Below are 56,632 nucleotides of genomic sequence, written 5' to 3' on the forward strand. Positions count from 1 at the left end.
GCTCAGCGGGGCTGCACCTCGCCCATCTCGCCCCAGCCGTCACCATCGACGCCCTGGACGCTGATGATCCGCGGCGTGGTGTCGACGTAGTCCGGCGCTTCCGCGACGAACTTCTTGAAGTGGTCCGAGGTCACGTGCGCCTCGGCCGAGCCGTCCTGGAACGCCTCGACGAGCGTGTAGGTGTTCTCCTCGTCGAGCGAGCGGTTCCACTCGAAGAAGATGTTGCCCGGCTCGGACCGCGTGCCCGCCGTGAACTCCTTCGTGAGCTCGGGGAAGCGGTCGGCGTACTCCGGCTTGACGGTCCACTTGACCGCAATGAAGATCATGACCGCAATCCTGGCACGGGAGTGGCGCCGAGCACACCGTCTCCGGCGGCCGACGCCGAGCGGACCTGGCGGACCGGACCGGACGTCGCGGACACTGACGCCATGAGCCGGGTGGACGAGATCGTCGCCTCGGCGTCGCGCGCCCCCGCCCCGGCACTGCGGGGCCTCGTCTCGTACCACGGCTACGACCTGCGCGGAGACGCTCCCGGACGCCACCGCGGGCTGCCCTCGCCGTACCTGACGGCCGTCGTCACCTTCGGCCCGCAGTTGGAGCTGGAACGTCCCGACGGCGTCCGCGACCGGTTCGCGGCCTGCGTCGGGGGCCTGCACGACGTGCCCGAGCGGATCGTCCACGACGGCCGCCAGTCCGGCATCTATCTCAGCGTGCACCCGCTCGCCGCGCGGGCGCTGTTCGGCCTCCCGGCCGCCGCTCTCGCCGCGATCACCGTCGCGGCGGACGACGTCCTCGGCCGCGCGGGGCGCGAGCTCGCCCACCGCGTCGCCGACGCCGAGGACGACGGGTGGGACGCCCGCTTCGCCGCCCTCGACGACGTCCTGCTGCGTCAGCTGGGCCGGCACGACGCGACCCCGGCGGTCACCGACGAGGTGCGCCACGCGTGGCGGGCCCTGACGGCGCCGGACCCGGGCGGGGTCGGCGACCTCGCCCGGGAGCTCGGCTGGAGCGGCGATCACCTGGGCCGCCGGTTCCGCGCCGAGTTCGGGGTGAGCCCGAAGGTGGCCGCGCGCATGGCCCGCTTCGACCGGGCCCGTCGGGACGTGGCCCGGCGCGCCGAGGCCGGAGTGCTCGCGCTGGCCGACGTCGCCGTCACCCACGGGTACGCCGACCAGGCCCACCTCGCCCGCGAGTTCCGGTCGCTCGCCGGCTGCACGGCGACACAATGGGTCGACGAGGAGGTCCGCGCCGGTCTGGCGACGGGGTCGGACACCCTCGATCCCTGGATCGGATTCGTCCAAGACCACGGGAGCGGCCGCGCGCCATCCTCGGCGGCATGAGCGAGACGACGACGACCGCCACCACGTCCACCACGACGCCCCCGGCCCAGGTGTGGCCCACCCTGCGCGCCCGCGACGCCCGGGCCCTGATCGACTTCTATGCCTCGGCGTTCGGGTTCACCGAGACCGTGGCCTACACCGACGACGCCGGGACGATCGTCCACGCCGAGCTGGCCTGGCCCCTCGGCGGCGGCCTCATGATGGGCCAGGAGCGCGAGACCACCGACGGCCACTGGAGCATCCGGGTCGGGTCGTTCGGGGGCTACGTCGTGACCCGCGACGCCGCGCACACCGACGAGATCTTCGCCCGGGCCGCGGCAGCGGGCGCGACGGTGATCGCCGAGCCCTACGACACCGACTACGGCTCGCACGACTGCACGCTGCTCGACCCGGAGGGCAACCACTGGCAGTTCGGGACCTACCCGGGCGCGCCGCGCTGACCACACGCGATGCGGCCGGGGGCGCTCGCGCGTACGGTCCGGCCTAGCACGTGGTTGCGCCTAGGGTTCCGCCTGCTGCCTGCCTCCCAGCCCACAACCAGGGTGGTCAGGGTCTGGACCGAGCGGCGCCACGGCCGCTCCGGCACCGCGCAGGAGCCGGTCGACACCTGACGGGATAAAAACCCCGAGGGCTCCGGTTCGACGCGCCCGTCCGCAGGACGGGCCCGACGCCGAGGAGCCTCTCCGGTGGCCGATGTTCTCGTTGCCCTCTCCCCCGCGGCCTCCGGGCTCTCGCCCGGGGTCGTCGCCATCACGCTGGTCGCGGCGGTGCTGCACGCCGTCTGGAACGCCGTCGCGCACGGCATCCCCGACCGCCTCGTCGGCTTCGCGCTGATCGGGGTCGCGTACACCGTGATCGGCGGGGTCACCGCCTGCGTCGTGGGGCTTCCGCCGGCGTCGGCGTGGCCGTTCGTGCTGGGCTCGGCCCTGCTCCACGTCGTCTACACGCTGCTGCTGTGGGCGAGCTACCAGCTCGGGGAGTTCAGTCAGGTCTATCCGGTGGCGCGGGGGACCGCGCCGTGGGTGGTGGCGGTGATCGAGGTCGTGCTGGGCCACGACCTGCCGGTGATCGAGCTGGTCGGGGTCGTGGTGATCTCGCTGGGGCTCGTCAGCCTCGCCCTCGACGGCGGACGGCCGTCCCGCTCGGCGCTGCCGGCACTGGCGGCCGCGGTCGCCACGGGGTTCTTCATCGCCGGGTACACGGTCGTCGACGCCGCGGCGGTCAGCACGACCCCGGTGCTCGTCTACGCGACCTGGATGTTCCTGATCCAGGGACCGGTCATGCCGCTCATCGCGGTCGTCCGACGGGGACGGCGCCTGCGGACCCAGACGGTCCCGGTACTGCTCGCCGGGCTCGCAGGCGGCGTGGTGTCGATCGCGGCCTACGGGCTGGTGCTGATCGCCCAGACCAGCGGAGCGACCGCCGCGGTCGCCGCGCTGCGCGAGACCAGCATCGTCATCGGCGCCGTCATCGGGACCGTGTTCCTCGGGGAGCGGTTCGGGAGGGGTCGCGTGATCGCGGCCGTCGTCGTCGCGGCGGGCATCGTCCTGGTCAACCTGTGACCGCGCCCGGGCGCCGATCGCGCCCACCCCTCCCGGGGGACGGGCGGGCGCGACCGTGCCGTCCGTCGCAGCGCGCCGAGGAGCAACGCCGCGACGGCGTCGTGGGGTGATCCGAGGTCGGCGACCCGGCGCGGGAAAGGTCGAGGGGGCCTGCCCGAGAAGGTTGAGGGGGGCCTGCGCCGAGCTGACTGTCCTCGCTCGCCGTGGGCAGCGCAAGGTGGCATCCGCGTCGCTATCGTCGCTCGAGGGTCGATCGCGGGCGGGCGGGGAGGTCGCGGAACGGTGCGTGAGTGGACGGATTTCGCGGTGGTGGTCGGCGGGGCCAGCGCCGCGCTGACCGGTCTGCTCTTCGTCGCGATCTCGATCAACATCGGCCCGATCGGCCGCTCGATCGGCCTGCGCTCCCGCGGGGCGCAGACGCTCGTCCTGTTCGCCGTCACGCTCGTGGTGTCGATCGTCCTGGCCGTTCCGGACCAGTCGCCGCTCGCCCTCGGGATCGAGCTCCTGGTCGTCGTCGTGATCGCCGGTGCCGGTCTCCTGACCCTCGATCGCCGGGCCGAGCGGGAGCAGGATTCGCCGCACCTCGCGCGCACCCTCGACCGTGTGAGCCCCAACGTCCTGACCCTCGCGCTCACGGCGGCGGCCGGCGTCCTCCTGATCACCGACCACGAGTGGGGGCTGTACCTCCTCGTCCCCTCTGCCGTGGTCGGGGTGGTCGGCGGGATCGCGAACGCGTGGCTCTTCCTGACCAAGCTCGAGGACCGAGACCCGTGAGAGGACTTCGATGATCACCGGCGCTCACACGATCATCTACAGCACCGACGCCGAGGCCGACCGGGCGCTGCTGCGCGACCTGCTCCGGGGACAGCCGACGGTCGACGCGGGCGGCGGCTGGCTGATCCTCGGGCTGCCGCCGTCGGAGGTCGCCGTGCACCCGACCGAGGGTGCGCCCCAGCACGAGCTGTACCTGATGTGCGACGACATCGAGGCCACCGTCGCCGACCTCTCCGCGCGCGGGGTGGTGCTCGAGGGCGGCGTCTCCGACCAGGGCTGGGGCCTGCTCACCACCATCCGGCTCCCCGGGGGCGGGGCGTTGGGCCTCTACGAGCCCCGGCACCCGGTCGCGGCCGGCTGACCGCACCCGGGCCGGTTCAGGCCGCCGCGGTGAGGCGCGCGGCCGGCGGGAGCGCGGCCGGGTCGGCGGTCGGCCAGGCGTCGGGGCCGTCGCCGAGAGCGGCGAGCTCGGCGACCTGCTGCACGCTCCACGGCGAGAGGCCGGTCCAGGTCCCCTCACGGACGGCCGCCACGAGGTCCGCCCAGGCCACGGGACGCACGTCGTCGACCTCGGCCGGATCGGGCGCGGGGGTGCCGCTGACGCGCGCCGTGAACACCGGGCACATCTCGCACTCGACGACGCCGTCCTGCTCGGCGCGGTAGCGGAACGCGGGCAGGACGAGGCGCGGCCGCCCGACGTCGACCCCCAGCTCCTGACGGCCGCGGCGGCGCACGGCGTCGTCGAGGGCCTCGCCGGGGCCGGGGTGGCCGCAGAAGCTGTTCGTCCACACCCCGGGGAAGGTCCGCTTGACCGCGGCACGCCGGGTCATCAGCAGCCGACCGGCGTCGTCGACGAGGTAGCACGAGAACGCCAGGTGCAGCGGGGTCCTGGCGTGATGCACCTCGGCCTTCGGGGCGGTGCCGGCCGCGGCACCGTCGGGGTCGAGGAGCACCACCAGCTCCGGACCGTCGTCGATCACCACGGGCGCCAGTATGGGCGCCGCGGCCGGGCCACGCCCGGCGCTCAGAGCAGGCAGGGCCCGGCCGAGGTGGTCAGGGTCGGGCTCCACGCGCCGGTCCAGGCTCCCGCGGCGGCGCGCACCCGCAGGGAGACCGTCGTCCTGAGCAGCGCGCGCACGGTCACCGCGTTCGACGTCGTGGAGGTCGAGCCGGAGGTGACGGGGGCGGCGAAGTCCGCCGTCGTCGCCGCCTGGAACTGGTAGGACGTCGCACCCGGCACGGCGGTCCAGCTCAGCGTCGAGGTGACCACGCCGAGCCCGGTGACGGCACCCGTCGTCGCACTCGTCGGCGGGGCGGTCGTCGTGGTCGTCGTCGTGGTGGTCGTCGGGGCCGCTGCCGTCGTCGGGGCGGCCGCCGTGGTCGGGGTCGTGGCCACGGGGGCGCTGGACGTGGTCGGCGCGGGAGTGGTCGTCGACGACGACCCGAGCGGCGCGGCCGTGGACGTCGTCGTCGCCCGGGACAGGGCCGCCGCGCGGGGCAGGGCCTCGACGGCGCCTCCCCCGGCGGTGAACTTGGCGCCCGATCCGCTGAGCAGGCCACCGCAGGCCCACGTCGTCGCCGACGCGGTGGTCGTACCCAGGCTGCCCGCGCGGGCGGTCACGCTCCCGGGCCCGCTGCTCGACCACGCCGCCAGCGCCACTCCGCCCCCCGCCAACAGGGCCACCACCGTGACCAGGGCGAGCAGGGGCAGCCGGCGACTCACGGCGTGCTCGCGACGCCGACGGTGACGGGCACGGTGAAGGTCGCCCCCTGGCAGCCGCTCTCCGAGGCGGTGGACATCGCGACGGCGCCCGCGAGGGTGAGCGTCGTGGACCCCTTCGCCGCCAGCGTGACCCCGGGCTGCGCGGCGATGAAGGACACGCCCGTCGTCGTGCAGGTCCCGACGCCCCCGCTCGCCGTCGCGGTGCCGTTCGGGGCGATCGTCAGGATCTTCACCTTGTAGGGGTTCGGGTTGGTGACGGTGACGACGGCGGTGCCGGTGGCACCGGGCGTCAGCAGCCCGGAGGTGACCGCGCTGCCGGCGACGGCGCCCGTCGTCGGCGGGAGGGCGCTCCCCGCGGCCACACCCGGCTTGCCGGAGCCGGAGCTCAGCCACGCGGCGACCGCGATGCCCGCCGCACCGAGGGCCGCCGCGAGCGCGGCCAGCGCGATGAGCACCGTGGCGCGCGACGTCCGCCCGAAGCGCCCCGGGCGGACGGTTCCGGGCGCGCGCCGGGCGCGGCGCCGCAGCGGCCACCACCGGGGGCGGTCCGCGCTCGCGACCTGCCCGGGCGTCTCGACGACGGCGGGCACGTCCGACGCGCGCCGTGGCGGGCCGGGCCGGGCGGGCCTGCCGCGGGAGAGCGTGGGCGCGGGGATGCCGACCGGTGGTGTCGGACGCGGATCCCGGTTGCGCGGCACCGCGGGGTCCACCGTGGGCGCGGGGACGGCGACCGGTTCGGTGTCCGCGTCCGGGTCGACACCGGCGGCGCCCGCGGTCGGCGGGACGGGGACGCGGCCGGTGGAGTGCCGCGGGCGCCGGCCCGGCAGCGGGATCGGTCCCGTCCGCTCGATCGGTCCGCGCCCCTCCCGCGCCAGCAGCGACTCGACCTTCACCCGGCCGCGGAGGCGAGCTGCGCGGTCAGCGGCATCGTGAACGTCTGGCCCTGGCAGGAGTTGTCGGGGTCGGTCAGCATGGTCGCCGAGAGCGGGTAGGAGTTCGAGGCGTTCGGCGCGATCGTCCCGGTCGGGTTGGGGACGGCGGGGCTGGTCACCGTGCCCGCCGGGCAGCTGCCCGCCGTGGCCAGCGACGAGCTCGCGCTGATGCTCACGACCTTCACCGGGTACGGGTTCGGGTTGTTGATCGTCACCGTGTAGGTGCTGGTCGAGCCCGGGAAGAGCTGCGCGCCGGAGGAGTTCGAGCTGATCGTCGAGCTCACCGCGACGCTGGAGGTGGTGGTGCCCGTGCCGGAGCCGCTCGAGAGGTAGGCGGCGAACGCGATGCCCGCGCCCGCGAGGACCAGCAGGACCCCGCCGAGGACGGCGAGCCGCTTCCGATTACGCGTCATGGTCTTCCTCGATCTTCCGCATCGTCGAGGAACGTGTCGTCACGTCCCCCGACGACGGGACCGGGAAGCTTGTCCATCCTGACGCTGCGTCACCAGATGGTGTGGCCACATCACATCGACGGGTTGAACCCGGGTCAGGCGAGGTAATCGCCCATTCGCTGGAAGTAGTCGCCCGCGACGTGCTCGACGTCGTGCTCGTCCCTGACCCGCGCCAGGACCAGGCCGTGCTGGTTCCCGCGCCACGCCTCGGGGCCGGCCACCACGATCACGCCGGAGCCCTCGCGCGCGAAGACCCGGCCGTGCGTGCCGCCGCAGCGGTTCGCCGAGACGCTCGCCTCGAGGACGCGCAGCCTGCGTCCCTCGTGCAGGCACCAGGCGTTCGGGTACGGCCCGGTCTGCGCGCGGACGAGGTTGACCAGGTCCTTCGCGGCGCGGTCCCAGTGGATCCGGTTGTCCGGGTCGGCGCGCTTGTGGAAGAAGCTCGCGTGCTCGGGGTCCTGGCGCAGCCAGTCGAACGGACCGGACTCGACGCGGTCCAGCGCGTCGATCGTCAGCGGCCCGAACAGCGTGACGGTCCGGTGGAAGAGATCCTCGGTGGTGTCGGTCGGCGTCACCGGGACGGTGCGCTGGGTGATGATGTCACCGCGGTCCAGGTCGGCGTCCATCCAGTGCGCGGTGATCCCGACCTGCGACTCACCGTTGATGAGCGCCCAGTTCAGCGGCGAGAAGCCGGCGTACTTCGGCAGCAGCGCGTCGTGGGTGTTCACGGTGCCGCGGGTGGGCGCTCCGAACACCTTCGGCGAGATCCAGGTCCGCCAGTTGCACGCGACGCCGATCTCCGCGCCGCTGTCGGTGATGGCGGCGACGAGGTCGTCGTCGACGGCCTTCTCGCGGTAGAGCACCGGGATGTCGTGCGAGCGCGCGAGGTCGCCCATCGACTCCTCGAAGATGACCGGCGCGGGTTCACCCTCCTCCGGGTGGCTCACGCAGAGCACCACCTCGTGGCGACTGTCCAGCAGGTCGGCGAGCAACCTCGCGCCCCACTTCTGGTAGCCGAACAACACCACGCGCACGGTCGTCTCCTCGCCTCCGTTGGTCAGGTGAGGCTCACCTTAGATGGCACGCTCCGTATGTCGGCAATGACGCATTGCTCACGGCGAACGTCAGGAACGGCACATTCCCGGCAGCCGGGTACGGTCTCGTCCCGATGGACGTCGAAGTCACCCGCCTGCCCGGGATCGGCACCAAACAGGAGTTCACGACGGCGGCGGGGCGCCGGCTGGGGGTGCTCACCCACCGTGACGGGCACCGCGAGCTGATGCTGTCGTCCGCGGACGATCCGGACGCCACCGGGATCACCGTGGGGTTGACCGAACCGGAGTGCAATGCACTCGGGACGCTGCTCGGCGCGCCCAACCTCATCGCCAAGCTGCGCGATCAGCAGCGCGAGGTGGAGGGCGTGAGCACCGCGCAGTTCCCGATCGCGGCGGGCTCGCCCTACGTCGGCCGGTCGCTCGGCGACACCGAGATGCGCACCCGGACGGCGACCTCGATCGTCGCCGTGGTCCGCGACTCCGTCGTCTCGCCGTCGCCGCGGCCCGACTTCGTCTTCGCCTCCGGAGACCTCGTCGTCATCGTCGGCACCGGCGACGGCCTCAAGGCGGCCGCCCGGATCCTCGAGGAGGGCTGACAGCCTGCACTCCACCGCCACTGCCCTCATCGAGCTCGGGGCGCTGCTCTTCGCCCTCGGTGTCCTCGGCAGGCTCGCCGGGCGGATCGGGGTGTCGCCGGTACCGCTCTACCTGCTCGGCGGGCTGGCGTTCGGCCAGGGCGGGCTGCTGCCGCTCGACGGGATCGACGGCTTCACCGAGCTCGCGAGCGAGGTCGGCGTCGTCCTGCTGCTGCTCCTGCTCGGGCTGGAGTACTCGGCGAGCGACCTGGTGACCGGTCTGCGTCGCTCCTGGCTCGGCGGAGTCGTCGACATGGTGCTCAACGCGGCGCCCGGGGCGATCGCGGCACTGATCCTGGGGTGGGGCCCGCTCGGAGCACTCGCGATGGCCGGGGTGACGTGGGTGTCGTCGTCGGGCATCGCGGCGAAGCTGCTCGAGGAGCTCGGCAGGCTCGGTAACCGGGAGACCCCCGCGGTGCTCTCGGTGCTGGTCATGGAGGACCTCGCCATGGCCGTCTACCTGCCGGTGACGACGGCGGCGCTGGCCGGGCTCACCTTCGTCGCCGGGCTGCGCACGGTCGGGATCGCGCTGGCGCTGCTCGTCGCCGTGCTCGTCATCGCCCTGCGCTACGGCAGGTTCGTGTCGGCGATCGTCGAGTCGCCGACGTCGGAGGTGTTCCTGCTCCGCGTGTTCGGGGTGGCCCTGCTGGTCGCGGGCGTGGCCTCCGAGCTGCAGGTGTCCGCCGGCGTGGGTGCGTTCCTGCTCGGGATCGCGATCTCGGAGGACACCGCGGAGAACGCGGCCCGGGTCCTGGCCCCGTTGCGGGACCTGTTCGCAGCGGTGTTCTTCGTGGTGTTCGGGCTCAACACCGATCCCGCGCTCATCTCCGACGTGCTGCCCGCGGCGATCGCGCTCGCCGTCGTGTCGACCCTGACCAAGGTCGGGGCCGGCTGGTTCGCGGCCGCGCAGATCGGAGTCGGGACGCTCGGACGGCTGCGCGCAGGAGCGGCGCTGGTGGCCCGCGGCGAGTTCTCGATCGTCATCGCGGGGCTCGCGCTGACCTCGGGGGCGGTCGCGCCCGGGCTCGCGCCGCTGGCGACGACCTATGTGCTGATCATGGCCGTGCTCGGCCCGGTGTGCGCGCGACTCGTGGAACCGACGTACCGGAAGGTCGTGGCGCGGGCGGCCTGAGCTCGTTTGTCAGCGATGTGGCATCGCTGACGCCGGACGTCAGTAACTCCGCATCCTCGACGGCCCGGTTCTCCCGAACGGCCACCACGCCGTGCGCCCGTTCGGCAGCATCCGGGCTCGTGGCGAGCAGGCGGGAGCTCATCGAGTCCGAGGACTTCGCGCGCCGCCGGGGCGTCGCGGCCCTCGTGCGCGGTGACGCCCTGGCGATCGAGGACGTCCCGCGCCGGCCGAACGCCGGCCTGCTCGTCGGCCTCGTCGTCGTCGTGCTCGTCGCCGCCGTCTCGGCCGCCTCCGCGTTCCTCACCGGCCGCGCCCCCGACGGCTGGCGCGACGACGGCACCCTCGTCGTCGACCGCGAGACCGGCGCCCGCTACCTCGCCACGGCGGGCCTGCTGCGCCCCGCCCCGACCCTGACCGCGGCGCTGCTCGCCGGCGCACGACGCGAACCGGTGCTGGTGCCGCACGCGCGGGTCCTCGGGGTGCCGGTCGGGACCGCGCTGCCCGACGACGGCACGCCCGAGCTCCCGCCTTCACTCCCCGCCCCACCTCCACCACTGACGGCCTGTGCCTCGTCGGCGGACCGGGTCGCGGTCTTCACCGGGACACCTGCGGGCGCGGCCCGCGCCGGGACCGGGGTGCTCGCCCGGCCCGCGGGCGGCACCGAGATCGTGCTGCTCACCGGCGGGGCGGCCCACCACGTCGAGCCCACGGCGCTGCCCGCCCTCGGGTACGCGCCCGCCCAGATCCGCGACGTGCCCGAGGCCTGGATCGCGCTGCTCCCCCGCGGCGGCGACCTCGCGCCCACGCCGGCGCCGGGACCCGTCGTCGCGACGACCGCCGGGTCCCGCTACGTCCTCGACCGGGGCCGGGCGCGTCAGGTCGCCGACGACACCAGCGCGCGGCTGTTCCCCACGCCCGCCCGGACCGTGGATGCGGAGGAGATCCTCGCGCTGCCCGCCGGCCCGCCGGTCGGGCTGCGCGACGTCCCGAGCGGGCCGCCCACCGTGCCCGCGCGGGAGTCGCCCACCGTGGCGTGCGTGGTCGGCGGGGGCGAGAGCCCGCGCCTGGTGGTTCAGGACACCGCGCTGGACACGACGACACGGGCCGGCCCGGAACGCGTGCTCGGCGGCGGCGCGCGCCCGCTGCGGGTGACGTGGCACGTGCCGCCGGGCGGGGGCGCGCTGCTGGCGCCTCCCGAGTTCGACCGGGAGCGCCCGCCCTCCGGTGACCGTGACGATCCGATGGTGGTCGTCGACGGCGGGCTCGGCTTCCCGGTCGCCGACGACGAGGCCCTGCGCGCGCTGGGCTACGACCGCGCCCGGGTGCTGCCGATCGGGCGGCCGTGGTTCGCCCTGCTCGGCGCCGGGCCGCGGCTCGCCGTCACGGACTGACGCCCGGTTTCCCCAAAGCGCACCCACGGGCCCCGTCGCTTTGCCACCGTGATCGCCGGAACCGGTTCCACCCGGGGGAGGAGATCTCATGGCGGGGCAGTACGACGTCTCGACCGACACGATGGCCCAGTCGCAGTCGCGCATGGCGTCGAACGTGGCGGACATCCGTTCCGAGCTCACGCAGCTGCGCGGCAAGCTCGGTGCACTCGAGGGGCAGTGGATGGGCGACGGGAACACCGCGTTCACTGGCGCCCACGCGCGCTACGAGGCCGCGAACCAGAAGCTCAACCAGGCGCTCGACACCATCAGCTCGCTCGTCGCCCGGGCGCGCGACGGCTACCGGACCAGCGACTCCGCGGCGGGCCAGCGCCTCACCCAGTCGGGCGCGGGCATGGACGACGTCACCGTCCCCGGGTTCTAGAGGAGAGGACACCCACCATGGCAGATCGGATCAAGGTCTCTTTCGGGGCGCTCGACACCGCCGTCGCGGACCTCAACAGCGGAGTGCAGCAGATGGGCCAGCGCATGCAGCAGCTGCGCTCGGACATCGCGCCGATGCTCTCCACCTGGGACGGCGCGGCCCGCGAGTCGTACGCCGCCGCCCAGCAGCAGTGGGACTCGGGCTGGAGCGAGCTGCAGTCCGCGCTGGGTCAGCTCCAGCAGGCCACCGCGGGCTCGAACGAGGAGTACAACGCCACCGAGCGGGCGGCGATGCAGTCCTTCCAGGCGTGACGGTGCGCCGGGTGTGACGGTGCGCCGGGCGTGATGGGTGCCCGGGGCCGGCGGGTGGCTGTCACCCGTCGGCCTCGGGCACCCACGCCACCTGCACCAGCTCGGGCTCCGTGCGCCGGGTGACGTACTGCGCGCGTCCCGCGGGGAGGTGCTTCGCGCGGACCCCGTGCAGCAGGGCGCCCTCGTCGCGCGGCCCGGAGTGCAGCAGCCCCGGCCCGCCGAGCTCACGCAGCCGCCGCAGCACCGGCTGCGTCAGGCCGGACGCCGCGCCCGACGCCGACCGCGCGAGCACCACGTGCAGGCCGATGTCCCGCCCCTGGGCGAGGAGGTCGAGCAGCGGGCTCAGCGGGTCGCCGCTCGGGGTCGCGACGAGGTCGTGGTCGTCGACCACCACGAGCATGTGCGGCCCGCTCCACCAGCTCCGGGCCCGCAGTTGCGCGGGCGTGACCTCGGGCCCCGGAAGGCGCTCGGCCATCTTGTCCGCCGCGACGCGCAGCGTGCGCTCCGCGGCGGGCGCCGACCCGAGATAGGTCGACAGGTGCTCCGCGGGCACCGCGTCGAGCAGGGTCCGGCGGTAGTCGACGACGACCACCCGCAGCTCCTCCGGCGGGTACGCCGCGCACAGCGCCGTGACCAGGGCGCGCAGGGTCGCCGTGCGCCCGGACCCGGACTCGCCGAACACCAGCAGGTGCGGGTCCCGGCCGGAGAGCACGTCGAGCTCCAGCGGCGCGAGATCGTGCTCGCGCATCCCGACCGGCACGCTCCGACCGCCCCCGCCCCCGCCCCCGCCCCCGGCCGAGGCCGGTGCGGCCGGGACCAGCCAGGCGGCCGGGACGAGCGAGGGCAGCATCCGGATCGCCGGCGCGCCCGACCCGGGCCAGGCCGCCGTCGCCCGTGCGGCGGTCGTGACCGCGTCCTCCGTGCGCCCGTCCTCGTCGGTGATCACGGGCAGCGCGATCTGGGCCTTGAACCCGGCGCCCACCAGCGCCCGGCCCGGTGTCGTCGGCACGCTGCGGGCGGCGCGCCGGTCGATCAGCGAGTCCGCGGAGTCCCCCAGCCGCAGTTCGACGCGGGTCCCGAGCGCGTCGCGCAGCGCCGGCCGCAGGTCCCACCAGCGTCCGGCGCTGATCACGAGGTGCACCCCGTGCCCGAGGCCCCGCGCCGCGAGGGCGGTGAGCCGGGGCTCGAGGTCCTCGAACTCCCCGCGCAGGGCGCCCCAGTCGTCGACGACCAGCAGGACGTCGCGGCCGTACCCGCCGTCACCGGGATCTCGGCCGGCGACGGCGACCGCGCTCCCGGCGCCGTCCGACGCCCGGCCCGCCGATGCCCGGCCCGCCGACGCCCGGGCCGTGACCGCGTGCTCGGGCGCCGCCGTGGCGCGCTCCCGCTCGGCGACCAAACCCTCGAGCTGCGCCACCAGCCGTCGCACCGTCTCGGGGCGGTGCCTGCCGGCGACGCCCCCGACGTGCGGCCAGCCCGCGAGCGTCGCGAGCGCCCCGCCGCCGAGGTCGATCGCGTAGACCGTCAGCTCGTCCGGGGTGTGGGTGAGCGCCGCGGCGGTCACGAGCGCGCGCAGGGCGGTGCTCTTCCCGGTGCGCGGTGCCCCGACGAGACCGAGGTGGCCTCCGGTGCCCGAGAGGTCGACGACCAGGGGTTCCTGGGCCTGGCGGTCGGGCCGGTCGACGATGCCGAGCGGCAGCGCGAGCGTTCCCGGGCGCGGCGCGAGCAGCCCCTGGCCGGGCACGGTGACGGGCCGGGAGAGCACGGCGGTCAGCGGCAGCGCGGCAGGCAGGGACGGGAGCCACACCTGGTGCACGGGGGCGGCGGCCTCGCGGAGCCGGGCGACGACGACGTCGAGGGTCGAGCGCTGTGCCGGGTCGGAGAGCTCCGGGCCCAGCGCAGGCATGTCGTCGGCGAGCTCGCCGCGCCCGTCGAAGGCCCGGAACGGCCGCGACCGCGGACGGGCGACCCGGCCGCGGGCCGGCTCGGTGTAGGGCGCGGACACCGTCGAGACCCGCAGGCGCCGGTACACGCTGGTGTCGACCTTGAGGTAGGCCGAGCCGGGCACCGGCGGCAGCTCGAAGGCGTCGGTGTTGCCGATGACGGTGCGGCTCTCCGCGGCCGAGAACGTCCGCAGCGCGAGCCGGTAGGACAGGTGCGAGTCGAGCCCGCGCAGCCGCCCCTCCTCCAGCCGCTGGGTGGCGAGCAGCAGGTGCACCCCGAGGCTGCGTCCGACCCGCCCGATCTGCACGAACAGGTCGATGAAGTCGGGCTGCGCGGTGAGCAGCTCGGAGAACTCGTCGACGACGACGAGCAGGTGTGGCATCGCCCGCGGGCGGCCCCTCGAGCCGTCCGGCCGGGCGCCCTCGCCGGCGAGCCGCAGCTTGCGGTGCTCGCGGATGCCGGTGAGGTTCCCCGCGTCGCGCAGCAGCTGCTCGCGTCGCCTCAGCTCGCTGCGCAGCGCGTCGCCGAAGCGCTCGACGGTCTCCGGGTCGTCCTCGAGGTCGGTGATCGACCCGGCGACGTGGGGCAGCTCGGCCATCCCCGCGAACGTCGCTCCGCCCTTGTAGTCGACCAGCACGAGCGCGAGGTCGTCGGGCGGATGGGTGGCGGCGAGCCCGGTGACCAGGGTGCGCAGCAGCTCCGACTTGCCCGAGCCGGTCGCCCCGACGACGAGCCCGTGCGGCCCCATCCCCGACAGCGCGGACTCCTTGAGGTCGAGCTCGACCGGCACCCCGTCCGCGTCGACGCCGAGCGGCACCCGCAGCAGGTCCGGCTCGTCGCGCCGTACCCAGGTCCGGCCGGGGTCCAGCGCGGCCACGTCGTCCACACCGAGCAGGTCGGGCAGCCCACCGACCTCGGACAGCGCGACCCGGCCCGCCCGTCGCGACAGCCGGCGCGGCGCGAGACGGCGGGCGAGGGTCTCGGCCTCGGCCACCCCGAGGGCGTCCGGCACGAGCCGGTCGGTCGCGGCGAGGCCCGCGAGATCCTCGGGCGCGGCGCCGTCGCGCCCGCGGCGGACCTCGACGGCGGCGCGGGTGCGCTCGACGGACACGGTGACATCGACACCCGCGGGGCGCCGGGCGGGGTCGGCGACCACGTGCAGGAGCGCGACGCCGAGCCCGGGCAGGTCCTCCAGCGGGTCCGGGACGGCGAGCGCACCGTCGACCACGACGACGAGCGCCGGGCCCCGGTCCGCCCGCGACGCGGTCAGGTGATGCTCCGCGGCGCGCTGCCGGTGCCGGCGGCGATCGAGCTCGGCGGCGAGCAGCCGGAGCAGACCGGCCGCGTCCTCGGCGACCATCACCCCGGTGCCGTCCGGCCCGCCACCCGAGGGATGGCGGGCGTGCGGCAGCCACTTCACCCAGTCCCAGTCGTGCCGGGCGGCGGGATCGGGGCAGCAGACGGCGACGCGGACGTCGTCCGGGGCGTGCAGCGTGACCAGCTGCGCGAGCATCGCCCGCGCGAGCGCCCGGCCCCGCGCCGGGTCGCCGACCAGTGCGACCCCACGACGCAGCGGCAGCGCGACCGGGACGTCGGGCACCGGACCGAGACGCTCGACGAGCCGGCGCGCCGCCGCCTCGGTGCCGGGGTCCCGGGGCGAGGTGGGATCGGCGTCGGGCAGTTCCGGCGCGGCGACCCCGGGCACGCGCCCGCGGCCGGCACGCAGGCAGAGGAAGTCCGGGTCCCCGGGGCGACGCTCCCAGAGCTTCTCCGGGCGGTCCGGGATCCCGACGAGCAGCGACGGGTCGGGGTGGGTCTCCTCGGCGGTCCCGCGCTGGTCGTCGGCGGCCGCGCGCAGCGCCGTGCGGACCTCGGCGAGGTGGGCGAGATAGCGCAGCCGGGTGTCGGTGCCCTGCTCCTTCGACCGGCCGCGCGTCTGCACGAACATCATCACGCCCATCCCGAGGGCGCCGAGGACGAACACCCCGCCCGCCAGGAAGTAGACGGGGTTCCGGTTCACGAGCGCGAACCCGAGCATCCCGGCGCTGCCGAGCAGCGGGAACAGCGCGTACGTCCACGGGGTGGGCGGGCCGCCCCCGCTCGACGCGGGTGGGTCGGCCAACCGGACCGGCCCGGGAGTCGGTCGAATCGGCCCACTCCGCGGCGGACGGTGCACCAGGATGTCGTTCATGGACATCGTCCGTCACTCCTCACCGGTCCCGGCGCTGCCGCCGGGCTCCGAGGGCGCCTGGTGCACCGTGCGGGTGCGGGGCCCGGAGGGCGCGGTCGACGCGGCCCTGCCCGCCACCGCCTCCGTCGCCGAGGTCGTCGACGAGCTCGCGGGCCGCCTCCTGCCGGGGGCCCCGCTCGTGCGCGGGGCGGACGGCCGACCCTGGTACCTCCATCGCACCGGGGCGGGCCCGCTCCCGCCCGGCGTCTCGTTGGAGTCCGCCGGGGTGCGCGACGGCGACGTGCTGCACCTCGGCCCGTGGCCGATGCCGCGTCCCGCCCAGGCGGTGGACGACGGCCTCGTCGCCCTCGCCGACGGGGCCTCCCGGGTCCCGCGCTGGACCCCGCACCGTGTCGGTGTGCTGGTCACGGCGCTGCTCGTCGCGGTCTCCACGGTGGCCGCCGGGCTCTCGCTGGCCCTGCCGGGCGGGCCGCTCGTGCCGCTGGCCCTGGCGGGGATGCTCCTCGGGCTCGCGGCGCTCCAGCGGCGCACGCGTCCCGCCGTCGACCGGGTGGCGCTGCCCGCCGGCGAGCACGCCGAGCCCGCGCATGCCGGCCCGTCGTCCTCCCGGGCGGGTGACCTGCCCGCGCTCGGCGCCGGGCTCTCCTGCCTACCCGCGTGGATCGCGGCCGGCGTCGCCACCGGCATGATCGGCGGCGGCACACTTCCGCTGGTGCTGACGATGGCCGGCGCGGCCCTGGCGGTCGGGGCCGGGCTGGCGTGGCTCGTCGCGGGCGAGCGCGGGCCCTGGTGGGCGGGCGCGGGAACCCTCGGGGTGGCGGTCGCGCTGCCCTCGGCACTCGTGGCGGGCGGCGTCCTGCTGCCGCTGCGGGCGGTCGCCGTGGTGCTGACCCTGTGGCTGGCGGTCTCGCTGGCGCTGCCGTGGGTCGTCACCCGCGGCCGCACCTGGACCGACCCGCGCGAGGATGCCGCGCTGCTCGTCGCGCAGGCCGAGAACACCCGCCGCGCCCTCGACGTCGGGGCGCTCGTGGCCGCGGTCGCCGCGTCGTCCGGTCTGGTGCTGCTCGCCCTCTCGGGCGGGGCGGTGGCCGGCGGCCCGGACGGCGGCATGGTCCTCGGCTTCGTCATCGCGACCTCCCTCGCCGCTGCGCTGCGCGCGAGGCGGTCGGTGTTCGTCGTGGAGTCGGCGGCCCTGGTCGGGGCCGGGGTCGTCGGGCTGGCGGCCGCCGCGAGCGCGGCTGCGCTGTCCGGTCCGGTGGCCCGCGGTCTCGTGGCCGCGGGCCTCGTGCTGGTGGTGGGCGTGCTCGTCGGGCTCGGCGGGGCGCTGCGGGCCGCCGACGCGGGCGACGACCGGGTGCTCGCCTGGTGGCACCGTCCGCGCACCCAGCGCCTGCTCGGATGGCTGGAGACGGCTGCCGCGGTCGCGGTGCTCCCGCTGCTCGCCGGAGTGCTCGGTGTCTACCTCGCGGCGGCCGACGCGGGGGCCCGGCTCTAGGGGCCGGGCACGGTGCCCTCGATCCGGCGGCTCGCCGCGGCGTCGCTGGACCGGTAGTTCCCCGCCGCCGTCGTGACGTTCGCCGACGTGGCCGTCACCGCCTCGGCGAGGGCCTGCGCCCGCTGCGCGAGCTCGGCCCCCAGCGCGCCGAGAGCTCCGGCCAGCGGTCCACCGTTCACCCCGCCCGCCGCCGACGAGGCGGCGCCCGACGCCTGCCCGCCCAGGCCGCCGAGCCGTCCCCCGGCCGCCGAGAGCGCCGACGCGCCGCCCTCCATCGCGCCGGAACTGGCCTCGAAGCCGTCCGCCATCTCGTCCTCCCGGTGTCCCCGAACCGCCCCTACCGGCTGATCGACGTCCTCAACGTAGGTCGGGCCCCGCGGCGGCGGGTGCGGTTCCGGGGAACTCGTGGATCAGGCGGCCAGGTGGAACGTGTCCGCGAAGCGGACGAGGAGGTCACCGCGCCCCCGCAGCACCTCGACCACACCGGTCGCGATCGCGCGATCCGGCGCGAGCTCGCCGGAGATGACCCGGCGGATGCCCGGGCCCGCGGCGAAGGCGAGGTCGACCGGTCCGTCCCCGCGCGTCACGTCGAGGGTGGAGCCGTCCACCCGGATGAGCAGCTCGGCGGAACCGAAGCGCGCCTCGTAGGCGGTCGCGGGCAGGGTCGCCGCCACCTGCGGCCGGAAGGCGGTGCGGAGGGACATGGTCATCGAGTCCGGGGTGATGATCTGCTCCTGCCTCGGATCGCCCATGGCCTTGAAGCCCCACGCGCCGAGCGCGAGCACGACGGGCTCGAGCTCGCGGCCGTACGGGGTCAGCTCGTAGATGATGATCCGCGAGCGAGGCGCCCGGCGGATGACGCCCGCGGCCTGCAGTTCCTTGAGCCGCGCCGCCAGGATGTTGGTCGGGATGCGGGGGAGCCCCGCGGCGAGCTCTCCGTAGCGGCGGGGCCCGACCAGCAGATCCCGGACGATGAGCAGGCCCCAGCGTTCGCCCACGAGCTCCAGGGCCCGCGTGACGCCGTCGTACTGGCCGTACTCGCGCGGGGCCATCGGGCCCTAGGCCTGCTGGTTCGCGAAGGCCTCGGGGCCCTCCTCGGCGGCGACCGGGTCCATCCAGCCGAAGTCGATGACGTTGCCGTCGGGGTCGGTGAGCGGCCGCTGGTACATGAAGCCGTAGTCCGCCGGGGCGCCCGGCTCGGCGCCGCCCGCCGCGACGCCCGCGGCCACTGCGGCGTCGACCTCCGCCCGGGTGTCGAGGAAGATCGTGGTCGCCGCGCAGGGGCTGACGGCCGGGTCACCGATCGGCAGCTCGGTCATGGTCTGGAAGAACTCGCGCGTGTGGATCATGAAGTAGTTGTGGCCGTCCTCGACGACGACACAGGCCGCGTTGTGGTCGGTGAACTTCGGGTTGATGGTGAATCCGACCGCTGTGTAGAACGCCTTCGCGCGCTCCATGTCGGTCACCGGCAGGTTGACGAACATCGTGGGCATCGGGGTCTCCCTCGTGTGATCTACTGGGCGAGCGACGTAAGACTTGCAAAAAGCAAGTACCCCGTCAAGACCTCGGATCCCCTGGTCCGAGGCGGGGTCGAGGACGCCTCGGACTCGAGTGAACGGCCGAATGCGATCCCATCGCTTTCTTCTCCCGGTGACGAACCGAGGAGGATGTCGCCGAAAATGAGGGGTGCCGCTCTCCTTGCCTGACTACCGTTCCTCGTTGCCGGCACCGAGCCGACGAGAGGAGATGACACATCGTGGAGCAGATCAGCAAGCGACTTCTGAACTGGGCATCGCTTCTGGACCCGAACGCCCGCGAGCAGGCCGAGCGCGCCTCCACGATGCCGTTCGTCTTTCCGCACATCGCACTGATGCCCGATGCGCACCTCGGTCGTGGCGCCACCGTCGGCTCGGTCATCCCGACCCAGCGGGCGATCATCCCGGCCGCGGTGGGCGTGGACATCGGCTGCGGGATGGCCGCGGTCCGGACCCGGTTCACTCGTGATCACCTGATCGCGAAGGGCTCCCTGGCCCCGCTCCGGGAGGCCATCGAGCGGGCGATTCCGCTCTCGGCCGGCCGCTACAACAACACGGTGGTCGCGACCGCCGAGCCGCGGATCGAGGAGCTGGCGAAGCTCGCCGACAAGGCGCGGTTCGACCCGACGTCGTACGCCAGGAACTGGGAGTCCCAGCTCGGGAGCCTCGGGAGCGGCAACCACTTCATCGAGGTCACGGTCGACGAGCTGGACCGGGTGTGGCTGTTCCTGCACTCGGGCTCGCGGGGCGTGGGCAACAAGATCGCGCAGCGGCACATCAAGGTCGCCCACGAGGCGATGGGCCGCTGGTGGATCGAGCTGCCCGACCCGGACCTCGCCTACCTCGTCGAGGGCACCGACGAGTTCTGGTGCTACATCCGCGAGCTGCGGTGGGCCCAGCACTTCGCGCTGCTCAACCGCGACGAGATGATGGACCGGGTGGTGCGCCAGGTCGGTGAGTTCGTCGGTGAGCCCGTCGACGAGCAGGAGAGGGTCAACTGCCACCACAACTACACCGAGCAGGAGACCCACTTCGGCCGGAAGGTATGGGTCTCCCGCAAGGGCGCCATCAACGCGGAGGAGGGCCGGCCCGGGCTCATCCCCGGCTCGATGGGAACCGCGTCCTACGTCGTGACCGGCAAGGGGTTCGCCCCCAGCCTCCACAGTTCCCCGCACGGTGCGGGACGGGCGTATTCGCGGTCGAAGGCCCGGAAGACCTTCACCGTCGAGCAGCTACGGGAGGCGATGGCCGGGATCGAGTACCGGGACACCGAGGCGTTCCTGGACGAGATCCCGGCGGCCTACAAGGACGTGGACATCGTCATGGCGGACGCCGCCGACCTCGTGGAGGTCCGGCACACGCTGCGTCAGATCGTCAACGTCAAGGGCGAGTGACCGGACGGTTCCGAAGCGCCGATTGGTCCTGCCGACACCGGATGCTCGGCCGCCGGTCGACCCCTGGTCACCCTTTCGGGGCCCGGGCCCGCCATGATCGACGCGCCGTCCACCCCGGGGAGTGCGCGTGCCGACGCCGTCGTCGTCCGCCGTGAGTCGTCGCGCCGTCCTCCTCGGAGGCGCGGCGGGCCTCACGGCCGCCACCGTCAGCAGTGTGGCGGCCGCGCCCGTCGGCAACGCGGGGACGGCTCGGGCCGCAGCCTCGCGCCGCGACGTCTTCACCCTCGGCGTCGCCTCCGGGGATCCGGTCCCGGACGGCGTCGTCCTCTGGACCCGCCTCGCCCGCGACCCGAGGGCGACGAACGGCGGCATGACCGAGCGGGCCGTGGACGTCGACTGGCAGGTCGCCGACGACGAGCGCTTCAGCCGGGTCCGCGCGTCCGGACGGACCCGCACCGGACCGCAGGACGGGTACGCCGTCCACGTCGAGGTCCAGGGCCTGCCGGCGGGCGGGACGTTCTTCTACCGGTTCGGGGCGCTGGGTCGGATCTCGCGCGCCGGGACGACGCGGACGGCCCCGCCTGCGGACGCGCTCGCCCCCCTCGACATCGCGGTGGCGTCGTGCGCGAACTACGAGCACGGCTACTTCACCGCCTACCGGCACATGGCCGAGGAGCGCCCCGACCTCGTCCTCTTCCTCGGCGACTACCTCTACGAGGAGGCGGCGGGCACGTACCGCGCGAAGTCCGGCAACCCGCGCAGCTACGGCGGCCCGGAGGCGACCACCGTCGAGCGGTACCGGCACCGGTACGCCCTGCACCACGCGGACGCCGACCTGCAGGCCGCCCACGCGGCGGCCCCGTGGGTGAGCGTGTTCGACGACCACGAGGTGCAGGACAACTGGGCCGGTGGACACCCGGAGACTCCGCGACCGGACCTCCCCGGGCGTCGCGCCGCGGCGTTCCGCGCCTGGTACGAGAACATGCCGGTCCGGCTCCCCCAGCGCCCGCGCGGCTCGGCGATCCGGTGCTTCCGGCGCCTGGGGTGGGGCGCGACGGCCACGCTGCACATGCTCGACACCCGGCAGTACCGCGACGTCCAGGTCGGGAACGACGCCCGGCGGACCGATCCACGGCGCACCATCACCGGCGGCGCCCAGGAGCAGTGGCTCGTCGACGGCCTCCGCCGCTCGCGGGCCCGCTGGGACGTGCTGGGCCAGCAGGTCTTCTTCTCCCAGCTCGACCTCATGCCCGGCCCGCCACGCGGGTTCAACGGGGACGCCTGGGACGGCTATCCCGTCGAGCGCGACCGCATCGTCGCGAGCTGGCAGCAGGCGCGGGTGCGGAACGCGGTCGTGCTCTCCGGCGACATCCACACCCACTACGTCGCCGACATCCGCGCGGACCACGACGACCCGACGTCGGCGGTGGTCGGGACGGAGCTGGTGTCCAGCTCGATCACCTCCGAGGGCGACGGCTCCGACCACTCGCCCGAGGTCGCCGGGGCGCTCGCCCGCAACCCGCACCTGCGCTACGGCATCGCCCGCCGCGGCTACGTCACCGCGCGCTTCTCGGCCGACCGGCTGGAGGCGGCGGTCCGGGTCGTGGACCAGGTCTCGACGCCGGGCGCGCCGGTACGGACGGCGGCGAGGTTCACGGTCGCGGACCGCGAGCCGGGGTTGCGGGAGACCTGAGCCGGCGGTCCGGATCACGGTCGACGGGCGCCCTCGACACCCCGAGGTACGATCGGGAGGACGGCGCCGGGCTCGTCCCTCGAGCCCGGCGCCCTCCTCTTGCGCCGCCACCACGGGCGCCACCACAACACCCGCGCGGCGAGACCGCGGCGAGATGACCGTGGTCGATCTCGCGATGAGGTGAGCCTAGCCTAACTCTGCGGACGCGCCAACCCTGCCCCCCGAAGTGCCGTCCGCCGCCGACCGACAGCGGGTCGCGAGCGTCCGCAGGGACTCGGCGAGCGCGTCCGGGGACTCGACGTCGAACTCCAGGCCCAGGCCGACGAGCATGATCACGGCTCCCTCGGCGTGGTCGGCCGCGAGGTGCAGCCGGCAGGTGCCGTCGTGGAGGTCGTCGAGGCGGGCCTGGTCGGTCCAGAGGCGCTCACGCACGACGTCGAGAGCGGCGAGCACCCGCACGCGGCAGCGGAAGGCGCGGACGTCGGCGACCTTCGAGGCGACGTAGGCCGCCGGGTCGCCCCCGGGCACCTCGCGCGGGACGAACCGCGGCCCGGTCGCCAGCCCGTCCGGACCGACACGGGGGCGCAGCCGGTCGAGGCGCAGGGTGCGCCAGTCGTCGCGGCCGAGGTCGTGGGCGAGCAGGTACCAGCGCCTGCCCCAGGAGACGAGGTGGTGCGGTTCGACCCGTCGTCGGGTCACGGCACCGTCGTGGGCGGTGTAGTCGAGGTCGAGGACACGGCGGTCACGGCACGCCGCGCCGACCGCGACGAGCGCCACCGGATCGACCGTGGGCATCGCGCGCAGCGGCATCACCGTCGACACCGGCACGGCCGCGACCCGTCGTCGGAGCCGGCTCGGGAGGATCCGCTCCAGCTTGACCAGCGCCCGGACCGCCGCCTCGCCCAGTCCCTCGACGCCGACCCCGCCGGAGCCCGCGGCCGTCTGCAGGGTCACCGCGACCGCGACCGCCTCCTCGTCGTCGAGCAGCAGCGGGGGCAGCGCGGCGCCGGCACCGAGGCGGTATCCGCCGGTCGGGCCGAGATCGACCTCGACCGGGTAGTCGAGGCCGCGCAGCTTGTCGACGTCGCGGCGCACCGTGCGCACCGACACCTCGAGACGCTCCGCGAGCTCCGGGCCGGACCACTCGGGCCGGGTCTGCAGCAGCGAGAGCAGGCGGAGCAGGCGCGCGGACGTCTCGAGCACTCGGCCATCCTCGCGCGGGAGGCGGTCAGGAGGTGACCGGCTCCCACGTCAGCACTGGTCCATTCCTGTCACCTGACGAGCGCAGGGCGCCACTCACTCGTTCCCCGGAGGTCTCAGCAGCTCGACGGCGTCTGCCGGCCCGCGAAGCGCGCGTCGAGGAACGCCACCGCACCGGGGAAGGCGGCCGCCGCACCCGCGACGTGCGTGGGCACCGGGAGCGGCACGAACTGGACCTTCGCGCCCTTGGCGCACCAGCTCCGGACCATGGCCGCGTCCTGGTCGAAGGGGACGATGTCGTCGGCGACCGAGTGCGCCACGAACATCGGGACCTGCGGCGCGGTCGTGCCGATGCGCTGCTCGCCGACCCGGCTGCGGAAGGGCTCGGTCGCGAGGATCTGCGCGAGGGTCTGCCCCTGGCTGGTCAGCGTCGACGAGCGCACGCCCGGGTAGCGGGCGGCGGTGTCGCCGACGCACTGCTCACGCGTCTCGGCCAGGAAGCGCTTCCCGGCCGCATTGAGCTGGTCCGCGACGTGCAGGTCGGGGTATGCGGCGTCGAAGCCGTTGAGCGCGTAGCCGATGAGGCCCGCCGAGGGCGTGCCGTCGAGGGCGGCGCCGGTCGCGGCGAGGTCGGCGGGCACGGCCCCGGCGTAGGCGCCGACGAGGGTACGTGCGACGTCGGGGGCGTAGGACGGCGCGAACTCGGCGGCAGCCGCCGACGCGCCGCCGCCCTGGGAGTAGCCGGCGATCGCGGTGGGCCCGCCGTCGGGGGCACTGCCCAGATCACGGGCGGCCCGCACGGCGTCGAGGACGGCGTGTCCTTCGGCGGCCCGGTTGACGTAGGTGTGCGTGCCGGGGGTGCCGAGGCCCTGATAGTCGGTGACGACGACCGCGTACCCACGCGAGAGCAGGGTCGAGACGAACGCCGACTCGTACTCGGTGCCCGCGGCGAACTGCCGCGAGGGGGCGCAGCGGTCGGCGATGCCCTGGGTGCCGACGGCGTAGGAGATCAGCTTGCGGGGACCCGGCGCCGGCGCGAACGGGACGAGGACGGTGCCCGAGACCGCGGTCGCCCGACCGGCGGTGTCGGTGCTGCGGTAGAGGATCCGCGTGGCGCTCGCGGGCAGCGGCGCGGCGAAGGGCTCCGCGCGGATGACGTCGCCGTTGCCGGCCGGCAACGTGGCCGGTGGCTCGTAGAACGCGTCACCCGACGCGCTGGGCGTGCCGGGCGGGGCAGGAGCTGCGGAGGCCACCGAGGCGCCGAGGCCCAGCAGGGTCAACGTGGTGAACAGCGTCACCAGGAGTCGGCGCACGGGGGAACCGTAGACGTCGATCGTGACCGATCGATCACCGCCCGTGACTCATCAGTGGCCGTACGATCGGTGGCGATGACCGCCACGGCACGCTCGGCCCCGCGCTACAGCTTCGAACGCGACAACCGCTACCTCGTCACCGTCGTGGACGACGACGGCGGACGCCAGGACCATCGGCTCGACGCCTACCAGGGCTGGCTCGCCGGCCCGGACGGCATCCGGCACCGCTTCGGCGTGCACCGCCGGGCGCGCACCGAGATCCGCGACGATCGCATCGCGTCCACCGTCGGCCCGATGTAGCCGCTCAGGAGCGCTGCCCCGCAGGGGACACGACCGGCCTTCCCCGGCCGGCCGCGCCCCCGCGCCGCTCCCGGCGATGTGACGTCGGAACCGTCCCACCGTCGACCCGACCCTCGTCCGACTCCGCCGCCTCCGACTCGGCGGGTCGTCCCGGCCCGGTCCCCGGTCCGCGGCTCAGCTGACGAGACCGCAGCGGAAGCCCTGGGCCACCGCCTGCGCGCGGTCCGACGCCGAGAGCTTGCGGAACAAGCGGCGCGCGTGGGTCTTGACGGTGTCCTCGGACAGGTAGAGCTCGCGCCCGATCTGCCCGTTGCTCTTGCCCTGGCTCATCCCGCGCAGGACCTGCATCTCGCGCTCGGTGAGGTTGATGCCCGCGCCCGGCTCCGAGGCGGAGCGCTGGGCCGGGAAGACGTCCCCCATGGTGGTGCTGGCGAGGGCGGCCACGAGCTCGGGTCGCGAGGCGTCCCAGCGCAGGTAGCCGCGGGCCCCGCCCGCGATGGCGGAGGCGATGCTGCCCGCGTCGTCGGGAGCCCCGAAGACGATGACGTTCGCCTGGTGGTGGGCGGCGACGAGGCGGCGGGTGGCCTCCGCGCCCGAGCTGACCGCGCGCTGGGTGCCGACGAAGACGACGTCGACGGGCTGGCGCGCGTAGCGGGCGAGCAGGTCCTCGGCGGTGGCCACGCAGTCGATGCGCTGCACGCCGGGCACGGCCGACATGACGCGGGTCAGACCTTCGCGGACACTGCGCCGGTCGTCGCAGATCAGAACCGTCCTCATTCAGACTCCACTTCCCGGTGGCGGTCCCGATCGGGGTCGGGACCGACTGATTGGCTGGCGGCCCACGGTGGGCGCTGTCCTTCTATCGGCGTCCCCGGGCGAGACCTTGACCCTCGAATAACACCCCTGTTGTTATCGCTACGTGATGGAGTGGAGACCCGATGTCGCAAAATCGTGATGCTGAACGGCCGTGTCGGGTGCTCCTGCTGCACGGACCCAACCTCAACCTGCTCGGGCGACGCGAGCCCGGGGTCTACGGCACGACGACGCTCGCCGACGTCGACGCGCGCTGCCGGGAACTGGGGGCTGAGCTGGGGCTGCAGGTCGACCCGCGCCAGAGCAACCACGAGGGCGTGCTCATCGACGCCGTGCAGGAAGCCATGACGGACTTCGACGCCGTCGTGATCAACCCGGGCGGATACACCCACACCTCGGTGGCCCTGCGCGACGCGCTCGCGACGCTCCCGGTGCCGGTGGTCGAGGTCCACATCTCGAACGTGCACGCCCGGGAGCCGTTCCGACACCACTCGTACGTGTCACCGATCGCGACCGCCGTGATCGCCGGCGCGGGGGTGCTCGGCTACGAACTGGCCCTGCGGTACTGCGCCTCAGCGATGTGAGCGCAACGCCTCCAGCTCGTCGTGGAGCAGCTCCGGGAACTGCAGCGGCAGGAAGTGGGTGCCCGGCAGCCGGACGAGGCGCGCGCCCCGGACGTGGTCGGCGAGCGCCACCATCTCCTCGACCGGCGCCATCGTGTCGAACTCGCCCGCCACCACGGTGACCGGCACACGGACCTCCTCGACGGGGATCGGCGGCTCCTCCCCCGCCGCGAGCACCATCCGGGAGAACCAGGTCCAGTCGTGGTGGGAGAACTCCCGGGCGACCTCGGCGAGGGTCTGCAACGGCCCGGGCGTCCAGGACGCCACCCCGGACGCGTCGAGCCCCCGCGGCAGCAGCGAGATCAACCCCGCCACCGGGGGCCCGACCACCCGCAGCGACCACGCGCTCGCCCTGGCCACCCCACGCGAGAGCACCTCGGGGGTCCACGACGGGCCGCCGCGGAACCCGCCGCCCGCCACCCCGCCGAGCACGAGCAGCGACGCGATCCGCCCCGGTGCCCGGCGCGCGGCCTCGAACGCCACCGCCACGCCGACCGACCACCCGACGACCGTGGCCCGTTCGATCCCGGCCGCGTCCATCACCGCGAGCATGTCGTCGACGTGGTCGGCGATCCGGATCCGGTCCGGGTCGGCGGGCCGTTCGGAGCCGCCCAGGCCCCGGTGGTGCCACGTCACCGCCCGCGGCGTCCCCGGGCCCGGATGCCCGTCACCGCCCAGGAACGGCCAGGCCGCGGGGCTGGCGCCGAGCCCGTTCGAGATCACCACGGGAGGGCTGGAATCGTCCGCGCACCCGTTGTCCCACCAGCGGATCCGGGTGCCGTCGGGCGCGACGACGTCGTCGAGGCGGGGCATCCCGCCAGGCTAGCGACGGCGCCGGGTCAGGAGGTTCGCGCGCGGTCGCGGATCTCCTCGGCCGACAGGTAGGCGTCGGCGCTCTCGAAGTCCTCGACGGTGCCCTTGCGCCCGGACAGGAACCCGATCCGGATGAACTCGTCCCCGCCGAACAGGTGCAGCACCCAGTTCGCGATCACCCGCAGCCGCGTACGCGTGAGCGGCAGCGCGAACACGTGGTAGCCACGGGTCACGACCTGCGCCAGGGCGCCGGTCAGCTGGATCCCGAGCGGGTGCGCCACCGCCTGGGTGCCGCCGAGGTCGACGACGAGGCCCAGGTCGTGATGCTTGTAGTCGCGCAGCCGCCCGCCGTGCAGCGAGGCGACGACGTTCTCGGCGGCCGTGGACGCCATGCGCGAGGCGTGCTGGGCGGTCGGCGGGCAGATCGCGTCGGCGTCGTCCTGGGTGAGGTCGGGGACCGCCGCGCAGTCACCGAGCGCGAACACCCGGTCGTGCCCGGGCACGCGCAGATCCGCGCCGACCTTCAGCCGCCCCCGGACGAGGTCGGCACCGAGGTTCTTGACCAACGGGCTCGACGTCACCCCGGCCGTCCACACGAGCGTGCGGGTCGGGAGGACGGTTCCGTCGGTGAGGGTCACCTCCTGGTCGGTGACCTCCTCGACCCCGGTCTCGAGCTTGATCTCGATCCCGCGGCGGCGGAGCAGGTCCAGGGCCTGCTCGCCCAGGCGCTGCCCCAGTTCGGGCATGAGCCGCGGCGCGATGTCGACGAGCGTCCAGCGGACCAGGCCGGGGTCCAGCCGGGGGAAGCGCTTGAGGGCCGACTCGGTGAGCAGCTGCAGGCAGGCGGCCGTCTCGGTGCCCGCGTAACCCCCGCCGACCACCACGAACTGGCAGCGCGCGGCGCGCTCGGCGTCGTCGGTGGAGGCGTTGGCGAGCTCGAGCTGGGAGATGACGTGATCGCGCAGGTAGGCGGCCTCGGCGAGGTTCTTCATCCCGAGCGCGTGCTCGTCGAGCCCCGGGATGTCGAACTTGCGGGTGACGCTGCCCGGCGCCAGCACGAGGCGGTCGTAGGGCAGGTCCACGACGTCCCCGGAGATCTTGCGGACGATGCAGGTGGAGCGCTCCAGGTCGACCCCGACGACGCTGCCGGGCAGCCGGTGGGCGCGCTTGATCGCCCGCGGCAGCGACACCGTCACCGCCTGGGTCGTGATCACGCCCGACGCGACCTGCGGCAGCAGCGGGAGGTAGAGCATGTAGTCGTTCGGGCTGACCACGACGACCTCGACCTCACCCTGGTCGATCTCGGTGCGCAGCGTGCTCTCCAGGTGCTTCACGCACTCCAGGCCGGCGAACCCCGCACCGACCACGACGATCCGTTCCGCGGCCATCGGAGACCTCCCGTCCCGTTTGCGTCGCACGACGCCCACATCACACACCGACGGGGGCCCCGCCGTCGCTCCTGCGGCGCAAGATGCCCCGCGGCGTCCGTGATGACACCCTCTGGGCGCCTCTCGGCCCTGCTGTGCTGCGACTCACGGCGACCGGAGAGCTCGACGATCCGACCGAGGAGGAGGCGCGTTCCGCGTGAGTGCCGTGCTGTTCACCGGGTTCCCGGGCTTCCTGGGCTCGTCCCTGCTGCCGCGCACGCTGCGCCGCGAGCCGGACGCCCGGGCCATCGCGCTCGTGCAGCGGCGCTGGCTGGGACGGGCCCGGGAGGCGCTCACCGAGATCGAGCGGGACGACCCGACGATCGCGGGGCGCACCGATCTCGTCGTCGGGGACATCACGACGCCGGGCCTCGGGCTCGACGACGCCGTCCGGGCGCGACTGCTCGACGGCCCTCTGGAGATCTTCCATCTCGCCGCGGTGTACGACCTGTCGGTCGCGGCCGAGATCGCGTGGCGGGTCAACGTCGACGGCACCCGCCACGTCGTGGACCTCGCGCGGGCCGCCGCCGGGGGTGCCGGGCTGCGACGCCTCCAGTACGTCAGCACCTGCTACGTCTCCGGCCGCTACGACGGACTCTTCTTCGAGGACGACCTCGAGCTCGGCCAGGGTTTCGCGAACCACTACGACCACACCAAGCACGAGGCCGAACGGGTCGTCGCGAAGGCCCGGGACGCCGGGCTCCCGGTGACGATCTACCGGCCGTCGGTGGTGGTGGGCGACTCGGTCACCGGCCGGACCGCGAAGTTCGACGGCCCCTACTACGTCCTGCAGCTGCTGCTGCGCCAGCGCGGCACCGCGTTGATGCCGCTGCCGCGCGGCGCCGAGCGGGTCGTGTTCAACCTGGTGCCCTCGGACTTCGTCGTGGACGCGATCGCGGCGCTCGCCGGGTACGACGGCGCACGGGGCCGCACCGTCGCGCTCGCCCAGCCCGACCCGCCGTCGGTGACGCGGATGTGCGAGGCGTTCGCCGAGCAGGCGGGCAGGCGGCTGCGGGCCGTGCCGATGTCGACCGGCCTGGCCGCCTTCGGCATCGACCACGTGCCCGGCGTCGGGCGGCTCTTCAAGGTGCCCTCGAGCACGCTGGAGTACCTCACCCACCCGACGCTCTACGACACGACGGCGACCACGTCCCTCCTCGCCGAGGTCGGGGTGGCCTGTCCGTCGTTCGCCGAGCACGTCGGCCCGATGGTCGAGTTCTTCCGGGCCCACCCGGACGTCGGCAGCGCCGCGATGGTCTGAGCTCCGCCGCCACGGGCCCGGGTACGCTCGCGCCGTGCCTGGGAGCGGGACACGGATCGCGCTGATCGACTCCGGGCTCGGCATGCTCCCGACCGCCGGCTGGCTGCGCCAGCTGCGCCCGGACGCCCACCTGGATCTGCTCATGGACCCGGCGGGGATGCCGTGGGGCCCACGCCCCGCCGAGTGGATCGTCGAGCGGGTGCTGCGGGCCGCGCGGCTCGCCGTGGCCCGGGGCGCCGACGTCGTCGTGGTCCCCTGCAACACCGCGAGCGTCACCGCGCTGGTGCCGCTGCGGGCCGAGCTGGAACCCGGCCGGCCCGTCGTCGGGACCGTCCCCGCCGTGAAGCCGGCCGCGGCCTCCGGCGAGCCCTTCGGGATCTGGGCGACCGAGGGGACGAGCGCCAGCGCGTACCAGGCCGACCTGGTCGCCCTCTTCGCCGCGCCCGGGCAGGCCACCGCCGTGCCGTGCCCCGGGCTGGCCGCCGCGGTCGAGGCCGCCGAGCCGGGCGCGGTCGCGGCCGCCGTCGGCGTCGGGGCGTCCCGCACCCCGGGCGGCACGCACGGCATCGTCCTGGGCTGCACGCACTACCCGCTGGTCTCCGACGCCATCGCGGCCGCCCTGCCCGGGGTCCGGCTCTACGACAGCTCGCGCGCGGTGGCCGGCCAGGCGCTGCGCCGACTCGGGCTCGAGCCCGCCCCGGCCGCCGACCCGGCGGGCGTCTCGGTCCTGCTCTCCGGTGACGAGGGGGACATGCCCGACACCGCGCTCGCCTACCCGGTCGGGGCCGCGCTCGCCGCCGCGGGCCCGGTCGACGCCGCCCTGCTGCCGCCCCCGGTGCGCGACGACGGGCTGGCCGAGGCGGGGGTCCACGTCCGCCGACTGTGAAGTCCTCGACGAATCTCTGGTGCGCGATCGACCGAGGTCGTTGAATGTCGTGCATGACCGAGGGCTCGACCACCACCGCTGCCCACGACAACGACGTCGCGCTGCGCACCGAGACCGAGGAACGACTGGTCGCCCGCTACGTCGAGCACGGCGTGGCACCGGACACGGTGCGGGGCGCCGTCGCGGAGGCGTGGGAGCGGCTCGGCGGCGCCCGCATCCGCACCTTCCTGCCGATCCTCGTCGAGCGCTCGGTGCGCCTGCGGCTCTCCGGCCCCGCCTGAAGCTCCCGGGCCGACCCGGCGCTCACCGGCGGCTCCGTAGTCTCGATCCGGTGATGGTCCGATCCCGGGCGCCCCGGGTGCTCGCCGTGGTCGTGGCGGTCGTGACCGCCCTGCTGCTGGCCGCGTGCTCGACCGGCGGCCGGTCGTCGTCGGGAAGCGGGTCGTCGTCGGGCCCCACCGGCGACGGCGTCCTGTGGCGGTCGGGGACCGACGCCGCCTCGGTGCTCGACACCTACCGCAGCACGCCGTGGAACACCGAGGACGCCGACGACCCGAAGGCGGTGCAGAGCCCCGACGTGCCCGGCCGGGCCGCGGTGGAATACACCGTCCCCGGCGGCGGCACCCGCTCGGAGCTCGAACCGGCCTACCGGAGCTTCCGCGAGGGCGACGAGAAGTGGTTCGGGTTCGCGCTGTACCTGGACCGCGACTTCCCCGTGGACACCTCGGACTGGCAGGTCGTCGCGCAGTGGAAGAACTCGGGCGACGGCAGCCCGCCGCTGTCGATCCAGGTCCACGACGGCACGTTCGTCCTGGAGGGCGGCGAGCAGATCGGCAAGCACTGGCAGCGCGTCATCGGGCCGGCGAAGGCCGGGGCACGCACCGACCTGGTCATGCGCGTGCACTTCTCCTCCGACCCCGACGAGGGCGCGGTCGACGTCTCGATGAACGGCAAGCAGGTGGTCTCGGACTACCGGCCGCGCGGCGGGACGCTCTACCCCGACGAGGTGTCTTACCTCAAGACCGGGCTCTACCGGTCCTCCGACATCGGCGACGACGGCACCGTCTACTACGACGACGTCGTCATCGCCTCCGACCGGGACGCGGCGGCCACGCTCGCGAGCTCGTCCTAGAGGAACGCCTCCACCGCGAGCCACGCGCCGAAGGCGAAGAAGAGCACCGCGGCCCCGACCCGGATCAGCTTCTCGGGCAGGCTGCGGCCGAGCAGCCGGCCCGCCGCGATCGCCAGCCCGTCGGCGATGACCATGCCGACCGTCGAGCCGGCCCAGACCCCGACGACGCCGCCCCAGCCGTCGTACTGGGTGGCGAGGGTGATCGTGGCGAGCATCGTCTTGTCGCCGAGCTCGGCGAGGAAGAACGCCACCGACGCCGCGAGGACCGCCGAGCCGCCGGAGCGCCGCGCCTTGTGCTGCTCGTCGGAGGTCAGCACGTCTCCGCGCAGCGTCCACAGCCCGAAGCCGAGGAACGCGACCGCGGCCGCGAGGTTGATCCAGAACGTGGGCAGCGAGGCGCCGAGCAGGTAGCCGACCCCGACGGAGACCGCGTGCACCACGGCCGTCGCGACCGTGATGCCGCTCAGCACCGGCAGCGCCCGGTAGCGCGTCGCGAAGGTGAGGGCCATCAGCTGCGACTTGTCGCCGAGCTCCGCCACGAAGATCACGGCGAAGCTGACGGCCAGTGCAGCCAGGAAGATGCCCACGAAGGTCCTCTCGTCCCCCGGGCGGACCGGAGGGCGCAGGGACGTCTCCGGCCCGACCCGTGTGTTCAACGGATCGGCACCGAAGGTCTCGCCCGCCACCGGGAACCGGTGGCCGCCGCGACCGGATGGCCCACCCCGGCGGACCGGGGCGGCGATCAGTGTGTCGACCGCGGCGTTGGGAGCTACTCCCCTTCGTTCGCGGCGAGATTAGCACTCCCGCTCTCCGGGGGGCCGCCCGTCGCGGTGTGGATCACGCCGCGACCCGCTCGTCGACCGGTCACGGCGTGTCCTCCCGCCGACATGCCGCCACCCTCTCGGGCGAATGGACATCGACGACCGATCACCGAGCGCCCACGATCGTGGCGTCCGGATGTGCTGGTCTCGTGAGCCGGCGCACGTCATGATCGGGCGCACGGCCACGATCGGAGTAATGGCACTCTGGTCCACCGCCGAACGGGTCCCGTCAGGACGGTCTCGTTCGGACCGGGAGCGAACGGACGTCCGAGAGGAGGCGTGATGCCGGGTCCGACGCTGCGTCCGGCGGCACGCACCGCCGCGCACCAGGTCGACGGCCCCCCGGCGGGGCCCGTCGAGATCGACGTCCGCACGCGCCTGTTCAGTTGGATCACCGACCGGGCGGGCCTCATCGCGATCAGCCGCATGAGCGCCGAGGACCTCGCCCGGGCCCGCGGCAGGCGGATGACCCACAACATGGTCACCTCGCGGGTCTTCGGCCCGATGCCGCCGGACGTCTCGCTCACCGACCTGCGCATCGCCGCGGACGGGGGCCCGCTGACGCTGCGGCTCTACCGGCCGCACGGGCCGCTGCCCCCCGGGCGCCGGCCCGAGGACGGCCTGCCGATCGTGGTCAACTACCACGGCGGCGGAGGGTCCCTGGGCAATCTCGACCAGTCCGACTGGCTGTGCGCCCACGTCGCGGCCCGGGTCGGCGCCCTCGTCGTCTCCGTGGACTACCGCCTCGCCCCCGAGCACCCCTACCCGGCGGGGCGCGACGACGGGTACGCCGCGCTGTGCTGGGTGGTGCGCCACGCCGACGCCCTGGGCGGCCGGGCCGACCGCATCGCCGTCATGGGTGACAGCGCGGGCGGCAACCTCGCCGCGGTGGTGTGCCTGCTCGCCCGCGAGGCCGGGCCCGTCATCGACGCGCAGGTCCTGCTCTACCCCGTCGTCGACCTCACCTTCCACGCCCCCTCGACGACGGCGTTCGAGCGCGGGCCGATGCTCACCCGGGCCGACATGGACGTCTTCCGCACCAACTATCTCGGCGAGGACGGCGATCCCGGCGACCCGTTCTGCTCCCCGCTGCTCGCCCCGGACCACCGGGACCTGCCGCCTGCCCTGGTGATCACGGCCAAGGTGGACCCGCTGCACGACGACGGCGTGGCCTACGCCCACCGTCTGCGCGACGCGGGGGTCTCCACCCGGCACACCGACCACGCCCGCGCGGTGCACGGCTTCATCTGCTTCCCCGGGATGTGCCGGGCGGCGGGCGAGGCCCTCCTCGAGATCTGCGACGAGCTGACCGCGCGGTTGTCCTGACGGGCCCGGCCCGCCGGGACCGGCCTCACATGTAGAGGCCGCCGTTCACCGAGTAGACCTGCCCGGTGATGTAGGACGACTCCGGGTCGGCGAGGAACTCGACGACCCGGGCCACCTCGTCGGGCTGGCCGAGCCGGCCGGCCGGGACCTGGGCGACGATCGCGTCGATGGCCTTCTGCGGCACCCCGGCGACCATGTCGGTCTCGATGTAGCCCGGCGCGACGCAGTTCGCCGTGATCCCCTTCTTCGCGCCCTCCGAGGCCAGCGACATCGTCAGCCCGAACAGGCCGGACTTCGTGGCGGCGTAGTTCGCCTGCCCGGCGTTCCCGCGCTCGCCGATCACCGAGGAGATCGAGACGATCCGGCCGTTGCCGCGCTCCCGCATCTGCGTGAAGACGAGGTGGGACATGTAGAACGTGCCGGAGAGGTTGACCTGGATGACCTTGTCCCAGTCGTCGACCTCCATCTTGTGCATCATCTTGTCGGCCGTGATGCCCGCATTGTTGACCAGGATGTCGATGCGCCCGTGCTGGTCGTAGACCTCCTGCACCACGCGCTCGCAGTCCTCGCGCGACCCGATGTTGCCCTGGTGGATGCTCATCCCTGGGTACTTCTCGGCGAGCTCCGCGGCGGTCTCGCGGTCGCTGGAGTAGCCGACCGCGACCTTCACCCCCCGGTTCGCGAGCCGCTCGGAGATCGCCTTGCCGATCCCGCGGGCGCCGCCCGTCACCACTGCCACCTGTCCGGTCATGTCGGCCATCGCCCGGGCTCCCCTCGCTCGCGTACGCCCGCCCGTCCGCGACGCGGCGCGAGAATCGACGTGCCCGTCCGTGTCCGGGGTCACACCCGATCCGGCGATCCGCGACACATCCGTGACTCGATCCCCTCCATACGGCCCGTCCGGCCCCCTCCGTCCGGAGTCATCGACGCCGTTGCGAACTATGTCGAGCAGACCTACGGTCGACCGAGCAGCCGGCGGCGTCGCCGGGGCCCGCTCCTGGGCTCCCGGGGCCCGCAGCCCCCGCGCTGCGCGAGGAGGGACCCCATGACGACGGCACACGCTCCCCACGAGGCCCCCGAGCAGGACCTGCCCGGTGCCCCGGACGCGCCGACCCTGGACCCGGTGGACCCGGCGGCCTACCTGCGCTCCTTCCGCGGCGAGACGCTGCTGAAGGCGACGACCGCCCTCACCGAGGGCAGCGCCTATGTGACCACCCGCGCGCTCGCCCAGGCCGCCACCCCGCACCGCAACGTCTGGGACGCCGCCCGTTGGTGGCGCCACGTCCTCGGGCGTCGGCACCCGTCGTGGTCGACCGAGCACACGATCGTCTGGGAGTCGCCGGTCGCGCGGCTGCGCGACTTCACCGCCGGCGCCACCGACGACGTGGTGCCCACCCTCGTGCTGCCGCCGCAGGCCGGGCACGACTCCTGCATCGTCGACTTCGCGCCCACGCAGTCCCAGATGCAGGTGATCCGCCAGGCCGGGCTGACCCGGGCCTTCACCCTGGACTGGGTGGGCGCGACCCGGGCGACCAAGGACACGACGGTCGAGGACTACGTCGCGATCGTCGACCGCGCGGTGGACAGCGCGACCGCGGGCACCGGGCACACCTCGGTGAACCTCGTGGGCGACTGCCAGGGCGGATGGCTCTCGGCGATCTACGCGGCGCTGCACCCGGACCGCATCAACACCCTGACCCTGGCCGGTGCCCCGATCGACTTCCATGCCGGTGACACCGCCATCGGCGCGTCGTCGCGGGTGCTGTCCCGCCGCTTCGGGACGATGCCCTACCGCGCGATGGTGGCCATGGGCCGGGGCAACATGCCCGGGCAGTTCGTGCTGAACGGCTTCATCGCGATGAGCCCGGACGCCGAGATCGCCAAGCACGTCGACCTGCTGCGCCACCTCGACGACCCGGCCGCGGTGGCGCGCTACCAGACGTTCGAGGACTGGTTCAAGCACACGCAGGACGTGCCCGGCGCGTTCTACCTCTGGCTCGTCGAGCACCTCTTCGCCGGCAACGAGCTGATCACCGGCGACCTGGTGGTCGGGGGCGAGCGCGTCGACCTCGCCGCGCTGGACTGCCCGCTGTTCCTGCTCGGCGGCGCCACCGACCACATCACGCCCCCGGTGCAGGTGTTCCGCGCCGCGGACGGCGTGTCGACCCCGGCGGACCGGGTGTGGACCCGGACCGCGCCCGGCGGCCACCTCGGGCTGTTCATGGGGAACCAGGCGCTGCGCCACGAGTGGCCCCCGCTCATGTCCGAGGTCGCCCGCTTCTCGGGGGTCGCCGCGTCGAGCGCGGCGTGAGTGCAAGGGATCTGAACCGATCCTCGTGACCTGTCGTGCAGGACGGGACCCGGCGCGAGCCCTTAAGCGGGCGCGGTCGCGCAGGTAGGTTCGGGACCCTGGTGCGTCCCCGGGACGCGCAGCGGGGCCGAGGACCGGCCCGCCTGATCGAGCACGGCCCGCCGTCGTGCCACGTTCGAGAACCCGTATCGCCCAGGAGGAAGTCATGCCCGGCTCCGTCATCGTCTCCGGCGCCCGCACGCCGATCGGCAAGCTCTCCGGCGCGTACGCCGGGATCTCCGCGCAGCAGCTCGGCAGCACCGCGATCGCCAAGGCCCTCGAGCAGGCCGGGCTCTCCGGCGACCAGGTCGAGTACCTGATCATGGGCCAGGTCATCCAGGCCGGAGCGGGGCAGAACCCGGCCCGCAAGGCGGGCACCGACGCGGGCCTCCCGATGTCGGTGCCGTCGTTCACGCTGAACAAGGTCTGTCTCTCGGGCCTGGACGCGATCGCGATCGCCGACCAGATGGTCCAGGCCGGGGACTACGACGTCGTCGTCGCCGGTGGCATGGAGTCGATGACCGAGGCGCCCTACCTGCTGCCCAGGGCCCGCCGCGGCTACAAGTACGGCGGCGGCACGATCCTCGACGCCACCGAGTTCGATGCCCTCACCGACGTCTTCGACCAGGAGTCGATGGGCGCCTCCACCGAGCGCTTCTCGAAGGCGATCGGCCTGAGCCGCCAGGCGATGGACGAGTTCTCCGCCTCGTCGCACCAGCGCGCGGCCGACGCGGCCAAGAACGGCCGGTTCGACGCCGAGCTCGCGCCGGTGTCGGTGCCGCAGCGCAAGGGCGACCCGCTGGTCGTCACCGAGGACGAGGGCGTGCGCGGCGACACCACCGCCGAGGGCCTCGGCAAGCTGCGCCCGGCCTTCGACAAGGAGGGCGCCATCACCGCGGGCTCCTCCTCGCAGATCTCCGACGGTGCCGCGGCCGCGGTCGTCATGTCGGAGAAGAAGGCGAAGGAGCTCGGGCTCGAGGTCCTCGCCCGCATCGGGCACCACGGCTGGGTCGCCGGCCCGGACAACTCACTGCTCTCGCAGCCGTCGAACGCGATCCTCAAGGCCCTGGGCCGCGAGGGCCTCGAGGCCAAGCAGCTCGAGATGCTCGAGCTCAACGAGGCGTTCGCGGCGGTCGCGCTGCAGTCGACCACCGAGCTGGGCGTCGACCCGGAGCGCGTGAACCCCGACGGCGGCGCGATCTCGCTGGGCCACCCGGTCGGCATGTCCGGCGCCCGGATCGCGATCCACCTGGTCCACGAGCTGCGGCGCCGTGGCGGTGGCATCGGTGCGGCGGGTCTGTGCGGCGGCGGCGGCCAGGGCTCGGGCCTGATCCTGCACGTCTGATTCCCGGACCTCCACGCGAGCGGTCACCCCCGGGTGGCCGCTCGCGTGCTGTCTCGACCCGGACGGTCGAGGCGGGGACCGCGCGTGAGACGGGCCTCACGTGGCACCCTGCGCATGAACGTATGAGCCGTGACACGTCTGGGAGGGCGAAGATGCCGCAGGAGGTCCGGGGAGTGGTGTCCCGGGAGAAGGGCAAGCCGGTCACCGTCGAGACGATCGTGATTCCCGACCCGGGGCCGGGCGAGGCGGTCGTCGCGATCCAGGCGTGCGGGGTCTGCCACACCGACCTGCACTACCGCGAGGGCAACATCGAGGACGCCTACCCGTTCCTGCTCGGCCACGAGGCCGCCGGGAAGGTCGAGGCGCTCGGCGAGGGCGTGACGGGCCTCGAGGTCGGCGATTTCGTCATCCTCAACTGGCGTGCCGTGTGCGGGGTCTGCCGCGCCTGCCGCATGGGCAAGCACCACCTCTGCTTCGACACCCACAACGCCGCGCAGCCGATGACGCTCAAGGACACCGGTGAGGAGCTCAAGCCGGCCCTGGGCATCGGCGCGTTCGCCGAGAAGACCCTGGTGCACTCCGGGCAGTGCACGAAGGTGAACCCGGACATCGACGCCGCGCAGGCCGGTCTCATCGGCTGCGGCGTCATGGCGGGCACCGGCGCCGCCATCAACACCGCCAAGGTCGCGCGCGGCGAGACCGTCGCGGTGATCGGTTGCGGCGGCGTCGGCGACGCGGCGATCGCGGGCGCGGCCCTGGCCGGCGCGACGACGATCATCGCGGTCGACACCGAGGACCGGAAGCTGGAGTGGGCCAAGGGCTTCGGCGCCACCCACACCGTCAACGCCAAGAACACCGACCCGGTGCAGGGCATCCGTGACCTCACCGGCGGCTTCGGCGCCGACGTCGTCATCGACGCCGTCGGCATCCCGGCCACCTGGAAGCAGGCCTTCGAGGCCCGCGACCTCGCCGGCCGGCTCGTGCTGGTCGGGGTCCCGTCGCCGGACATGAAGCTGGAGACCGACTTCCAGCCGTTCTTCTCGCACGGCGGGTCGTTGAGCTCGTCCTGGTACGGCGACTGCCTGCCGAGCCGCGACTTCCCGATGCTGGTCGACCTCGCGCTGCAGGGTCGCTTCCCACTCGACAAGTTCGTCACCGAGCGGATCTCGCTCGACGAGGTCGAGCAGTCCTTCGACAAGATGCACCACGGTGACGTGCTGCGTTCGGTGGTGATCCTGTGAGCGCCGAGCAGGTCGGTGAGGGCGTCGAGTACCTGTCGACGTCCGGGCAGTTCCAGATCGACGGCAAGTCGTTCGACGTGGACAACAACGTCTGGATCATCGGCGACTCGTCCGAGGTCGTGCTCATCGATGCGCCGCACGACGCGGACGCCATCAAGAAGGCGGTCGGCGACCGCGACGTCACGGCGATCCTGTGCACCCACTCGCACAACGACCACGTGAACGCCGCGCCGGCGATCGCCCAGGCGTTCGAGGCGCCGATCCTGCTCAACCCCGACGACAAGGTGGTCTGGAACCTCACCTATCCCGACCGCGAGCCGGACGGGACGCTCTCCGACGGCGAGACGTTCACCGTCGGCGGGGTGACGCTGCGGGCGATCGCGACGCCGGGGCACTCGCCGGGGTCGACGTGCTTCTACGCCCCGGACCTGGGCACGCTGTTCGCCGGCGACACGCTGTTCAGCGGCGGCCCGGGGGCCACGGGCCCGTCGTACTCCGACTTCGACGTGATCATCGAGACGCTGCGGAACAAGCTGTTCACGCTGCCCGGTGACACCATCGTGCGCACCGGGCACGGCGACATCACGACGATCGGTGACGAGGCCCCGCGCCTCGAGGAGTACCGCGAGCGGGGCTACTGAGCACGCGGGAGACGCAGCACGCCGACAGCGAGTACCCGGCCGACCCCTATCCCGGGGTCGCGCCGGGTTTCTCGTTCGTGCACCTCGACGCCCTCACCCACCGGTTCCGACCCGACGCGGGGGCGCGCGGCGGCTGGGACGTCTCCGGCACCCCGATCGACACGTGGCTCGCGGCGCACGGCGCGCCACCGCTGGCTGAACGGGTCCCGGTGCTCGCGTTCGGCTCCAACCGCTGTCCCTCGAAGATCACCTGGCTGCGCCACGAGCTGGGCCTGCGCGGTCCCGTGGTGGCGCTGCGGGCCGAGGTGTCCGGGGTGGCGGCGGTCTGGGCGGCCGGGTGGCGCGCCCGTGACGGCGCCCGCCCGGCCACGCTCGCCGTCGTCCCGGCCGCCGCCGAGACCCACCACGTCTGGCTCGCCACCGCGGAGCAGGTCGGCGTGCTCGACCGCTGCGAGGGCCGCGGGCAGCGCTACGCCCTCGCCTGGATCCGCGCCGCCCGGATCGCCGACGAGCGCGGCGCCCGGCTCGACCCGGTGCTCGCCTACTGGCCCGCCGACCCGGTCCGGGCGCCGCTGCTCGTGGACGGCGCGCCCGTCCGCTGCCGCGACGTGGCCCAGGACGACGCGCGGGCGCTCGACGGCGTCCCGGGCGAGATCGAGCCCGCGGCGGCCACCGTCGTGGAGGACGGCGTCCCGGACCCGCGCGGCTGGCCGGCCCGCGTGTTCGTCTACGGCACCCTGGCGCCCGGGGCGTCCGCGTGGTGGCGGCTCGCCCCGGCCGCTCGGACGTCGTGGCCAGCCGTCACCGCCGGGCAGGTGTACGACACCGGACGGGGCTATCCCGCGCTCGTCCGGGACGGGGACGCGCTCGCCCGGGGGCACGTGGTGGAGCTCGCCGACCCGGTCTCGGCGCTCCCGGCGCTCGACGCGTACGAGGGCCCGGACTACCGGCGCGAACGGGTCGCCGTGTACCGCGACGCGAACGCGGCCGAGCGCGCCGAGGCCGCTTCCTCGACGGCGGGGTCGGGGGCGTCCGCCGAGCTCTGCTGGGCGTGGGTGTGGGACGGACCGGCAGGCGACTGGCCCGTCGTGTCGGGGTCCTGGCGGGACTGATCGGCGGCGCCCGCCTCCTCGACGAGCGCGTGGCGGGGGCCGGTCAGGGACGCGCCGGTGGACACCGTGATCCGACCTGCGGCGGGGACCAGCAGGATGCGGTCGGGCCCGGGGCGGCGGGGCTCGGTCTCCGCATCGTCGCCTGCCGGCTGGTCGGCGCCGGACCGCGGGGCGGGCACGACCAGCGCCCGGAGGGCCTCGCGACGGGGGCCCACGGCCGGGTGGGCCACCAGGCCCGCACCGAGTGCCCGCGGTCCCGCACCGAGTGCCCGCGGTCCCGTCCGGTGGCGCAGCGACGTCGCCCGGACCAGCAGCGCGAACCCGGCGACCAGCGCGATCACCGCGACGCCGAAGGCCACCGCGGCGAGCAGCGGCGAGTGCAGGCGGGGAGCCTGCGTCACGGCGAACGGCACCGCCGCGATCAGCAGTGCGACCGTGACCACGACGACGACCAGTAGCCGCACCGCACCCCACCCCCCAGCGCGCCTGCCCGGCGCTCGGTCGGCCGGGTCCGCGCGGGAACCCGACGATCAACGGAACATGCTGCTCCGTGCGGGCGCACCGGCGGAGCACCCGTTCGGGGGCGGTCTCGTCACGATCGAGTGGCTCCGCTCCACATGGACACCGACGTCGCAGGTGAGGGAAAGTGACGCCCCTGATCGAGATCGGGGGCGCGGGTGCTGGAGATCGACGGCGTGTCCAAGCGCTACGGCGACGTGCGCGCACTCGTCGACATGGGTTTCACGGTCCGCCCGGGTGAGCTCTTCGGCTTCGTGGGCGCGAACGGCGCGGGGAAGACGACGACGATGCGGATCGTCCTCGGCGTGCTCGCCGCCGACAGCGGGGAGGTCCGCCTCGACGGCCGGCCCGTCGACGCCGAGCGGCGCAGGCGGATCGGCTACATGCCCGAGGAGCGCGGTCTCTACCCGCGGATGGCCGTGGGCGAGCAGCTGCGCTATCTCGCCGAGCTGCACGGTCTCTCGGCCGGCGACGCGCGTCGCTCGACGGAGCGCTGGACCGAGCGCCTCGGGGTCGCGGGCCGCCTCGGCGACGAGGTGCAGAAGCTCAGCCTCGGCAACCAGCAGCGCGTGCAGCTCGCCGCCGCGCTCGTGCACGAGCCTGACGTGCTCGTGCTCGACGAACCGTTCTCCGGGCTCGACCCGGTCGCCGTCGACGTGATGAGCGAGGTGCTCCGCGAGCGGTGCGCCGCCGGCGCCCCCGCGGTGTTCTCGTCCCACCAGCTCGACCTCGTGGAGCGTCTCTGCGACCGCGTCGGGATCGTCCGGGACGGCTCGCTCGTCGCCGAGGGGACCGTCGAGGCGTTGCGCGCCGGGGCGGGCACCGACGTCCTCGTCGACGCCCCCGCCGCCCGGTCGGGCTGGGCCGACGGCGTGCCGGGCGTCGTCTCCGCGCGGAGCGAGGGCGAGTGCACCGTCGTCACCCTGGAGCGCGGCGCCGACGACCAGCCGCTGCTGCGCGCCGCGCTGGCCACCGGGCCGGTGCACGGGTTCAGCCGACGCCGCGCCACCCTCACCGAGCTCTTCCGGGACACCGTCGCGGACCGCGCCGTGGCGAGCGCCCAGCGCCCGGAGGAAGCCGCGTGACCGTCCCGCGATCGCTGCGCACCGTCGCGCTCGTCGCCCGCCGCGAGTTCCTCTCCCGGGTGCGCGGGAGGGCGTTCATCGTCAGCACCGTCGTGATCCTCGTGGTGCTCGTCGGGTACGCCCTGTTCGTCGGCTCGCTGGGGTCGCGGTCCTCGGGGGCGAAGTCGGTGACGGTGGCCCCGGAGACCGCCGCGCTCGTCCCCGCACTGCGCGCGGTGGCCGCCGACCAGGGCCGGGCGGTCACCGTCGAACCGGTCGCCGGCGACGCCGCGGGCCGGGCCCGCGTCGCCGCCGGGAACGCGGACGCGGCGCTGTCCGGGGCACCCGGTCAGCCCCGGGTCGACGTCGACGAGTCCCTCCCCGACGACCTGCAGGCCGTTCTCGCCCCGGCCGCGGCCCGGGTGGCCCAGGAACAGGCGCTGGCCGCCCGGGGCGTCGATCCGGCGGTGCTCGCGACGGCGGCGGCCGGCTCGGCCCCGGTGGTCGTCGCGGCCCGGCCCGAGGACCCGGCGCAGGGCCTGCGGATCGGGCTCGGCGCCTTCGGGGCGTTCCTGCTGTTCTTCTCCATCCAGACCTACGGCGCGATGGTGGCGCAGGGGGTGGTGGAGGAGAAGGCCAGCCGCGTGGTGGAGCTCGTGCTCGCCACCGTCCGGCCCTGGCAACTGCTGCTGGGCAAGGTGTTCGGGCTCGGCGCGGTGGGGCTCCTGCAGCTCGTGATCCTCGGCGCCGTGGGTCTGACGGTGGCCGGTTTCGCGGGGCTGCTGGTGGCCGGGGTGGGCCTCGTCGGGACGCTCGTGTCGGTCCTCGTCTGGTACCTGCTCGGGTTCGCGATGTACGCGACGATCTACGCGGCACTCGGCTCGCTGGTCTCCCGCCAGGAGGACACGCAGAGCGTGCTGACCCCGGTGTCGATCGTGGTGCTGATCGGCTGGGTCGCCGGGTTCAACCTCGTGCTGTCCGCTCCCCGCTCCCCCGCTCTCACGGTGCTCTCCCTCATCCCGCCGTGGTCGCCGCTGACGATGCCCGCGCGGGTCGCGCTGGGCGGGGTGCCGGTGTGGCAGGTCGTGCTGGCGTTCGTGCTGACCCTCGCGTTCACCGGCGGCGTGCTGGTGCTCGGCGGGCGGATCTACGCGCGCTCGGTGCTGCGCACCGGCGCGCGCGTGTCGCTGCGCTCGGCTCTGCGGGACTAGGTGGCCTTCGGCCTCACCTGGCCGAGGGCCACCTGTCCTTGACCTCGGTCTTGAGCACCTTCCCGACGGTGGAGCGGGGCAGGTCGTCCCAGAACAGCACCTGCTTCGGGGCCTTGACGCTGCCGATGCGCTCCTTGGTGAAGGCGATGAGCTCGTCGGGCTCGACCGTCGAGCCGGACCGGACCTGGACCGCGGCGACCACCCGCTCCCCCCACTTGTCGTCGGGCAGCCCCACCACCGCGCAGTCGGCGACCGCGTCGTGGGCCATCAACGCCTGCTCGACCTCGGCCGAGTACACGTTGAACCCGCCGGTGATCACCATGTCCTTCGCGCGGTCGACGATGAACAGCCACTCGTCGTCGTCGAGGTAGCCGACGTCCCCGGTGTGGTGCCAGCCGTGCGCCGAGACCTCCGCGGTCGCCTCCGGGTCGTGGTGGTAGCCCGCCATGACGAGGGAACCGCGGATCACGATCTCGCCGCGCTCCCCCGGCCCGAGCAGGGACCCGTCCTCGGCCATGATCGCCACCGTCACCAGAGGCGACGGATGCCCCGCCGAGGCGAACCGCTCGTGCGCGAGCGTCCCGTCCTGGTGGCGGTGCTCGGCCGGGCTCATCGTCGAGACCATCATCGGGGCCTCGGACTGCCCGAAGAGCTGGGCCATCGGCCCGATCCGCTCGCAGGCCTCCGCCAGCCGGGCCGTCGACATCGGCGCGGCGCCGTACCAGAAGCACTGCAGCGAGCTCAGGTCCGTGGCGTCGAGGTCGTGGTGGTCGAGCACCATGTAGATCAACGTCGGTGGCAGGAACGTGTGCGTCACGTGGTGCCGCGCGACCAGCTCGAGGAAGCGCCCGACGTCGGGGGCAGCCATCACGACGATCTCCCCGCCCTGCGCGAGGATCGGGAAGCAGAGCACCCCCGCGGCATGGGTGAGCGGGGCGAGCGCGAGGTACACCGGCCGCCGTCCGAGCGGGTAGGACATCAGCGTGATCGCCGACATCGTCTCGAGGTTCCGGTCGGTGAGCTCGACGCCCTTGGGCCTGCCGGTGGTGCCGCCGGTGCCGACGAGCGCGGCGAGCCCGTCACCGCCCTCGTCCACCACGGGATCCTCCGCCGCGGCGGCCAGCCACGCGTCGAACCCGACGGCCCCCTCGACGTCGGGCTCCGGATCGTCGAGGCAGACGAGCGTGGTCAGGGCCGGGAGCTTCGGCGCGATCTCCGCGACCAGCGAGGCGAACTTCGCCTGGAACACCAGCGCGACGCAGCCGAACAGTTCCAGCAGCTCCCGGTTCTCCCCCGCCGCGTTGCGCGGGTTGATCGGGCACCACACCGCGCCCGCTCGAGAGATCCCGAAGACGCACGTGAACGACGTCGGGTGGTTGGCCGACAGGATGCCGACCGGGTCCCCGGGGGCGACGCCGGAGCGGCGCAGCGCCCGGGCCACGTCGTAGGACAGCGTGACGACCTGCGCGTAGCTGCGGGTCTCGCCGTCGAGGGTCAGGCAGGGGGCGTCGCCACCGAGCGACGCCCCCTTGTCCAGGTAGGACGCCAGGGACATCAGGTCACATGCCCATGCCGCCGTCGACGGGCAGCCCTGCGCCGTTGACGAAGCGGGCGGCGTCGGAGGCGAGGAAGACGACGGCGTCGGCGATGTCGGAGACCTCGCCGAGGCGGCCCGAGGGAGTCAGCCCGACGACAGCGCCGACGGCCTCCTCGGGGCTCGGGAACAGGCCCAGCCCCGACGTCTCGACCGCGAGCTTCTGGCCCATCGCGGTGGGGATGAGGCCGGGGTAGACGCAGTTCACGCGCACGCCGTAGCCGAGCTTGCCCGACTCCGCCGCGGCGATGCGGGTGAGCCGGTCGACACCGGACTTCGACGCGGAGTACGCGCCGATCGCGGGGAAGGCGATGGTCGCCGCCACCGAGGAGACGTTCACGATCGCACCACCCGCGCCTGCGGGCCCACCCGGGCGCATCGCACGGAACGCGTGCTTGATGCCCAGCATCGTGCCGATCAGGTTGACCTCGAACAGCCGGCGGACGTCGTCGGGCTCGGTGTCGACGAGCAGCTGGGTCACCTCGAGCCCGGCGTTGTTCACCACGACGTCGAGACCGCCGAGGTCCGCGACGGTCTGCGCGACGGCGGCCTCCCAGCCGGCGTCGTCGGTGACGTCGAGGGCGACGAAGTGCGCGCCGATCGAGGCCGCCGTCTTCTCGCCGAGGTCCTTCGCGACGTCCGCGATCATCACCGCGGCACCCGCCTCGCTCAGCGCACGGGCCATGCCCTCGCCGAGACCCTGGGCTCCGCCGGTGACCAGCACCCGGCGCCCCGTCAGATCGAACGCTCCCACCCTCGCTCCTCCCTGCCGGTCCCCGCGGAGGAGCCGGCACCTCGTCGTGCGACGTGGATCACAGTAGGGAAGGCCCTGAACGACCGTCAAGATTTTTCGTGACAAGCGTCCAGAAATTCTCGGACGAGCGTCCAGATCCGTGGGATACGATCGGTGGTCTCGGAGCCTGCCAGGAGAGCCACCACGTGACCAGCACCGATGCCGCCGGCCGGGCCACCCGGAAGCCCGTCGACAAGTTCGAGGACCGGCGCCGCCAGCTCGCGGACGCGGCCCTCCAGACGCTCGCGACCCTCGGGTACGCCCGGACGAGCCTGCGCGACATCGCCCAGAACTCGGAGTTCAGCCACGGGGTGCTGCACTACTACTTCCGCGACAAGGTCGAGCTGATCACCTACTGCGTGCAGCGGTTCAAGACGCAGTGCGTGGAGCGCTACGACGCGATCGCCACTCACGCCACCGAGGCCGACGCGCTCGCCAGGGACGCCGGGGACGGGCTCGCCGCGACGCTCGAGGGCGACGCCGAGCTGCACCGCATGTGGTACGACCTGCGCTCGCAGTCGATGTTCGAGGAGTCCTTCCGGCTCGACGTCGCCGACATCGACGCGAGCCTCGAGCGCATGATCTGGCGCATCGTCGCCACCTACGCCCGCCTCGTCGGCCGCGAACCGGCGACGACGAGCGCGACCGCCTACGCCGCCTTCGACGGGATCTTCCAGCAGGCGCTGATCCGCCACCTGTCCGGGGACGCCGAGGCGCTCGACGACCTGCGCGCCGGGACCCGCGTGCTCCTGGAGCGGCTGGTCTGACTCACAGGGCCTGGAAGCGGGTGAGGGCCTCCTGGCGCTCGGTCTTGTGGTCGACCATCGGCGCCGGATAGCCCTCGGGCGGCGAGGAGAGCTTCCACGGTTGGTGGATCTTCTTGCCCGCCAGCCCCTCGACGTCGGCGAGCTCGGGCACCCAGCGGCGCACGTACTCGCCCTGGGGGTCGAACCGCTCCCCCTGGGTCACCGGGTTGAAGATGCGGAAGTAGGGCGCCGCGTCGGTGCCCGATCCCGCCGCCCACTGCCAGCCGTGCTGGTTGGACGCGAGGTCGCCGTCGGCGAGCAGTTCCATGAAGTGCTTCGCCCCCCACCACCACGGCAGGTGCAGGTCCTTGACCAGGAACGACGCGACCGCCATCCGCATCCGGTTGTGCATCCAGCCCTCGCCGCGCAGCTGGCGCATGGCGGCGTCGATCGCGGGATAGCCGGTCCGGCCCTCCTGCCAGCGCTCGAACTTCTCGTACCCCTGCTTGCCGGTGTCCAGGGTGATCCGGTCGAACTTGGTGTCGAAGTTCTTGCGGGCACTCTCCGGGAAGAACCAGAGCACCTGTGCGTAGAAATCCCGGAAGCACAGCTCGTTGCGGTACGACGTCGGGCCGGTGCCGTCGCCGGTGAGGTCGGCGAGCAGCGTGCGGGGGTGGATCGTGCCGTACTTCAGGTGCACCGACATCCGTGAGGTGGCGGGCCGGTCCGGACGGTTGCGCAGCTCGTCGTAGTCGGCGAGGTGCTCGTCGACGAACGCCTCCCACTGCTCGCGCGCGGCCTGCTCGCCTGCGGCGGGCAGCTCGGCGTCGACGGGCTCGTCGTCGGGGATCGGCACCGCCTGCGGGCCGCTGGGACCACCGCCCGAGGACTTCTCCGCCGGGTCGATCCACGCGAGGGTGGACGCGTCGGAGTCGGCCGGGGCCCGCCAGCCGTGCTGCGTCCACTGGCGGCTGAAGGGGGTGAAGACCTTGTACGGGTCGCCGTCGGACTTCGTGATCCGCCCGGGCGCCACCGCGTACGGCGAGCCCGTCCGCACCAGCTCCGCGCCGTGCTCCCCCAGTGCCTTCTCGACGGCCTCGTCGCGCTTGCGGCCGTACGGCCCGAAGTCGGCGGCGACGTGCACCGAGCCGGCCCCGACGGCCCGCGCGACCCGCGGGACGACGTCGGCAGGATCGCCCCGGACCACGAGCAGCTTCCCGCCCAGCGCCTCGTCGAGCGCCCGCAGGCACCGGTAGAGGAACGTCCGCCGGGCCGGGCCCGACGGGTCCAGCAGCGCCGGGTCCAGCACGAACAGCGCGAGACCGCGGGAGGCGCGCTCGGCGGCCTCGAGGAACGTCGGCTGGTCGTGCACCCGCAGGTCCCGGCGGAACCAGACGACAGCCGGGGAGTCGGACGGAGACATGACATGCAGGTACCCGCCCCCGCCGTCGTCACCCGCCCCGTTTCGCGCGAACGGCGCTCACCGCGCCGCGAGCACGGCGAAGCTGTCCAGGTCGCGGGTGTGCGCGGCGGCCCGCGCGATCCAGTCGCGCCACATGCGGTCGCCGCGCTCACTGCGCTTGACCGCCCCGAGCCCGAAGACGCCGGTCTGCAATGCGTGGATCGCCTGGAGCCGGTAGTCCGTCCAGGCCTGCTCGGCGGTGTAGTCGTCGACCCCGTGCGCCACCAGGGCGCGCTGGTAGGTGCCCACGAGGTCGCGCTCGTGCTCGCGCCGGGTCTCGGTGGCGAGGCTGGTCCCGAGGAAGTAGGCGACGTCGATGGTCCCGGGGCCGTAGCCGACCCCCTGCCAGTCGAGCAGCGCGACGGGCCGGGCGCCCGCGTTGACGTCGAAGAGGATGTTGTCCGCCCGGAGGTCGCTGTGCCACAGGCACTGCGGCGTGTTGAGCACGTCCTTCCAGGCCTCGAGGTGGTCGTTGAGCTTCGCGGCCTCCTCGATGTCGGCCTGCGGGACGAGGTCGCCGTAGGTGTCCGCGAAGCTGGCGGTGAGCCCGGGGAAGGCATCGGTGACACCGACGAAGGAGGTGCTCGTGCCCGCCAACCAGTCGACCGCGGCGAGCTCGCTGCTGCGCCAGGACCCCGCGTGGACCGCGGCGATCTGCTCGAGGACGGTCGCCGCCTCGTCGGCCGTGCAGCCGACCAGCTGGTCGACGATCCGGGCCGGCGAGAGGTCCTCCATGAGCAGGACGAACTCGGTCTCGTCCGCCGCCAGCGCGGCGTGGACCGGGGTCGGTACCGCGATCGACAACGTCGTCGCGATCTCCTCGTAGAACCGGATCTCGTTGCGGTAGTAGCCGGAGCGGCGGCCGAAGTCGCGGCTCGCGGCGTCCTCGGACGGGAACTTCCCGACGACGGTGGCCGGACCCGCTCCGGCGGGCTCGTACTCCAGGCTGAAGCGATAGGAGTCCGCGAGCTGGCCGGTCCCGCACGTCTCGCGGGTGACCCGGGTGACCGTGCCGTCCCGCAGCGACCCGGCCGCGGTGAGCACCCCGGCGAGCCAGGCGGCGTCGACATCGCCGACGGCCACCACGTCCTCGGCGCCGCTCATCGTGCTGCTCCTTCGCCCAGGTTGGCCTCGTAGTAGTCCGGCGGCCAGGCCATCTCGGCGTAGGCCACCGCGGGGGCGCCCTCGATCTCGGCCGTCCCGACGATGTCGAACAGCCGCAGCCGCGGGCTGATCGGGTAGTCGAGCTCGGCGGTCGGGGACACCAGCCGCGCCGTGGTGGTGCGCCCGGCGTCGTCGGTGAGGGTCGCCGCGAGACGGCGGTGGTAGAAGTCGGCGTCGAGATCGAAGTCGAAGTCGACCGCGAGGATCTCCGCCATCTCACCGTCGCGGTACACGTAGCCACGGGCGGTGGTCCGACCGAAGCCGTGCAGGTCCATCACGTGGATCGAGGCGTCGTCGGACAGGAAGTTGATCCACTTGTAGTGCAGCGTCCCGCCCCACGCGCGGGCGCCGAACGAGTGGTCGCGATGACAGGGGGCGTCGAACTCGATGTCCTGCCCGTCGATGCGCACCGTGCCCCGCGCGCGCCCGCCCTGCTCGATGCGGTCGTCGGCGTAGTACAGCGGGAACTGCTCCCGGTGCGAGCTGTAGGCGTAGGGCTCGTGGATCGAGTCGAAGGTGAAGTCGAGGGACATCCGCGGGCCCTCGTAGCGCACCGACTGCCGGTGCAGCGGCTTGAGGTGGGAGAAGCTGAGGTACCCGGCCTTCCAGTCGTCGAAGCCCATCGCGTCCGGCACCGGGATGTCGTCGGTGCGCTCGAAGAGCGGCTCGGCCAGCCGGGGGCCGAAGGCGATGCCGGCGGTGCCTGCGTTGCCGTGGGCGTCGACCCACGTGTAGGCGACCAGCCCGAGCCCCTCCGCGGCCAGGGGGATGACCCAGACCAGGGACTCGCGCATGAACGCCCGGGCCGGATCGAGCCGGTGTCTCTCGTCGTGCTCGCGCGGGAGCTCGCGGATGGGCACGGATTCCTCCTGGGTCTCTCGGAGCGGGTCGGCGTCCCGTGCTCGTCCGGAGGGCCGTCGTGCGCCCACCCGCCATCGGCACCGGGTGACGCGGGACACGCTAGGGCCGGGGTGTGAACGGAGCCGTAACCGCTGCTCAGCGACGGAGCTCGGTCAGCAGCCGCCGGGTCGAGGCGGACGGTTCGGTCGGCAGCTCGGCGAGCCGGTCACGGCAGTCGCGGTAGAGGGCGATGACGCGGTCGTCGTGCCCGAGGGCGGACGCGGCCCGCATCGCCAACCGCCACGCACTCTCGCGGTAGGGGTCCTCGGCGAGCACCCGGTCGACGTGCGTGCGGCACGCGTCCATCTCCCCGAGCCCGAGCGCGGTGCCTGCCGCGCCGAGGCGCACGTCGAGCGCGAGCCGGTGCAGGCCCACCCGCCGGGTCACCACCCAGTCCCCGCGCGAGCCGGGGAAGTACTCGCCACCCCCGACGACGGCGAGCGCCCGCTCCGCGGCCTCGAGGCCGGGGCGGTCGCGCAGGCGCAGGGCGAGCCGCGCGGCGCTCTCGAACTCGATCGAGTCGCTCGTCAGCCGACCGGAGACCCACTGCACGCGCTCGCCTCCCGACTCGAGGGCGCCTTCCCCGGCCCCGGCGGCGACGAGGGCGTCACGCAGTCGCTTCAGGCTCTGGCGCAGGTAGGACCGGGCGCGCTCGTCGGTGTCGTCGAACAGGTCCCGCAGCAGGGTCGTCTTGTCGAGGGCGCCGCCGGCGGCGGCCAGGCGGGCGAGCACCTCCGAGCTGCGTCGCAGGCTGAGCGCGACCGAGCGGCCGAGGTAGGACAGGGCGGGAGTGCCGAACTCCTGGAGCCGCGAGCCCGTGGCCGGAGCGGCGGCGATCCGAGGCCGTTCGGTGGAGAGCACACGGCCGAGCGCGTGCCACGGCGAGTCGGCGACGGGCTCCGCGTCGAGCCGGCGGGTGAGCACGGCCGGGTACTCGTGCAGGGCCCGCAGCAGCAGGTGGTCCGAGCCCTGGATCCGGGCGGCGGCGAGAGCGTGGTCGGCCGCGGTGTCGGCGGCCCCCTCGTGGCCGAGGCGCCACTCGACCTCCGCCAGGTACACCCCGGCGGAGGGCAGGAAGAACTGGTGGTCCCAGTCGAGCATCGTCGCGACGGCCCGCCGCAGGTGGGTGGCGGCGAGGGCGGCATCGTCGTCGAGCAGGCAGGCCAGCCCGTGCCACAGATCCACCTGCTCGACGACGCGCCGCCGGCGGGCCGCACCCGGGTCCTCGGCCACCCGGTCGAGGGCCGCCCGGGCCGCGGCGGCGTCGCCGCGGACCCGCAGGGCCAGGGCGGCGGCCTGCAAATGGTGCAGGGCCAGGCAGTAGGGGCTGCTGCGGGCGGCGGCCACGCGCCCGCGCTCGAGGAGGGCGAACGCCTCGTCGGTGCGGCCGGAGTCGGCCAGCAGGTCGATGGCGTTGCGCGTCATGCCGGGCGACCGCTCCGGCTCGGACCAGCCCTCGAGCAGGGCGAGCGCCTCGTCGTGGCGCCCGACGGCACCCAGCGCCGCGATCCGGCTCGAGCGCGCCGCCGCGCACGGGACCGGGTCGGCCTCGAGCAGGCGCGGGAACCGCCCGTGGATGAGGTCGTGGCGGTGCAACAGGCCGTCGAGCGTGCCGCCACGCTCGGCCGGCCGGTCCCGGTAGTGCTCGGGACGGTCGGCGATATCGATGGCGAGGGTGACGCTCCAGGCCTCCCGGGCCGGACCGGGCCGGGCGTGGCCGATGACCGCGAGGGCGTCCTCGAAGCGCCCGACGTGCAGGTAACAGGTGCCGATGATCCCGGCCAGGTCCGGATCGAGCTGCTCGCCGGCCGCGGTCGCGCGCAGCATGCCCAGGAGGCGCTCGGCGGCCATCGCGCCCGCGGCCCACGCCTCACCTTCCAGCGACACGGCCAGCTCGGCACGGGTGAGGGCCTCGGAGTGCTGGAGGGTCGCCCGCCGGAAGGCACGCAACCAGCCGGCCGCGAGCGCGACGTCGCCCCGGCCCAGCACCACGTCCATCGCCTCGGCCCCCGCCGCCTCGGCCGCGTCGAGGTCGCCCGCGGCCAGGAACGCCTCGACCGCGTCCTCGACGCGCCCCAGATCGAGCAGCAGGCGACCATGCGCCCCGTGCAGCGACGCGACCTCCTCCTCGTCGCGCGCCTCCAGCCGCCACCGCAGGAACTCCCGGAACCGGGGATGGCAGCGCATCTGCTCGCCCCCACCGGTGAAGCAGGCCGGGACGTGCCGGGAGCGGAGGTCCGCCATGATCGCTCTCGCGCGCCGCTGACCCAGCCGAGCGGCGAGCCCCGGAGTCACCTCGGCCAGCAACGAGGTCGCTTCCAGGAACCGCCGATGCCCCTCGGGGAGCCCGGCCATGATCTCGGTCGACAGGTAGCCGTGCAGGGGGTCGGCCCCGCCGTGGACGTGGCCGGGCGAGCGCCGTGCCTCGAACAGCACGCCGGCCACCCAGCCACCGGTCGCGCGGACCACCTCGGCCGGATCGCCGCCGGGCCACCCGAGGCGTTCGAGCACCTGGCCCGCCTCTGCCGCGTCGAGCGCCAGGTCGGTCTCGGTGACGCAGCCGACGCCGTCGAAGGGCCGGGCGCTGCCGAGCACGAGCGGGACGTCCCGGCGGGACACGAGCACCGCGCGCGCGGCGGGGTCGAGAGCGCGCAGGAAGGCCGAGAGGGTCAGGCGGGCCGAGTCCGACTCGACGACCCGGTCGACCTCGTCGAGCACCAGCACCAGCGGGGTCGTCCCGAGCCCCTCCGCGAGCCGTGCTGCCGCCTCGACGTCCGTGCCTCCGGCGGCGCGGGTGTCCTCCCCGGCGGGGCCCGGGCGACCGGCGATCCCGTCGAGCGCCTCCTCGAGATGGAGCAGCAGCCGGCCGGGCTCGGCGTCGGTGGTGTCGAGGGTCAGCCAAGCGGTGGCGCACGGGAGGTCGGCGACCGCATCGGCGACCGCGGTGGTCTTGCCCGCGCCGGCCGTCCCGAGGACCCAGACCAGGGCGTGGTCCTCGAGACACGATCGGATCCGGGCCCGGGGACCGGGCCGGGGCACCACGTGGGCGCGCGGGGAAGGCGGCTGCAGCCTCGCCCGGAGACCGGCCACGTCCACGCCTCCGAGCAGCGGTCACGGCACCGTTGACGCGCACGATCCTAGCGTGACGCGCGCCACGGTCCAGCCCGACGACGGGCGTCCGCGGCTCCCGGCGACCGACCGGGCCGGACCACGTCCGACCCGGTCAGCGCGACCCGGGAAGGGTCAGCGCTTGTCCATCGGCACGAACTCGCGCTCCGCCGGGCCCGTGTAGACCTGCCGCGGGCGACCGATACGGGTGTCCGGGTCCTCGATCATCTCGCGCCAGTGGGCGATCCAGCCGGGGAGGCGCCCGATGGCGAACAGGACGGTGAACATCTCCGTCGGGAAGCCCATCGCCTGGTAGATCAGGCCGGTGTAGAAGTCGACGTTCGGGTAGAGCTTGCGCTCGACGAAGTACTCGTCGTTGAGGGCGTAGTCCTCGAGCTTCATGGCGATGTCGAGCAGTTCGTCGCCGCCGCCCAGCTTCTCGATGATGCCGCGGGCGGTGTCGCGGACGATCGCCGCGCGCGGGTCGTAGTTCTTGTAGACCCGGTGCCCGAAGCCCATGAGGCGGACGCCGGGCTCCTTGTTCTTGACCTTCTTGACGAAGTCGTCGGTGTTGCCGTGGTTGTCCCGGATGCCCTCGAGCATGGACAGCACCGCGGCGTTCGCGCCGCCGTGCAGCGGGCCGAACAGGGCGTTGATCCCGGCCGAGATCGACGCGAAGAGGTTGGCCTGCGAGGAGCCGACCATGCGCACCGTCGACGTCGAGCAGTTCTGCTCGTGGTCGGCGTGCAGGATGAACAGCATGTCCAGCGCGCGGGCGACCTCGGGGTCGACCTCGTAGGGCTCGGCGGGGAGGCCGAACGTCATGCGCAGGAAGTTCTCCACCAGGTTGAGCGAGTTGTCCGGGTAGAGGAACGGCTGGCCGATGGAGTTCTTGTAGGCGTAGGCCGCGATCGTCGGGACCTTCGCGAGCAGGCGGACCGTCGAGAGGTCCACGTTCGGCTCGTCGAACGGGTCGAGGCTGCGCTGGTAGAAGGTCGACAGCGCGGATACCGCGGAGGAGAGCACCGGCATCGGGTGCGCGTCCACGGGGAAGCCGTCGAAGAACTTCTTGAGGTCCTCGTGCAGCATCGTGTGCCGCTGGATCTGCTGGGTGAAGTCGGCCAGCTGCGACTCGGTGGGCAGCTCGTCGTAGATCAGCAGGTAGCTGGTCTCGACGAACGTCGAGTTCTTGGCCAGCTGTTCGATCGGGTAGCCCCGGTAGCGCAGGATTCCGGCGTCGCCGTCGATGTAGGTGATGTCGGAGCGACAGGACCCGGTGTTCACGAAGCCCGGGTCGAGGGTGATCAGGCCGGTGTCGCCGAGCATCTTGCCGAGCTGGACACCGGAGGCACCCTCGGTGGCCTCGACGATCTCCATGGTGTGCTCGCCACCCGGGTAGGACAGGGTGGCGGTGCGCTTCTCGCCGTCGTCGGCCATGTCGTGCATCCCTCTTCACGCGTCTCGTGCGGGAGGGCTTCTCGAGGCCGGGGGACGGCGCCGGCCCGGGCCCGGATCGACGGTCGGTCACCCCGGGGGACGGGAGCGGCGTCACCCCGAGGCGAACTCCCGCGGGTGTGGGGCGTCGTACGCAGGCCGAACCGTAGCGCTCGCCGCGCGATCACCGCAGCACGGAGTCCGGTGCCGCATGACGTGGTCCCGGTCACGATTCAGCTGCCCGGCTCGGACCCGCCCCCGAGCTCCGCGCGCGTCGGCGGTTCCGCGCCGGCCCGCGAGCAGGTCCACCCGGCGACCCGGGCCGCGAACCCCAGGGCGTCCCGCCACCCGCCGGGCCCGAGAGCGGCCAGGCGGGTGCGGTCGAGCAGGTCGTGGGAATGCAGGTACGCGAGCAGCGCCGAGTGCACCGAGTCGCCGGCCCCGATCGTGTCGACGACCGGCCGTGACGTGTCCGCTCCGACCGCGACCTCACCGTCGCGGGTCCGCACGACGAGCCCCTCGGCCCCTCGGGTCACGACGACGGCGGTCGCGCCCGCGGCGAGCAGGTCCGACGGCGAACGACCCCACCACCGGGCGTCCTCGTCGGAGAGCTTGACGAGCCCGGCGCCGCCGGCGATCGCGTCGAGGCGGGTGCGGACCCGGTCGGGGTCGGTCACCAGGGCCTCGCGGATGTTCGGGTCGAGGCTGACGAACACCCCCGCCCCGGCCGCCCGGCGGGCGAGATCGGCGTAGACCGACGCGCCCGGCTCGAGCACCAGCGACAGGGTCCCGAGGGCGAGTGCCGCGGTGTCCGCGGGGAGCTCACCGGGGTCGGCCACCAGCCGGTCCGCGGCGCCGGCGACGTGGAAGGAGTACCGCGCGGCGCCGCTCTCGTCGATGGTCACCACCGCCAGCGTCGAAGGCTCCTCACCCCGCTGGACCAGCGCGTCGTCGACGTGCGAGTCCCGCAGCCGGGCCAGCAGTGCGTCGCCGAACGCGTCGGTCGAGAGCCGCGTCAGCATCGTCGCCGGGGTCCCGAGGCGTCCCAGCCCGACCGCGACGTTGTACGGACCGCCACCCAGGCGCGGGGCGAGCGGCGCCAGTGGGCTCCGCTCGACCGGCACCAGATCGACCAGCGCCTCGCCGCCGACCACCACGCGACCCTTCATGGTCGAGCTCCGCTGCGCTGCGTCCCCCCCGCTGCTCACCGCAATGCCTCCAGGCCCCAGCGCACCGTCCACGTCGCCCCGGGCTGGAGGACCACCAGATCGGTGCCGGAGTTCAGGGCGTCGGGCGGGCAGGTCATCGGTTCGACGGCGACCGCCTTGCCCGGCCGCCCGAACGGGCTCTCCGGGGTGAAGGCCTGCGCCCAGGCGATGTTGCGGTCGCCCCAGAGGCGCGTACCGGTGCCGTCGGGGGCGCGGAGCTCGGCGAGCACCCCCGCGACCCCGCCGCTCACGCCGAAGCAGGTGTCCAGGTCGAGCTCGGCGACCGGACGGCCCCGGCGCAGCGACTCGGCCGGGGTGATCTCCCGGGCGGGGCCGGTCGGCACGAGGGCCTCGTCGACGTCGAGGACGGTGGCGGTCGCGACGGTGAGGGTGCACTCGTCGGAGGGGTGGTCCCCGGCCCGCAGGTACGGGTGGGTGCCGACCCCGGCCGGCACGTCGGCGTCGCCGGTGTTCGTCACCGAGTGGGACACCGTGAGCGAGCCGGCCTCCCCGTCGACGGCGTAGGTGGTCTTGACGTGCAGCGGCTGCGGCCAGCCGTGCGCCTCCGGGTCGTTCCCGCCGGGCACCTCGACGGCGAGGGTGATCGCGGCATCCTCGTGCACCGTGACGCGCCACGGGCGGCGCCGGACGAGGCCGTGGATGGCGTGCCCGCGCGCGGGCTCGGTCACCTCGAGCCGGTGGGTCTCGCCCCGCCACGTGAACTGCGCCCCGCCCGTCCGGTTGGGCCACGGCACGAGCACGCATCCCGCGCCCATCGGCGGCGCGGCGTCCTGGGCGAAGGTCTCGACGTGATCCGTGCCGTCGACGGTGAACGCGCGCAGCCC

The 56,632-nt window shown here is 74.0% G+C and carries 54 protein-coding genes (1 of these 54 cut by a window edge); 28 read left to right on the forward strand and 26 right to left on the reverse strand.

Annotation, left to right across the window (positions count from 1 at the left end):
- Positions 1-2: 2 nt before the first annotated feature.
- Positions 3-326, reverse strand: coding sequence for a putative quinol monooxygenase (locus VGI02_RS28080; RefSeq protein WP_331633202.1), 324 nt, complete (start codon positions 324-326; stop codon positions 3-5).
- 102 nt (positions 327-428) lie between these two features.
- Here VGI02_RS28080 and VGI02_RS28085 point away from each other — a divergent pair, with 102 nt between their 5' ends.
- From VGI02_RS28085 to VGI02_RS28105, 5 genes are all read left to right on the forward strand, one after another.
- Positions 429-1,340 carry a helix-turn-helix transcriptional regulator gene (locus tag VGI02_RS28085; protein ID WP_331633204.1) on the forward strand — a complete coding sequence of 304 codons (912 nt, stop codon included), beginning with the start codon at positions 429-431 and terminating at the stop codon, positions 1,338-1,340.
- Positions 1,337-1,780: a VOC family protein gene (locus tag VGI02_RS28090; protein WP_331633207.1), complete on the forward strand. Its 444-nt coding sequence runs from the start codon at positions 1,337-1,339 to the stop codon at positions 1,778-1,780. Before VGI02_RS28085 ends, VGI02_RS28090 begins: the two co-directional genes overlap by 4 nt.
- A gap of 246 nt (positions 1,781-2,026) precedes the next feature.
- Positions 2,027-2,902 (forward strand): EamA family transporter, encoded by an 876-nt coding sequence (locus VGI02_RS28095; RefSeq protein WP_331633209.1) that lies wholly within the window; start codon positions 2,027-2,029, stop codon positions 2,900-2,902.
- Positions 2,903-3,184: 282 nt separating this feature from the next.
- Positions 3,185-3,676, forward strand: a complete 492-nt coding sequence (locus tag VGI02_RS28100) for a hypothetical protein (RefSeq protein ID WP_331633211.1) — start codon at positions 3,185-3,187, stop codon at positions 3,674-3,676.
- 10 nt (positions 3,677-3,686) lie between these two features.
- Positions 3,687-4,037, forward strand: coding sequence for a VOC family protein (locus tag VGI02_RS28105; protein ID WP_331633213.1), 351 nt, complete (start codon positions 3,687-3,689; stop codon positions 4,035-4,037).
- 16 nt (positions 4,038-4,053) lie between these two features.
- Here the strand turns inward: VGI02_RS28105 and idi are convergent, their stop codons facing one another.
- From idi to VGI02_RS28130, 5 genes are all read right to left on the reverse strand, one after another.
- Positions 4,054-4,659: an isopentenyl-diphosphate Delta-isomerase gene (gene idi, locus VGI02_RS28110; RefSeq protein WP_331633215.1), complete on the reverse strand. Its 606-nt coding sequence runs from the start codon at positions 4,657-4,659 to the stop codon at positions 4,054-4,056.
- Positions 4,660-4,700: 41 nt separating this feature from the next.
- On the reverse strand, positions 4,701-5,399 hold the full coding sequence (locus VGI02_RS28115; RefSeq protein WP_331633217.1) for a hypothetical protein: 699 nt from the start codon (positions 5,397-5,399) through the stop codon (positions 4,701-4,703).
- The gene (locus tag VGI02_RS28120) at positions 5,396-6,292 is read right to left on the reverse strand and encodes a hypothetical protein (RefSeq protein ID WP_331633219.1); all 897 of its coding nucleotides are present in this window, start codon (positions 6,290-6,292) and stop codon (positions 5,396-5,398) included. Before VGI02_RS28120 ends, VGI02_RS28115 begins: the two co-directional genes overlap by 4 nt.
- Positions 6,289-6,744 carry a hypothetical protein gene (locus VGI02_RS28125; protein ID WP_331633221.1) on the reverse strand — a complete coding sequence of 152 codons (456 nt, stop codon included), beginning with the start codon at positions 6,742-6,744 and terminating at the stop codon, positions 6,289-6,291. The genes VGI02_RS28120 and VGI02_RS28125 overlap by 4 nt, the downstream gene beginning before the upstream one ends.
- A 134-nt stretch (positions 6,745-6,878) precedes the next feature.
- Entirely contained in the window at positions 6,879-7,817 is a 939-nt protein-coding gene (locus VGI02_RS28130) for a methionyl-tRNA formyltransferase (RefSeq protein ID WP_331633223.1), read from the reverse strand.
- Between the two features lie 134 nt (positions 7,818-7,951).
- On the opposite strand from VGI02_RS28130, the gene VGI02_RS28135 reads away from it, so the two are divergent.
- The 5 genes from VGI02_RS28135 (at position 7,952) to VGI02_RS28155 (ending at position 11,728) form a co-directional block, all read left to right on the forward strand.
- A complete protein-coding gene (locus VGI02_RS28135; protein ID WP_331633225.1) occupies positions 7,952-8,434 on the forward strand; it encodes a cation:proton antiporter regulatory subunit in 483 nt (160 codons plus the stop codon).
- Positions 8,435-8,438: 4 nt separating this feature from the next.
- Entirely contained in the window at positions 8,439-9,605 is a 1,167-nt protein-coding gene (locus VGI02_RS28140; protein ID WP_331633333.1) for a cation:proton antiporter, read from the forward strand.
- A 119-nt stretch (positions 9,606-9,724) separates the two neighbouring features.
- Positions 9,725-10,996 (forward strand): type VII secretion protein EccB, encoded by a 1,272-nt coding sequence (locus tag VGI02_RS28145; RefSeq protein ID WP_331633227.1) that lies wholly within the window; start codon positions 9,725-9,727, stop codon positions 10,994-10,996.
- Between the two features lie 88 nt (positions 10,997-11,084).
- Positions 11,085-11,417 (forward strand): WXG100 family type VII secretion target, encoded by a 333-nt coding sequence (locus VGI02_RS28150; protein WP_331633229.1) that lies wholly within the window; start codon positions 11,085-11,087, stop codon positions 11,415-11,417.
- Positions 11,418-11,434: 17 nt separating this feature from the next.
- Entirely contained in the window at positions 11,435-11,728 is a 294-nt protein-coding gene (locus VGI02_RS28155; RefSeq protein WP_331633231.1) for a WXG100 family type VII secretion target, read from the forward strand.
- Positions 11,729-11,789: 61 nt separating this feature from the next.
- On the opposite strand, the gene eccCa is transcribed toward VGI02_RS28155, so the two are convergent.
- On the reverse strand, positions 11,790-15,869 hold the full coding sequence (gene eccCa / locus VGI02_RS28160) for a type VII secretion protein EccCa (protein ID WP_331633233.1): 4,080 nt from the start codon (positions 15,867-15,869) through the stop codon (positions 11,790-11,792).
- Here eccCa and VGI02_RS28165 point away from each other — a divergent pair.
- Positions 15,862-17,358, forward strand: coding sequence for an EsaB/YukD family protein (locus VGI02_RS28165; RefSeq protein ID WP_331633236.1), 1,497 nt, complete (start codon positions 15,862-15,864; stop codon positions 17,356-17,358). The genes eccCa and VGI02_RS28165 overlap by 8 nt on opposite strands.
- Here VGI02_RS28165 and VGI02_RS28170 read toward each other — a convergent pair.
- The 3 genes from VGI02_RS28170 to VGI02_RS28180 all read right to left on the reverse strand — a co-directional run bounded on the left by VGI02_RS28170 (position 17,355) and on the right by VGI02_RS28180 (position 18,851).
- Positions 17,355-17,666: a hypothetical protein gene (locus VGI02_RS28170; protein ID WP_331633237.1), complete on the reverse strand. Its 312-nt coding sequence runs from the start codon at positions 17,664-17,666 to the stop codon at positions 17,355-17,357. The two genes, VGI02_RS28165 and VGI02_RS28170, sit on opposite strands and share 4 nt — an antisense overlap.
- A 102-nt stretch (positions 17,667-17,768) precedes the next feature.
- Positions 17,769-18,410, reverse strand: coding sequence for a winged helix-turn-helix transcriptional regulator (locus VGI02_RS28175; protein ID WP_331633239.1), 642 nt, complete (start codon positions 18,408-18,410; stop codon positions 17,769-17,771).
- Positions 18,411-18,416: 6 nt separating this feature from the next.
- A complete protein-coding gene (locus tag VGI02_RS28180; protein ID WP_331633241.1) occupies positions 18,417-18,851 on the reverse strand; it encodes a VOC family protein in 435 nt (144 codons plus the stop codon).
- Between the two features lie 263 nt (positions 18,852-19,114).
- On the opposite strand from VGI02_RS28180, the gene VGI02_RS28185 reads away from it, so the two are divergent.
- Together VGI02_RS28185 and VGI02_RS28190 are read left to right on the forward strand one after the other, a co-directional pair.
- Positions 19,115-20,287 (forward strand): RtcB family protein, encoded by a 1,173-nt coding sequence (locus VGI02_RS28185; RefSeq protein WP_331633243.1) that lies wholly within the window; start codon positions 19,115-19,117, stop codon positions 20,285-20,287.
- Positions 20,288-20,501: 214 nt separating this feature from the next.
- Complete coding sequence (locus tag VGI02_RS28190) at positions 20,502-21,980, forward strand: alkaline phosphatase D family protein (protein WP_331633245.1); 1,479 nt, start codon at positions 20,502-20,504, stop codon at positions 21,978-21,980.
- A gap of 186 nt (positions 21,981-22,166) precedes the next feature.
- Here the strand turns inward: VGI02_RS28190 and VGI02_RS28195 are convergent, their stop codons facing one another.
- Positions 22,167-23,183, reverse strand: a complete 1,017-nt coding sequence (locus VGI02_RS28195) for a helix-turn-helix transcriptional regulator (RefSeq protein WP_331633247.1) — start codon at positions 23,181-23,183, stop codon at positions 22,167-22,169.
- A gap of 113 nt (positions 23,184-23,296) precedes the next feature.
- On the reverse strand, positions 23,297-24,493 hold the full coding sequence (locus VGI02_RS28200) for a lipase family protein (RefSeq protein ID WP_331633249.1): 1,197 nt from the start codon (positions 24,491-24,493) through the stop codon (positions 23,297-23,299).
- 75 nt (positions 24,494-24,568) lie between these two features.
- Between VGI02_RS28200 and VGI02_RS28205 the strand changes: the two genes are divergently transcribed.
- Positions 24,569-24,793 (forward strand): hypothetical protein, encoded by a 225-nt coding sequence (locus VGI02_RS28205; RefSeq protein ID WP_331633251.1) that lies wholly within the window; start codon positions 24,569-24,571, stop codon positions 24,791-24,793.
- Positions 24,794-24,967: 174 nt separating this feature from the next.
- On the opposite strand, the gene VGI02_RS28210 is transcribed toward VGI02_RS28205, so the two are convergent.
- Positions 24,968-25,570, reverse strand: coding sequence for a response regulator transcription factor (locus tag VGI02_RS28210; protein ID WP_230729948.1), 603 nt, complete (start codon positions 25,568-25,570; stop codon positions 24,968-24,970).
- A 161-nt stretch (positions 25,571-25,731) separates the two neighbouring features.
- Here VGI02_RS28210 and aroQ point away from each other — a divergent pair, with 161 nt between their 5' ends.
- Positions 25,732-26,190 carry a type II 3-dehydroquinate dehydratase gene (gene aroQ / locus VGI02_RS28215; RefSeq protein ID WP_331633253.1) on the forward strand — a complete coding sequence of 153 codons (459 nt, stop codon included), beginning with the start codon at positions 25,732-25,734 and terminating at the stop codon, positions 26,188-26,190.
- Here aroQ and VGI02_RS28220 read toward each other — a convergent pair.
- Together VGI02_RS28220 and VGI02_RS28225 are read right to left on the reverse strand one after the other, a co-directional pair.
- Entirely contained in the window at positions 26,179-27,042 is an 864-nt protein-coding gene (locus VGI02_RS28220; RefSeq protein WP_331633255.1) for an alpha/beta fold hydrolase, read from the reverse strand. The two genes, aroQ and VGI02_RS28220, sit on opposite strands and share 12 nt — an antisense overlap.
- A gap of 26 nt (positions 27,043-27,068) precedes the next feature.
- On the reverse strand, positions 27,069-28,430 hold the full coding sequence (locus VGI02_RS28225; protein ID WP_331633257.1) for an NAD(P)/FAD-dependent oxidoreductase: 1,362 nt from the start codon (positions 28,428-28,430) through the stop codon (positions 27,069-27,071).
- A 196-nt stretch (positions 28,431-28,626) separates the two neighbouring features.
- Between VGI02_RS28225 and VGI02_RS28230 the strand changes: the two genes are divergently transcribed.
- From VGI02_RS28230 to VGI02_RS28245, 4 genes are read left to right on the forward strand one after another with little or no spacing between them, the layout of a single operon-like run.
- A complete protein-coding gene (locus tag VGI02_RS28230; protein ID WP_331633259.1) occupies positions 28,627-29,730 on the forward strand; it encodes an SDR family oxidoreductase in 1,104 nt (367 codons plus the stop codon).
- Between the two features lie 34 nt (positions 29,731-29,764).
- Positions 29,765-30,616: a glutamate racemase gene (locus tag VGI02_RS28235; protein WP_331633261.1), complete on the forward strand. Its 852-nt coding sequence runs from the start codon at positions 29,765-29,767 to the stop codon at positions 30,614-30,616.
- Between the two features lie 53 nt (positions 30,617-30,669).
- Positions 30,670-30,897 (forward strand): three-helix bundle dimerization domain-containing protein, encoded by a 228-nt coding sequence (locus VGI02_RS28240; RefSeq protein WP_331633264.1) that lies wholly within the window; start codon positions 30,670-30,672, stop codon positions 30,895-30,897.
- A 53-nt stretch (positions 30,898-30,950) separates the two neighbouring features.
- Positions 30,951-31,748, forward strand: coding sequence for a polysaccharide lyase family 20 protein (locus VGI02_RS28245; RefSeq protein WP_331633335.1), 798 nt, complete (start codon positions 30,951-30,953; stop codon positions 31,746-31,748).
- Here the strand turns inward: VGI02_RS28245 and VGI02_RS28250 are convergent.
- On the reverse strand, positions 31,745-32,335 hold the full coding sequence (locus VGI02_RS28250) for a TMEM165/GDT1 family protein (protein WP_331633267.1): 591 nt from the start codon (positions 32,333-32,335) through the stop codon (positions 31,745-31,747). The genes VGI02_RS28245 and VGI02_RS28250 overlap by 4 nt on opposite strands.
- 516 nt (positions 32,336-32,851) lie before the next feature.
- On the opposite strand from VGI02_RS28250, the gene VGI02_RS28255 reads away from it, so the two are divergent.
- The gene (locus VGI02_RS28255) at positions 32,852-33,895 is read left to right on the forward strand and encodes an alpha/beta hydrolase (RefSeq protein ID WP_331633269.1); all 1,044 of its coding nucleotides are present in this window, start codon (positions 32,852-32,854) and stop codon (positions 33,893-33,895) included.
- Positions 33,896-33,920: 25 nt separating this feature from the next.
- Here VGI02_RS28255 and VGI02_RS28260 read toward each other — a convergent pair whose 3' ends face one another.
- On the reverse strand, positions 33,921-34,655 hold the full coding sequence (locus VGI02_RS28260) for a beta-ketoacyl-ACP reductase (RefSeq protein WP_331633271.1): 735 nt from the start codon (positions 34,653-34,655) through the stop codon (positions 33,921-33,923).
- A gap of 285 nt (positions 34,656-34,940) precedes the next feature.
- Here VGI02_RS28260 and VGI02_RS28265 point away from each other — a divergent pair, with 285 nt between their 5' ends.
- From VGI02_RS28265 to VGI02_RS28295, 7 genes are all read left to right on the forward strand, one after another.
- Complete coding sequence (locus VGI02_RS28265; RefSeq protein ID WP_331633273.1) at positions 34,941-36,206, forward strand: alpha/beta fold hydrolase; 1,266 nt, start codon at positions 34,941-34,943, stop codon at positions 36,204-36,206.
- Positions 36,207-36,411: 205 nt separating this feature from the next.
- Positions 36,412-37,590 carry an acetyl-CoA C-acetyltransferase gene (locus VGI02_RS28270; protein ID WP_331633275.1) on the forward strand — a complete coding sequence of 393 codons (1,179 nt, stop codon included), beginning with the start codon at positions 36,412-36,414 and terminating at the stop codon, positions 37,588-37,590.
- Between the two features lie 152 nt (positions 37,591-37,742).
- Positions 37,743-38,831, forward strand: a complete 1,089-nt coding sequence (locus VGI02_RS28275; protein ID WP_331633277.1) for an S-(hydroxymethyl)mycothiol dehydrogenase — start codon at positions 37,743-37,745, stop codon at positions 38,829-38,831.
- Positions 38,828-39,472 carry an MBL fold metallo-hydrolase gene (locus tag VGI02_RS28280; RefSeq protein WP_331633279.1) on the forward strand — a complete coding sequence of 215 codons (645 nt, stop codon included), beginning with the start codon at positions 38,828-38,830 and terminating at the stop codon, positions 39,470-39,472. Before VGI02_RS28275 ends, VGI02_RS28280 begins: the two co-directional genes overlap by 4 nt.
- A 77-nt stretch (positions 39,473-39,549) precedes the next feature.
- Positions 39,550-40,584, forward strand: coding sequence for a gamma-glutamylcyclotransferase family protein (locus tag VGI02_RS28285; protein ID WP_331633281.1), 1,035 nt, complete (start codon positions 39,550-39,552; stop codon positions 40,582-40,584).
- Positions 40,585-41,318: 734 nt separating this feature from the next.
- Positions 41,319-42,188, forward strand: a complete 870-nt coding sequence (locus VGI02_RS28290) for an ABC transporter ATP-binding protein (protein WP_331633337.1) — start codon at positions 41,319-41,321, stop codon at positions 42,186-42,188.
- Positions 42,185-43,378 carry an ABC transporter permease gene (locus VGI02_RS28295; protein ID WP_331633283.1) on the forward strand — a complete coding sequence of 398 codons (1,194 nt, stop codon included), beginning with the start codon at positions 42,185-42,187 and terminating at the stop codon, positions 43,376-43,378. The genes VGI02_RS28290 and VGI02_RS28295 overlap by 4 nt, the downstream gene beginning before the upstream one ends.
- Positions 43,379-43,391: 13 nt before the next feature.
- Here VGI02_RS28295 and VGI02_RS28300 read toward each other — a convergent pair whose 3' ends face one another.
- Positions 43,392-44,933: an acyl-CoA synthetase gene (locus VGI02_RS28300; protein WP_331633285.1), complete on the reverse strand. Its 1,542-nt coding sequence runs from the start codon at positions 44,931-44,933 to the stop codon at positions 43,392-43,394.
- A 4-nt stretch (positions 44,934-44,937) separates the two neighbouring features.
- Entirely contained in the window at positions 44,938-45,726 is a 789-nt protein-coding gene (locus tag VGI02_RS28305; protein WP_331633287.1) for an SDR family NAD(P)-dependent oxidoreductase, read from the reverse strand.
- A gap of 185 nt (positions 45,727-45,911) precedes the next feature.
- Here VGI02_RS28305 and VGI02_RS28310 point away from each other — a divergent pair, with 185 nt between their 5' ends.
- Positions 45,912-46,532 (forward strand): TetR/AcrR family transcriptional regulator, encoded by a 621-nt coding sequence (locus VGI02_RS28310; protein WP_331633289.1) that lies wholly within the window; start codon positions 45,912-45,914, stop codon positions 46,530-46,532.
- Position 46,533: 1 nt separating this feature from the next.
- Here the strand turns inward: VGI02_RS28310 and VGI02_RS28315 are convergent, their stop codons facing one another.
- From VGI02_RS28315 to VGI02_RS28345, 7 genes are all read right to left on the reverse strand, one after another.
- A complete protein-coding gene (locus VGI02_RS28315; protein WP_331633291.1) occupies positions 46,534-47,934 on the reverse strand; it encodes a cryptochrome/photolyase family protein in 1,401 nt (466 codons plus the stop codon).
- A 57-nt stretch (positions 47,935-47,991) separates the two neighbouring features.
- On the reverse strand, positions 47,992-49,077 hold the full coding sequence (locus tag VGI02_RS28320; RefSeq protein ID WP_331633293.1) for a phosphotransferase: 1,086 nt from the start codon (positions 49,075-49,077) through the stop codon (positions 47,992-47,994).
- Positions 49,074-49,997: a DUF7064 domain-containing protein gene (locus VGI02_RS28325; RefSeq protein ID WP_331633295.1), complete on the reverse strand. Its 924-nt coding sequence runs from the start codon at positions 49,995-49,997 to the stop codon at positions 49,074-49,076. Before VGI02_RS28325 ends, VGI02_RS28320 begins: the two co-directional genes overlap by 4 nt.
- A gap of 136 nt (positions 49,998-50,133) precedes the next feature.
- Complete coding sequence (locus VGI02_RS28330; RefSeq protein ID WP_331633297.1) at positions 50,134-53,133, reverse strand: AfsR/SARP family transcriptional regulator; 3,000 nt, start codon at positions 53,131-53,133, stop codon at positions 50,134-50,136.
- A gap of 147 nt (positions 53,134-53,280) precedes the next feature.
- Positions 53,281-54,582 carry a citrate synthase gene (locus VGI02_RS28335; protein WP_331633299.1) on the reverse strand — a complete coding sequence of 434 codons (1,302 nt, stop codon included), beginning with the start codon at positions 54,580-54,582 and terminating at the stop codon, positions 53,281-53,283.
- Positions 54,583-54,812: 230 nt separating this feature from the next.
- Positions 54,813-55,748, reverse strand: coding sequence for a carbohydrate kinase family protein (locus VGI02_RS28340; RefSeq protein WP_331633301.1), 936 nt, complete (start codon positions 55,746-55,748; stop codon positions 54,813-54,815).
- Positions 55,749-55,783: 35 nt separating this feature from the next.
- A protein-coding gene (locus VGI02_RS28345; RefSeq protein ID WP_331633303.1) for an aldose 1-epimerase family protein crosses the window boundary here: on the reverse strand, positions 55,784-56,632 show its 3' portion. The gene runs 72 nt beyond the window's last position; the window shows 849 of its 921 coding nt (coding positions 73-921); the start codon falls outside the window, past its right edge; the stop codon is at positions 55,784-55,786.

Source organism: Actinomycetospora sp. (assembly GCF_036497245.1).
Lineage (GTDB): Bacteria > Actinomycetota > Actinomycetes > Mycobacteriales > Pseudonocardiaceae > Actinomycetospora.

Bases quoted from the DNA above. Each gene is read 5' to 3' on its own strand.
- VGI02_RS28135 (WP_331633225.1), top strand. From the start codon at position 7,952: ATGGACGTCGAAGTCACCCGCCTGCCCGGGATCGGCACCAAACAGGAG.
- VGI02_RS28155 (WP_331633231.1), top strand. From the start codon at position 11,435: ATGGCAGATCGGATCAAGGTCTCTTTCGGGGCGCTCGACACCGCCGTC.
- VGI02_RS28170 (WP_331633237.1), bottom strand. From the start codon at position 17,666: ATGGCGGACGGCTTCGAGGCCAGTTCCGGCGCGATGGAGGGCGGCGCG.
- VGI02_RS28245 (WP_331633335.1), top strand. From the start codon at position 30,951: ATGGTCCGATCCCGGGCGCCCCGGGTGCTCGCCGTGGTCGTGGCGGTC.
- VGI02_RS28315 (WP_331633291.1), bottom strand. From the start codon at position 47,934: ATGTCTCCGTCCGACTCCCCGGCTGTCGTCTGGTTCCGCCGGGACCTG.
- VGI02_RS28265 (WP_331633273.1), top strand. From the start codon at position 34,941: ATGACGACGGCACACGCTCCCCACGAGGCCCCCGAGCAGGACCTGCCC.
- VGI02_RS28175 (WP_331633239.1), bottom strand. From the start codon at position 18,410: ATGGCCCCGCGCGAGTACGGCCAGTACGACGGCGTCACGCGGGCCCTG.
- VGI02_RS28125 (WP_331633221.1), bottom strand. From the start codon at position 6,744: ATGACGCGTAATCGGAAGCGGCTCGCCGTCCTCGGCGGGGTCCTGCTG.
- VGI02_RS28270 (WP_331633275.1), top strand. From the start codon at position 36,412: ATGCCCGGCTCCGTCATCGTCTCCGGCGCCCGCACGCCGATCGGCAAG.
- VGI02_RS28335 (WP_331633299.1), bottom strand. From the start codon at position 54,582: ATGGCCGACGACGGCGAGAAGCGCACCGCCACCCTGTCCTACCCGGGT.
- VGI02_RS28150 (WP_331633229.1), top strand. From the start codon at position 11,085: ATGGCGGGGCAGTACGACGTCTCGACCGACACGATGGCCCAGTCGCAG.
- VGI02_RS28220 (WP_331633255.1), bottom strand. From the start codon at position 27,042: ATGCCCCGCCTCGACGACGTCGTCGCGCCCGACGGCACCCGGATCCGC.
- eccCa (WP_331633233.1), bottom strand. From the start codon at position 15,869: ATGTCCATGAACGACATCCTGGTGCACCGTCCGCCGCGGAGTGGGCCG.
- aroQ (WP_331633253.1), top strand. From the start codon at position 25,732: ATGTCGCAAAATCGTGATGCTGAACGGCCGTGTCGGGTGCTCCTGCTG.
- VGI02_RS28275 (WP_331633277.1), top strand. From the start codon at position 37,743: ATGCCGCAGGAGGTCCGGGGAGTGGTGTCCCGGGAGAAGGGCAAGCCG.
- VGI02_RS28240 (WP_331633264.1), top strand. From the start codon at position 30,670: ATGACCGAGGGCTCGACCACCACCGCTGCCCACGACAACGACGTCGCG.
- VGI02_RS28205 (WP_331633251.1), top strand. From the start codon at position 24,569: ATGACCGCCACGGCACGCTCGGCCCCGCGCTACAGCTTCGAACGCGAC.
- VGI02_RS28165 (WP_331633236.1), top strand. From the start codon at position 15,862: ATGGACATCGTCCGTCACTCCTCACCGGTCCCGGCGCTGCCGCCGGGC.
- VGI02_RS28340 (WP_331633301.1), bottom strand. From the start codon at position 55,748: ATGAAGGGTCGCGTGGTGGTCGGCGGCGAGGCGCTGGTCGATCTGGTG.
- VGI02_RS28180 (WP_331633241.1), bottom strand. From the start codon at position 18,851: ATGCCCACGATGTTCGTCAACCTGCCGGTGACCGACATGGAGCGCGCG.
- VGI02_RS28290 (WP_331633337.1), top strand. From the start codon at position 41,319: ATGGGTTTCACGGTCCGCCCGGGTGAGCTCTTCGGCTTCGTGGGCGCG.
- VGI02_RS28105 (WP_331633213.1), top strand. From the start codon at position 3,687: ATGATCACCGGCGCTCACACGATCATCTACAGCACCGACGCCGAGGCC.
- VGI02_RS28255 (WP_331633269.1), top strand. From the start codon at position 32,852: ATGCCGGGTCCGACGCTGCGTCCGGCGGCACGCACCGCCGCGCACCAG.
- VGI02_RS28210 (WP_230729948.1), bottom strand. From the start codon at position 25,570: ATGAGGACGGTTCTGATCTGCGACGACCGGCGCAGTGTCCGCGAAGGT.
- VGI02_RS28085 (WP_331633204.1), top strand. From the start codon at position 429: ATGAGCCGGGTGGACGAGATCGTCGCCTCGGCGTCGCGCGCCCCCGCC.
- VGI02_RS28090 (WP_331633207.1), top strand. From the start codon at position 1,337: ATGAGCGAGACGACGACGACCGCCACCACGTCCACCACGACGCCCCCG.
- VGI02_RS28300 (WP_331633285.1), bottom strand. From the start codon at position 44,933: ATGTCCCTGGCGTCCTACCTGGACAAGGGGGCGTCGCTCGGTGGCGAC.
- VGI02_RS28260 (WP_331633271.1), bottom strand. From the start codon at position 34,655: ATGGCCGACATGACCGGACAGGTGGCAGTGGTGACGGGCGGCGCCCGC.
- VGI02_RS28080 (WP_331633202.1), bottom strand. From the start codon at position 326: ATGATCTTCATTGCGGTCAAGTGGACCGTCAAGCCGGAGTACGCCGAC.
- VGI02_RS28225 (WP_331633257.1), bottom strand. From the start codon at position 28,430: ATGGCCGCGGAACGGATCGTCGTGGTCGGTGCGGGGTTCGCCGGCCTG.
- VGI02_RS28320 (WP_331633293.1), bottom strand. From the start codon at position 49,077: ATGAGCGGCGCCGAGGACGTGGTGGCCGTCGGCGATGTCGACGCCGCC.